We start from the raw sequence: 57,671 nt of genomic DNA on the forward strand, positions 1-57,671 counted from the left end.
GCATGACGCTGACGACGCGCACGGAGGAGATCTACCGCGCGCTCTTCGAGGCGACCGCGTTTGGCACCCGCACGATCATCGAAACCTTCAACGCGAGCGGCGTGCCAGTGACGGAGTTCATCGTCGCGGGTGGCCTGCTGCGCAACCCGTTCCTCATGCAGACCTACAGCGACATCCTGCGCCTGCCGATTTCGACGATTGCGAGCGAGCAGGGCCCGGCGCTCGGTTCGGCGATCCACGCCGCGGTCGCCGCGGGGGCCTACGCGGACATCCGTGAGGCAGGCACCGCGATGGGCAAGCTCAACCGGGCGGTGTACACGCCGAACGCTGAGGCGGCCGACGCCTACGACGCGCTCTATGCCGAATACCAGCGGCTGCACGACTATTTCGGGCGCGGCGCCAACGACGTTATGAAGCGGCTCAAGGCGCGTCGCCGTGAGGTGCTCGGCGGCGAGGCGACGACGATCCCGGCAGTCGATGCCGCAGAGCGGGAGGTGCGCGTATGAGTGCCTTCAGCGCCGAGATTCAGGCGGCCATCGACGCGGTGCGCGCGGATGTCGCATCCCTCCACGCCGAGCTCACACGCTACGACCTCGTGGTGTGGACGGGCGGCAATGTCAGCGGGCGGGTGCCGGGCGCCGACCTCTTCGTGATCAAGCCGAGCGGCGTCGACTACGACGAGCTCAGCCCCGAGAACATGATTCTCTGCGACCTTGACGGCTCCGTCATCCACGGGACCCCCGGGAGCGACCGCAGCCCCTCGAGCGACACGGCGGCACACGCCTACGTCTACCGGAACATGCCGGAGGTCGGTGGCGTCGTGCACACGCACTCGACGTATGCGACCGCGTGGGCGGCCCGCGGCGAGTCGATCCCGTGCGTCATCACGGCGATGGCCGACGAATTCGGCGGCGAGATCCCCGTCGGCCCCTTCGCGATCATCGGTGACGACTCGATCGGCCGCGGCATCGTCGCGACGCTCAAGGGCCACCGCTCACGGGCCGTGCTCATGCAAAACCACGGCCCCTTCACGATCGGCAAGCACGCCCGCGACGCCGTCAAGGCGGCCGTCATGGTCGAGGATGTCGCGCGCACGGTGCACATCGCCCGGCAGGCGGGGGAGCTCATCCCCATCCCGCAGGAGTCGATCGACGCTCTCTTCACCCGCTATCAGAACGTCTACGGCCAGCAGCCTGAAGGAGCCATCTAGTGCCAAAGCTCGTCACGTCGCTCGACCACTACGAAGTGTGGTTCGTCACCGGCAGCCAGAACCTCTACGGCGAGGAGACGCTGCAGCAGGTGGCCGAGCAGTCGCGCGCGATCGCTGAGACGCTCGGCGAGGCATCCGATGTGCCCGTCAAGATCGTGTGGAAGCCGGTGTTGAAGGAGAGCGAGTCGATCCGTCGCCTCGCGCTCGAGGTCAACGCGGCCGACAACGTGATCGGCGTCATCGCCTGGATGCACACCTTCAGCCCGGCCAAGATGTGGATCGCCGGGCTCGACGCGCTGCGCAAGCCGCTGCTGCACCTGCACACGCAGGCCAACGTCGAGCTGCCCTGGGCTGACATTGACTTCGACTTCATGAACCTCAATCAGGCCGCCCACGGCGACCGCGAGTTCGGCTACATCCAGACCCGACTCGGCGTCGCGCGCAAGACGGTCGTCGGCCACGTCAGCAACACGGATGTCACGGCGCAGGTCGGCACCTGGCAGCGAGCAGCGGCGGGCTGGGCTGCGACCCACACGCTGAAGCTCGCCCGCTTCGGCGACAACATGCGCTACGTCGCCGTCACGGAGGGCGACAAGACCGAGGCCGAGCTGCGCTTCGGCGTGCAGGTCAACACCTGGGGCGTCAACGAGCTCGCCGACGCGGTGCACGCCGTGAGCGACGAGAGCATCGATGCGCTTGTGGCGGAGTACGACGAGCTCTACGACGTGGCATCCGAACTGCGTCGCGGCGGTGACCGCCACGAGTCGCTGCGCTACGGTGCGGCGGTCGAGCTCGGCCTGCGCTCGTTCCTCGAGAATGGTGGCTTCGGCGCCTTCACGACCAGCTTTGAAGACCTCGGTGCGCTGCGGCAACTGCCAGGCCTCGCGGTGCAGCGGCTCATGGCCGATGGCTACGGTTTTGGCGCCGAGGGCGACTGGAAGACCGCGATCCTCGTGCGTACCGCCAACGTGATGGGCGCAGGCCTGCCGGGCGGCGCGAGTCTCATGGAGGACTACACCTACCACCTCACGCCGGGCGACGAGAAGATCCTCGGCGCCCACATGCTCGAGGTGAGCCCGTCGCTCACGACCTCGAAGCCCACCCTCGAGGTGCATCCCCTCGGCATCGGTGGCAAAGAAGATCCCGTGCGGCTCGTCTTCACCGCCGACCCTGGCCCCGCCCTCGTCGTCGCGATGAGCGACATGCGCGACCGGTTCCGCCTCGTGGCGAACGTCGTCGAAAACGTGCCGCTCGATGAGCCGATGCCCAAGCTTCCCGTCGGCCACGCGCTGTGGAAGCCGGCGCCGGACTTCGCGACCTCTGCTGCAGCGTGGCTCTCCGCCGGCGCAGCCCACCACACCGTCATGACGACGGCGGTCGGCATCGAGGTCTTCCGCGATTTCGCGGACATCGCTGGCGTCGAGCTGCTCACGATCGACGACGACACGACGCTCCGCGACTTCCAGCGCGAAGTGCGCTGGAACGCCGCCTACTACCGGCTCGCCCAAGGGCTATAACCGCACCCAAGGATCCCTGTGACGAAGAAGTCCCAAACCACAACGAAAGGAACCACAGTGAAGATAAGGAAGCAACTCGCCGGCATCGCTGCCGCGAGTGCACTGATCCTGGCCCTCGCGGGCTGTTCAGGTGACCGTACAACCGGTGGCGGCGACGGCGACACCGAAGGCGCCCTCGTCGGCGTCTCGATGCCGACGCAGCAGTCGGAGCGATGGATCGCCGACGGCGAGAACGTGCAGTCCTCGCTCGAGGAGCTCGGCTACCAGGTCGACCTCCAGTTCGCCAATGACGACATCCCCACGCAACTGTCGCAGATTGAGAACATGATCACGAGCGGCGCCCAGGCGCTCATCATCGCCTCGATCGACGGCACGACCCTCACAGAGGTGCTGCAGCAGGCTGCCGACAACGACATCCCGGTCATTGCGTATGACCGCCTCATCAATGGTTCGGAGAATGTCGACTACTACACGACCTTCGACAACTACGAGGTCGGCGTGCAGCAGGCAACATCGCTGCTCCAGGGCCTCGGCATCGTCGATGCGGCTGGTGAAGACCTCGGTGCTACTGGTCCGTTTAACATCGAGCTCTTCGCGGGCAGCCCGGATGACAACAACGCCAACTTCTTCTGGGATGGCGCGATTGACACCCTCCAGCCCTACATGGACAGCGGCGTACTCGTCGTCCCCTCGGGTCAGACCGACTTCGAGCAGGCGGCGATCCTTCGCTGGCTGCCCGAGACGGCGCAGGAGCGCATGGAGAACCTGCTCACCGTCATCGGCAGCACGCAGCTCGACGGTGTGCTCTCCCCGTATGACGGCCTGTCGATCGGCATCATCTCCGCCCTCACGTCGGGTGGCTACTCGGCGAGCGACCTGCCCATCATCACGGGCCAGGATGCCGAGGTCGGTTCGGTGAAGTCGATCATCGCGGGCGAGCAGTACGCGACCATCTTCAAGGACACCCGCCTCCTGGGCGAGCAGGCCGTCGAGATGGTTGACGCTGTGCTCAATGGGGAGGAGCCAGAGGTTAACGACACCGAGACGTACGACAACGGCGTCAAGGTTGTTCCCTCATACCTCCTCGAGTCGACCATTGTTACGGCCGACAACTACGAAGAGGTTCTGATCGACAGCGGCTACTACACCGCTGAAGACCTGCAGTAACCAGCGGGGCCCCATCACTGGTGGGACGGCCGGGTGCGGGCGTACACTGCACCGCATCCGGCCGTTCCGCCGTCCCATCGACCACACAATGAAGCGAGGCAGGGAATGGTCGCCAACATTCTCGAGATGCAAAGCATCACCAAGACGTTCCCGGGCGTCAAAGCGCTGCAGGACGTGAGCCTGGCCGTCGAACGCGGCGCAGTGCACGCGATCTGTGGCGAAAACGGCGCCGGAAAGTCCACCCTTATGAAGGTGCTTTCGGGCGTCTACCCACACGGAACCTACGAGGGCGACATCGTCTTCGAGGGCGAGACCGTGAGCTTTCGCGACATCCGCGACAGCGAAAAAAGCGGCATCGTCATCATCCACCAGGAACTCGCGTTGAGCCCGTTCCTCTCGATCGCCGAGAACATCTTCCTCGGCAATGAGATCTCGCGTCGAGGGTTCATCGACTGGGATAAGACCAATTTTGAGGCGGCCAAACTTCTCGCGCGTGTCGGCCTCAGCGACGACCCGACGACGGTCATTAACGACATCGGAGTCGGCAAGCAGCAGCTCGTCGAGATTGCAAAGGCGCTCTCCAAAGAGGTAAAGATTCTGATCCTCGACGAGCCAACAGCGGCCCTCAACGATGAGGACTCCGCACACCTGCTCGACCTCATCAAGCACCTCAAGGGTCAGGGCATCACGTCGATCATCATCAGTCACAAGCTCAACGAGATCAAGGCGATCGCCGACAAGGTCACGATCATCCGTGATGGCCGCACGATCGAGACACTCGACATGCGGGCTGACGAGGTTTCGGAAAACCGCATTATTCGGGGCATGGTGGGGCGCGACCTTGAGCATCGCTACCCTGACCGCACGCCACACATCGGCGAGGAGGTGTTCCGCATCGAAGACTGGACGGTGCACCACCCGACCGAGACCGAGCGGGTTGTCATTCACGGCGCAAGCATTAACGCCCGAGCTGGGGAGGTTGTCGGTATCGCGGGGCTCATGGGCGCCGGGCGCACGGAGCTCGCGATGAGTGTGTTCGGTCGCTCGTACGGCTCGCACATCACGGGCCGCGTGTATATGCACGGCTCCGAGGTGAAGACCAAGAGTGTGTCCGACGCCATCAAGGCGGGCATCGCCTACGCGACCGAGGACCGGAAGCGCTATGGCCTGAACCTGCTCGACGACATCAAGCGGAACATCTCCGCCGCCGCCCTCGGCAAACTCGCGAAGCGCGGCTGGGTCGACGGCAATCGCGAGCACGTCGTCGCGGGCGAGTACCGCAAGAGCATGAACATCAAGGCGCCCTCGGTCGAATCGATCACGGGCAAGCTCTCGGGCGGCAATCAGCAGAAGGTCGTGCTATCGAAGTGGATGTTCTCCGACCCCGACGTGCTCATCCTGGACGAGCCAACACGAGGCATCGACGTCGGCGCTAAGTATGAGATCTACACCATCATCAACAAGCTTGCCTCAGAGGGGAAGGCGATCATCGTCATCTCCTCCGAATTGCCTGAACTTCTGGGAATCTCGGATCGCATCTATGCGCTCTCCGAGGGACACATCACGGGAGAGATGGACGTCGCCGAGGCGACCCCCGAGGCGCTCATGCAATACATGACGAAAGAGAAGGAACAGTAATGGGTGTCCTGAGTCAGTCCATCGAATTCTTGGCGGGCCGAATCCGCCAGATCGGCATCTTCCTCGCCCTCATCGTGATCGTGGTGCTGTTCCAGATCCTCACGGACGGGCGCCTGCTCACGGCGGGCAATGTGTCGAACATCATCGTGCAGAACAGCTACATCCTGATCCTCGCGATCGGGATGGTGATGATCATCATTGCGGGGCATATCGACCTCTCGGTCGGCTCGGTCGCCGCATTCGTCGGTGCTATGTCGGGCGTGATGATCCAGTCGTGGGGCATGGAATGGTGGCTTGCGATCCTCGGCTCGCTCCTCATTGGCGCCATCGTCGGCGCGTGGCAGGGGTTCTGGGTGGCCTACGTCGGCATCCCGGCGTTTATCGTGACCCTCGCTGGAATGCTCATCTTCCGCGGCCTCACGCAGATTGTGCTTGGCAACCGCCAGATCACGCCGTTTCCCACGGAGTACCGCCAGCTCGGTGGTGGCTACCTCTTTCCAGGGCTGTTCCCGGCGAGCTCGTCGCCGGCCGAGTGGATCACGGTCGGGCTCGGCGCCCTCGCGCTGCTGATGCTCATCGGTTCGCAGCTCAAGTCGCGTATCGCGCGATCGAAGACGGGTCTTGAGACCGAACCCTTCGCCTGGTTTATTGTGAAGCTCGCCTTCACGGCGACACTCGTTGTCGGGATGACGTACCTCCTCGGCATCGCGCCAGGCTCGCGCGGCACTCCGATCGTGCTCATCGTGCTCGGCATCCTCGTCGTCGTCTACACCTCGGTGATGAACCGCAGCGTCTTCGGCCGTCATATCTACGCCCGCGGTGGCAATCTTCACGCGGCCCAGCTTTCGGGCATCAAAACGCAGAAGGTCGACTTCTACCTCTTCGTCAACATGGGCGTGCTCGCGGCACTCGCCGGGATCGTCTTCACTGGCCGACTCAACTCGGCTGGGCCGGGTGCCGGCAACCTGTTCGAGCTCGACGCGATCGCCGCCTCCTTCATCGGCGGAGCGGCGGTTACCGGCGGCGTTGGCACCGTCGTCGGGGCGATCATTGGTGGCCTGATCATGGGTGTGCTCAACAACGGCATGTCCCTGCTCGGCGTCACGACCGACTACCAGCAGTTCATCAAGGGCATGGTGTTGCTGCTCGCGGTCGCCTTCGACGTCTTCAACAAGCGTCGCTCAGGCGGGCGTCGCGCCAACAAGGCATCGGTGCTCACTGAGTCGATCCGGGTCGAAGAGGCCAAGGCTGAGGCCACGAAGGCCGACAGCACAGCCGGTCCGGCAGGCACGCCCGAAAAGTAGGCGTTACCCCGCGCGATGACGCCGGTCGCCCGCACTGCGGGCGGCCGGCGTTCGTGTGTGCGGACTCCTCCGTGTGTGCGGACTACTTCGGCGCTGCCGTCGAGCCGCGCGTCACGAGGGTCGGCACGGCGTGCGCGACGGCATCCGGCTCACCCTCACTGTCGTCGAGCAGCTCGAGCAACGCGGCCATAATGTCGCTGCCGAGGCCCGCGAAATCTTGGTGCACGGTCGTGAGTGGCGGCGTGAAGAACGCCGCCTCTGGGATGTCGTCGAAGCCCACAATGCTCACATCCTCTGGAACCCGGATGCCACGCTCCCGCAGCGCGAACATCAGGCCGAGCGCCATCTGGTCGTTGCCGCTGAAGACTGCGGTGAAGCCGCCAGTGTCGGCGAGTTCGAGTCCGAGCCGGTGGCCGCTGCCCGGCGACCAGTCGCCGACGAGGGGTGCCCGCGCGAGCAGCCCGGCCCCGTCGAGTGCTGCACGCCATCCGCGGGTGCGTTCGGCGGCATCCATCGAGTGTTCCGGCCCGGCGAGGTGCACGATGTCGGTGTGGCCGAGCGCGATGAGGTGATCGGTGGCGAGGCGAGCCCCATGAAACTGGTCGATTGAGACGCTGTGGAAGCCGGGCCTGGCACTGCTGTCGACGGCGACGAGCGGCACCCCGAGGTCGAACCCCTGAATCGCGTCGAGGGCGCCGCGGTGGGCGGCGATGAGGACCATGGCCTCGATGCTCTGGGAGAGGAGCGTTTCGACGGCGGTGCGCATGGAGACCGGATCGGCTTCGAGCATGCTGGTGATGCTGATGTTGTAGCGGGCGTCGCGCGACGACTCGGTGAGAGCTTGCAGCGTCGACGATGGCCCGTAATCTGGGCTCCCAGTTGTGATGACCCCAATGGTGCGCGATCGCCGCGTGACGAGTGCGCGAGCATTCGTGCTCGGGCGGTAGCGGAGCTGGCGGATGGCGTCTTCGACCCGTTTGCGGGTCGCCGGTCGCACATTGGGAAGGTCGTTGACAACGCGGGACACCGTCTGGTGCGAAACCCCGGCGAGCCGCGCGACATCGAAGATGTTTGCGACGCGGGCCTTGTCGTCCCTCATATGCGGTGTGGGTCCCTCGGGTCAGTCACGATGTCACATCGTGTTCTTGCATTATGCCGGTGCGCACGGGTGCGCTCAGCGCGGACGCGTCGAGAGCAGGCGCTGCAGGATGATGAACAGCAGCAGCAGACCCCCGATGACAATCTTCGTCCACCAGGAGCTGAGCGTGCCCTCAAAGCTGATCATGGTCTGGATGATGCCGAGGACGAGCACCCCGAGCAGCGACCCCAGCACGAACCCGTAGCCGCCCGTGAGGAGGGTGCCGCCGATGACGACGGCGGCGATGGCGTCGAGCTCCATGCCGACGGCGGTGAGGCTGTACCCGGAGAGTGTGTAGAGGCTGAAGAGGATGCCGGTGACCCCCGAGCAGAATCCGCTGATGACGTAGACGAGCACTTTTGTGCGCACGACGGGGAGGCCCATGAGGTGCGCGGACTGCCCGCCGTCGCCGATGGCATAGACGGTGCGGCCGGTGCGGGTGAAGTGCAGCACGATAAACGCGACGATCACGACAGCGAGCGCAATGATGACGGTCGGGGTGATGCTGAGCCGATCGGCGAGCGGGATGCGTGCTTGCGCGAGCGAGACGAAAAACGGCTCGGTGATCGAGATGGAGTCGAGGCTGATGACGTAGCAGAGCCCACGCGCGAGAAACATGGCGGCGAGGGTGGCGATGAACGGTTGGATGTCGAAGTAGTGGATAACAAGTCCAACGAGCAGCCCGAGCGTCGAGGTGACGATGAGCACAACGATGATGACGGCGATGGGGTTCCATCCGTCGCGGAGCAGGCTCGCCGCGATCATGGTGGAGAGGGCGACGACGGCACCGACAGAGAGATCGATGCCTCCCGTGAGGATGACGAAGGTCATGCCGACGGCGAGCACGATCAAGAAGGCGTTGTCGATGAAGAGGTTCATGACGACCTGGCCAGAGGCAAAGCCGCGGTACCGTGCAGAACCGACGCCGAACATGGCGATGAGCAGCACGAAGGTCACAATGACCGAGGTGTAGCGCGACGACGGGATGAACCGTGCGAGGCGACCGCGCGGAGCAAACGTCTTCACGGGGGGCAGTGTTGTTGTCATGATGCGACCGCCGTTGCTGTTGTCGGGGTGGTTCTCGAGCGTCGGCGGAGCCGCTCCTGCATAGTGGGCGACTGCAGCAGGCAGACGGCGATCACGACGAGGGCCTTAAACACGAGTGTGATCTCGGGGGCAATCCCGACCGTGTACACCGTGGTCGTGAGGGTCTGGATGATGAACGCACCAACGAGGGTGCCCGTGAGCGAATACCGTCCGCCCGCGAGGGATGTCCCGCCGATGACGACGGCGAGGATGGCATCCATTTCGATCCAAAGGCCCGCGTTGTTGGCGTCGGCCGCCGTGACATTCGAGCTGATCATGAGCCCGGCGATGCCGGCGCAGAGCCCGCTGAAGATGTACACCGTCCAGGTGATGCTGCGGGCCCGCACCCCGGCGAGGCGACTCGCTACAGGGTTGATGCCCACCGATTCGATGAGCATGCCGAGCGCCGTGCGCCGCGTGAGCAGCCCAGCGACGATAAACATCGCCCCGGCGATGATGATGGAGGCGGGGAGCCCAAACCAATACCCGCCGCCGATGACCTTGTATGGCGCACTCGTGATCGTGATGATCTGCCCCTCGGTGATGAGCATCGCGATGCCCCGCCCCGCGGTCATGAGGATGAGCGTCGCGATGATGGGCTGGATGCCGAGCACTGAGACGAGAAAGCCGTTCCAGGCTCCGAGCACGAGCGAGAAGGCGAGCGCGACGCCGACAGCGGTGAGCACGGTGCCGAGGCCGCCAGGGTCTGGGGAGTCGGCGATGATCGTGCAGGCGAGTGCGCCGGCGATCGCGACGACCGCGCCAACCGAAAGGTCGATGCCCCGCGTCGCAATGACGAGCGTCATGCCGAGCGCGACGAGCAGCGTCGGAGCACCGTTGCGGAGGATGTCGACGAGACTGCCGAAGAGGTGGCCGTCGTGCACCCTGATAGAAAGAAACGAGGGTGACACGGCGACATTGAGTGCAAACAGCGCCACAAGGGTGACGATGGGCCAGAACAGCCGGCTGTGCAGAACCCGTGTCGCGACACCGGAGCGCCCGTTCATGCGCCGGCCCCGACCGTGGTGGCAACAGCATCCGCATCGTCGTCGGAGCCGCTCGCGATCAGCGTCATTATCTCGCCGACCGTGACGTCTTCATTGACGAAGTCGGCGACTTTGCGCCGGTCGCGCATCACGGCGATGCGGTGGCTGAGGCGCAATACCTCTTCGAGCTCGGCCGAGATGAAGACGACCGACATGCCCTCCTCGGCGAGATTCGCTACGAGACGCTGAATTTCGGCCTTCGCGCCGACATCGATGCCTCGCGTGGGTTCGTCGAGGATGAGGAGCCGTGGGGCGACGGCAAGCCAGCGCGCGAGCAGCACCTTCTGCTGGTTGCCGCCGCTGAGGTTGCGCACGAGTGCATCTGGGTTCGCCGGGCGGATGCCGAGTGCCGAGATGTAGCTCGCGGCAAGTTCGTCTTGTCGCTTGCGGGGGATGGGGCGGAACCACCCTCGGTCGCTTTGGAGCGCGAGCACAATGTTGTCGCGCACACTGAGGTCATCGATGATGCCCTCGTGCTTGCGGTCTTCAGACGAGTAGGCGATGCGGTGCGAGAGGCCGGCGCGCGGGGTTCTCAGCCGGCGCAGCCTACCGGCGATGCGCATGGTGCCGGACTCGGCACGGTCGGCGCCGGCGAGCAGCCGCGCGAGTTCGGTGCGACCAGAGCCGAGAAGGCCGGCGAGGCCGACCACCTCGCCGCGCTGCACACTCAGCGTCGTCGGTTCGATCGACCCCTTGCGGCCGAGGTCGGCGATCTCAATGTACGGCTCGGCGGTCGGGGCATCCGGATCGATCACCGATTTCGTGCGCGTCTCGAGCTTTTCGAGCAGCTCGATGTCTTTGCCGATCATCTTGTGGACGAGCTCGATGCGCAGGATCTCGTCGGTGCGGTATTCGCCGACGAGCGCGCCATTGCGCAGCACCGTGAGCCGGTCGGCGATCTCGTAGACCTGGTCAAGAAAGTGGCTCACGAACAAGATCGCGACCCCGGACTCTTTAAGGCGACGGATGATGCGAAAGAGTTCGGCCACCTCATCGGCGTCGAGACTCGACGTCGGCTCGTCGAGGATGAGGACTTTGGCGTTGATGTCGATAGCTCGCGCGATGGCGACGAGCTGCTGCACCGCAAGGGAGTGGGAGCTGAGGGCGGATGCCGGGTCGATGTCGAGGCTGAGCCCCGCGAGCACGTCGGCCGCTCGCCGGTGCGTCGCCCTCCAATCGATGAGACCGAAGCGGCGGAGCTCGCGGCCCAGCATGATGTTTTCGCCAACCGACAGGTTCGAGAGGAGATTCACCTCTTGATAGACCGTGCTGATGCCGGCATCCTGTGCCTGGGCCGGCCCCGAAACGGTGAGAGGGCTGCCGTCGAGCGCGATGGTGCCGGAGTCGATCGAGTAGACGCCAGTGAGCGCCTTGATGAGGGTCGACTTGCCGGCCCCGTTCTCGCCCATAAGCGAGTGGACTTCGCCGGGGAACATGCGAAAGTTCACCGCGTCGAGCGCTTTCACCCCCGGAAAGGCGATGGAGATGTTCTTCATCTCGACCATCGGGGTGGCGTGCGGCTCGCTCATGGATCTCCTCATTGAGAACGTGCGGTGGGGGATGCGCCCGGCCTACGACGGCCGGGCGCATCCGGGTGTGGTGCCTGGTGCCTAGTACTGACGGTCTGGCAGGGCTTCGATCGCCTGCTCCTGCGTGAACGTCGTTTCTTCGGTGACGATGCGGGCCTCGACCTCTTCGCCGGCCACGACCTTCTCGACGATCTCGACGAGCTGTGCCCCGAGGAGGGGCGAGCACTCGACGATGAAGTTGATCTTGCCATCGGCGAGCGCCTGCATGCCGTCTTTTACCGCATCGACCGTGACGATCTTGATGTCGACGCCCGGCACCAGCCCGGCGGCTTCGATCGCCTCGATCGCGCCGAGACCCATGTCATCGTTGTGGGCGTAAACAAGATCGATGTCGGGGTTCGACTTGAGGAACGCCTCCATGACCTGCTTGCCGCCAGCGCGGGTGAAGTCGCCGGTCTGCGTTGCGATGATCTCGAACTTCGGGTCGGTGACGACGGCGCGGAACCCTTCGGCCCGGTCATTCGCTGGGGCGGCACCCGTCGTGCCCTGCAGCTCGACGATATTCACCTGATCTGCATCGGCGAACTCTGTGTTGACCCACTCGCCGGCCCGCTCGCCCTCGAGCACGAAGTCGGAGCCGAGGAATGACACGTAGAGCGACTCATCCTCTGAATCGACCGCGCGGTCGGTGAGCACGACGGGGATGCCGGCGTCTTTCGCCTCCTTCAGCACGGTGTCCCAGCCAGACTCAACGACGGGTGAGAATGCGATCACGTCGACCTGCTGCTGGATGAAGCTGCGAATCGCCTTGATCTGGTTCTCCTGTTTCTGCTGGGCGTCAGAGAACTTGAGTTCGATGCCGGCCTCTTCGAAGGCGGCCTTGATGTCGATCGTGTTGGCGGTGCGCCATCCGCTCTCTGCGCCGACCTGGGAGAAGCCGACGACGATGTCGCCATCGCCGCCATCGCTACCACCAGTGGTGCCGTCGCCAGCGCAACCGGTGAGTGCGAGGAGTATGGCGGCGGTCGCGGCCACACCCGTGAATTTCTTGATCAACCTAAACTCCTTTGTTCAGTGATCCCGCGTTGCCGTGATGGTGCGGGCGACATCCGGGCTCCAGTGCGTTCTGGATGACCAGAATGTTAGCGCTCACAACTTGCACGAGGCAACGGTCAAATATTACGGTACGGTAACGACGCCGTTCCACGCGCTGGTATGCAGCGTCAGGCCGTCCACGCGGTCAGAATTGCGTCACTGTCGAAATGTGAGGGTTCTCAATGCCCGATGCGGTTGTACTGTGACCACAGCGTCTGTGAGTCCACGCGCGAACGACACTGAAAGCATCGAATGCCCAACGCACACCTCACCATCGACCCGCACTTCACCGTAGGCGCCATCAACCGGCGGCTCTTCGGCGGATTCGTCGAGCACCTCGGCCGTCACATCTACGACGGCATCTATGAGCCGGGCCATCCCGAGGCCGACGACGAGGGCTTTCGCAACGACGTCATCGCGCTCATGCGGGAACTCGGCGTGAGCACCATCCGCTATCCGGGAGGCAACTTCGTTTCAGGGTTCAAATGGGAGGACAGCGTCGGCCCCAAAGCGGAGCGCCCCCGGCGCCTCGATCTCGCCTGGCACTCAACCGAAACCAACGAGGTCGGGCTGCACGAGTTCGCATCGTGGCTGCGCAAGGTCGACAGCGAGCTCATGCTCGCAGTGAATCTGGGCACGAGGGGCACCGCCGAAGCGCTCGACCTGCTCGAGTACGCCAACCACAAGGGCGGCACGGCGCTCTCGCAGCGGCGAATCGACAACGGAGCGCCCGACGCGTTCGGCGTGCGGATGTGGTGCCTCGGCAACGAGATGGACGGACCGTGGCAGCTGGGCCACCGCAGTGCCGATGACTACGGCACGCTCGCCTCGCAGACCGCGAAGGCGATGCGGCAGCTCGACCCGAATCTCGAACTCGTCGTCTGCGGATCGTCGAGCGCCCAGATGCCGACCTTCGGTGAGTGGGAGCGCATCGTGCTCGGCCACACCTACGACGATGTCGACTACATCTCGTGCCACGCATACTACGAGGAGCGCGGTGGCGACCTGGCCAGCTTTCTTGCGAGCTCCGTGAACATGGACCACTTCATCGAGTCCGTCATCGCAACGGCCGACCACGTCAAGGCGGTCAAGAAAAGTTCGAAGACCATCAACATCTCATTCGACGAGTGGAACATCTGGTACATCGATCGCTATCACGCTGACGACAAGGTCACGGATGTCGACGACTGGCCCATCGCGCCACGACTGCTCGAGGATGCCTATTCGGTGGTCGATGCTGTCGTGTTTGGCAGCCTCCTGATCTCGCTGCTCAAGCACGCCGACCGCGTGACATCCGCCTCGCTTGCCCAGCTCGTCAACGTGATCGCCCCGATCATGACAGAGCCGGGAGGCCCCGCATGGCGGCAGACGACCTTCTTTCCGTTCGCCCTCACCTCCAAGCTCGCGCAGGGGGTCGTTCTCGCCCCGAAGCTCGAGTCCGACACGTACACGACAAAGGAGTACGGCGCGGTGCCGCTGGTCGATACCGTGGCGACCCACGATGAGGCGACAGGGCGCTCGGCCGTGTTCCTCGTGAATCGCTCGCAAGACGAGGTTGCAACGGTCACGATCGACGGTGCCGCGCTCGGCGCCCTCACGATCGAATCGGCTCAGACGCTGACAGACGACGACATTCGTGCGCGCAACACCCTCGCCGACCCAGACCGTGTCGGGCTTGTCGATAACGACACAGCGGTGCTCAACGGCGCGACCATCACCATCACGCTCCCACCCGTCTCCTGGACGGCAATCGCACTCGGCTAACCGGCAATCGCGCGCCGTGCCGCGCCGCGCCGCGCCGCGCCGCGCGCGCCGGCTCGCGCCGGCTCGATGGATGACCCGTTTTCGGCGGGATGAGTTTGCCACGGCAGTGTCATCCCGCCGAAAACACCTCATTCGCTCGGGATGGTGGGTTTGGTGGGCTTCGGGGGCGTCGTGGTTGCGCGGGCGCGGCGAGCGGGCGAAAACTGGGGCTAGGTTTACCGGTAAACCATAGGTAAGTGCAGGCGCGCGAGTCGACGGGGCCAGCACCCCACGAATGACCCACTTTCGGCGGAATGAACGCGCCGCGGCGGCCTCATCCCGCCGAAAGCGCGTCATTCGCTCAGGCTGATGCCGCGGCATCCCGTGCCCGCGCATACCGCGACCGGATCTCGGGGCGATAGTCGCTTGGGAGCTCGCGTGAAATCGCGAGGGGCCACGTCGGTCGCACCCCCGTGAGCGCCCAGGCGGCCTGCCTGGCCATGCCGTCCGCGACATACTCGCCCGGCGTCGGCACCGTGATGGGCTGACCGAAGACCTGTGCGGCGATCGCCTGCACGCCTGGGTTGCCCGCCGCACCGCCGATCAGCAGCACCCGCTCGGCCGGCACGCCCAGGGCCAGCACCGCATCGAGACCTTCGGCGAGGCCACACAGCATGCCCTCGATGGCGGCGCGCGCGAGACCCGCCCGCGTCGTCGTCGCCAACGTCAGCCCGCTCAGCGTTGCCGTCGCCGACGGCAGGTTGGGCGTGCGCTCGCCCTCGAACCACGGCACGAGCACGGGGGCCGGCTCGTTGGTGCTGAGGGCCAGGCGGCCGAGCTCCGCGTGGTCGACGTCGAGCAGTGAGGCAATCGCATCGAGAACCCTGGCCGCATTGAGCGTCGCCACGAGGGGGAGAAAGTTGCCGGTGGCATCGGCAAAGCCGGCGACGGTGCCAGTGGGGTCGACGACCGGTGTGGGGGAGACGGCAAAGACCGTGCCGCTCGTGCCGATCGAGACGATGATGTCGCCGGGTGTGGCGTCGAGCCCGAGCGCTGCCGCGGCGTTGTCGCCCGCCCCCGCGCCCACCACGAGCCCTGGCGGCGTGTGCACACCCCCGCCACCCTCCACCTCGCTCGCCTGCGGAAATTCAGGAGAACCTCCCGCCATCGGCCGAGATTCGTGCGGTTCGAGCACGGTCGGCAGCGTGATTCCTGAATTTCCGAGGGCGAGGGCGAGCAGTTCGCGGTCGTATTCGCCCGTCGCGGGGTTGAAATAGCCCGTGCCGCTCGCGTCGGAGCGGTCGGTGACGAGCTCGTCGAGCTGAGGATTGTCTGGCCCGAAGCCGCGCAAACGCCACGTGAGCCAATCGTGCGGCAGCGCGACCGCGGCGACCCTGGCGACGTTCGAGGGCTCGGCGTCACGCAGCCACCGCAGTTTAGTCGAGGTGAACGACGCGACGGGCACGCTGCCGGTGCGCGCCGCGATCTCGGCGTCACCGAGTTCGGCGCGCAGGGCGAGGGCAGCGTCGGCACTCCGGGTGTCGTTCCAGAGCAGGGCGGGCCGGATGACGCGACCGTCGGCATCCAGCGCGACAAGCCCGTGCTGCTGCCCTCCGATCGAGATGGCCGCGACATCGTCGAGTCCGCCGGCGGCCGTGATCGCCTGGCGCAGTGCGAGCCACCACGCCTCAGGGTCGACCTCGGTGCCCTCCGGATGCGGCGCGCGACCGTAGCGCGCGAGGGCGCCGGTCGCGGCATCCCTGATGACGACCTTGCAGCTTTGGGTCGACGAGTCGACTCCGGCGACGAAGGGCATTGTGGTCTCCATGTCTCTCCGCTGTGCGAGTCCGTATTGGGGAGCGTCCGGTGGTCTGCCGCGGCACGCCGTCGGCGCAGACGCGCCTCTGGGCTGCGGCTGCCGCCCTGGGGGGGGGGGGGGGCCCGGGCGAANTTGTGGTCTCCATGTCTCTCCGCTGTGCGAGTCCGTATTGGGGAGCGTCCGGTGGTCTGCCGCGGCACGCCGTCGGCGCAGACGCGCCTCTGGGCTGCGGCTGCCGCCCTGCGCGAGGCTAGCGCCTCGCGCCCAGAAGGTGCTCGGTCGCGAGCTGTTGCAACCGCACGAATCCGAAGCCTTTGGCGTTGAAGTAGGCGTCGGTGTCGAAGTCTTCGTAGGCGGCGCGATCGGCGATGAGGTCGTCATAGCTCTCGCCCTCGCTGAGGGTGGTCTGCGCGAGTTCGCTGACGCGGGCGGCGGCGAGGGCCTCCTGCACCTCCGGGTCGGCGCGGAACGCGGCTGCCCGCTCTTTGAGCAGCAGGTAGGTCTGCATGTTCGCGGCGGCCGAATCCCAGACCCCCGTCTCGTCTTCGGTGCGCGAGGGCTTGTAGTCGAAGTGGCGTGGGCCGTCGTAGGCCTGACCGCCGCCGGGGCCGCCGTTTTCGAGCAGGTCGACGAGCGCGAACGCGTTGTGCAGGTCGCCGTGCCCGAACACGAGGTCCTGATCGTATTTGATGCCGCGCTGCCCGTTGAGGTCGATGTGGAAGAGCTTGCCGCAGTCGAGCGCCTGTGCGATGCCGGCGGCGAAGTTGAGCCCGGCCATCTGCTCGTGCCCGACCTCGGGGTTGATGCCGACGAGCTCAGGTCGGTCGAGCGTGTTGATGAACGCGATGGCGTGACCGAGGGTGGGCAGCAGGATGTCGCCGCGGGGCTCGTTGGGCTTCGGCTCGATTGCGAAGCGGATGTCGTAGCCCTTGTCGGTCACGTAGTCGCCGAGCAGGTTGACGGCTTCGCGGTAGCGCTCGAGGGCGCCGCGGATGTCTTTGGCGGAGTCGTATTCGGCACCTTCACGGCCGCCCCACATGACGAAGGTTTTGGCACCGAGCTCGGCGGCGAGGTCGATGTTGCGGATGACTTTGCGCAGCGCGAAGCGGCGAACGGCGCGGTCGTTGGAGGTGAATCCGCCGTCTTTGAAGACGGGGGCGGAGAAGAGGTTGGTGGTGACCATGGGCACGATGAGGCCCGTGTCGGCGAGCGCCTGGGTGAGGCGGTCGATCTGGGTCTGGCGCTCGGCATCCGTTGAGCCGAAGGCGAAGAGGTCGTCGTCGTGGAAGGTGAGGCCGTATGCCCCGAGTTCGGCGAGTTTTTCGACGGCGTGGACGACGTCGAGGGGGGCGCGGGTTGGCCCTCCGAACGGGTCGGCCCCGTTGTATCCGACGGTCCAGAGGCCGAAGGAGAATTTGTCTGCTGGGGTGGGCGTGAGTGCCATGATGCTCCTGCTTCGACGGGGTCGAGGTTTCGACGCTGAACTAAATGTTGCTTATAACAACATATAGCACCCTGGGTGCTCGCGAAAGGGGTCGCGCAGCGCCTCGCCGGCGGAGACCCGCGCTAAAACTTTCGGGGTTTCAATCGAAAGTCGTCTAGCCTCGTCCCATGTCAGCACCATCCTCCGCTCCGTCAACGACCCCGCGGGTCACCCTGTCCGATCTTGCGCACGAAGCCGGCGTCTCCCTCGCAACAGCCTCAAAAGTGCTCAACGGACGACCGGATGTCGCTGCCGCAACCAGAGAGCGCGTCGAGGCGCTCCTCGAGCGCAACGGCTATCAGCGACGGGTCGCGACGGCGGCACGGTCGCGGCTCATCGAGCTCGTCTTTCACGAGCTGGAGAGTGCCTGGTCGATGGAACTCATCCGCGGCGTCGAAGACGTCGCCTCGAGCCACGGCATGAGTGTCGTGCTCACCGAGAGTGGCACGCGCCACGCCCCCGGCCCCGAGTGGCTTGAGGGCGTGCTGAGCCGTCGCCCGGTCGGCGTTGTGCTCGTGTTCTCTGATCTGCCTGAGCAGTTCCGCTCGGCACTCGCGGCCCGCAGCATCCCGTTCGTCATCGTCGACCCTGCCGGCGACCCATCGCCCGACGTGCCGGCCGTCGGTTCGGCCAACTGGGCGGGCGGGCTCGCTGCCGTGCGCCACCTCATCGAGCTTGGGCATAAGCGCATCGCGGCCATCACCGGGCCAGAAGACATGATGTGTTCGCTGGCTCGCATCGACGGCTACCGTTCGGCGATGAATGCCGCCGGGCTGCCCATTCGGGAGGAGTGGATCCGGTTCGGCGACTTTCACCTCACGGGCGGCGCGCACCATGCCGCCGAACTGCTCGCACTCGATGACCCACCCACCGCGATTTTTGCTGGCAGCGATTTGCAGGCGCTCGGGGTGCTTGAGACGGCGCGTTCGCTCGGGCTCCGCATCCCCGACGATCTTTCGGTCGTCGGCTATGACGACATTCCGCTCGCCAACTGGGTGAGCCCACGGCTGACAACCGTGAACCAGCCCCTCAAAGAGATGGGGCGTGAGGCGGCTCGGCTCGCCATCAGGCTCAGTGAGGGGCCGCTCGCGAGCACACCGCGCATGGATCTCTCGACGAGTCTTGTCGTGCGCGAGAGCACCGCGCCGCCCCGGCCCGAGACCCGCCGCCGAGGTCGTGCTGGCTGACGGAGCTGCCCGCTGACGCAGCTGCGACGGCAGGCCCTACCCGCGCGAAACCGTGACGCGCGGATGCAGCGCCCTCGTGTGGTCGACGACAACGGTCGGCCCGGTGAGCTCCACCCTGGAGACGTGCGGGATGTCGCCGCTGGAGTGCCCGAAGCCGAGGTCGATGCTGCCCGGCTCGACAATGCGTTCACCGTTTCGCCCCGTGAAGGATGCGAGTGCCGCCGGCACCTCGAAGTGCACTTCGGCGCGCTCTCCGGCCGCGAGCTCAAGCCTGGCGAAGCCGATGAGCCGCTGCACGGGCCGCACGACGCTCGCGACGGGGTCGTGCAGGTAGAGTTGCACGATTTCTGCGCCCCCGCGGGTGCCGGTGTTCGTGACGGTGATCGAGGCCGTGACGGTGCCGTCGGTGGCGACCGTGCCGCTCGTGGCAGCGCCGGGGTGCCATTCGAAGGTCGTGTAGCCGAGGCCGTGGCCGAACGGAAACGCCGGCGTCGGGTCGATGGTTGAGACGCCGCTGCTGCGGGCGAGCGGTGAGGCGAGATAGGTGCTCGGCTGGGCCCCCGGATGCGCGGGGACGCTCACGGGGAGCCTCCCGCTGGGGTTCACCCGTCCGCTCATGACGCCGGCGATCGCACCGGTGCCCTCCTCGCCGGCGAAAAAGGTCTGCACGATCGCCGCCGCATCATCGACCGCGCGACCGAGCGCATACGGACGGCCGGCGAGCAGCGTGACAATGGCGGGGGTTCCGCTGCCGAGCACGGCGTCGAGCAGCAGGTGCTGCGCGCCCGGCAGCTCGAGGGAGTGCGCGTCGCAGCCCTCGCCACTCGTGCCGCGGCCGAAGAGCCCGGCGCGGTCGCCGAGCGCGAGCACCGCGACATCCGCTGCCCGTGCGGCCGCGACGGCGGCGTCGATCCCGTCGGTGTCGCCGCCGTCGATGCTCGTGCCGAGCACATACTCGATGTGGGCGTCAGGGAACTCGGCGCGAAGCGACTCGAGGAGCGTCGGCAGCTCGATGCCGACCGGCACCCCAGGATGCAGCGCCCCCACGTGACTCGGAAACGAATAGCACCCCAGCACGGCAGAGGGGTCATCAGCGTTCGGGCCGATCACCGCGATCCGCGTGGGGGCCGCCAGCGGGAGCGTGCCGTCATTGCGCAGCAACACGATGGCGCGTTCGGCAAGATCGCGGGCGAGCTCGCGGTTCGCGGCAGAATCCAGTTCGATGCTCGCGCGCAGACCCGTGAGGTCATCGAGGTCTGCCGTGGCGAGTGCGGGTGGCACGGGCGACCAGTCGGCGTCGAGGAGCCCCAGCTCGACCTTCTGCAGAAGCACGCGGCGGAGGGCACGATCGACGATGGCCTCGTCGGCACGGCCCGCGCGGATTGCCTCGGCGAGGGGAGCCCCGAACGCCTTCACGGTCGGCAGCTCGACGTCGATGCCGGCGTCGAGGGCTGCGACCGCGGCATCCGCCCAGGTCTCGGCGGTGCCGTGGAGCAGTTTGAGAAAGCCGACGGCGAAGTAGTCGGCGACGACGGTGCCCTCAAAGCCCCAGGTGTCGCGAAGGAGCTCGGTGAGCAGGCTGCGATCGGCGGCAGACGGGATGCCGTCGAGGTCGGTGTAGGCGTTCATGACGCTCCGTACTCCGCTCTCCCTGATCGCCATTTCGAAGGGCGGCAGCAGCACATCGGCGACCTCGCGTGCCCCGACCGAGACGGGGGCAAGATTGCGCCCGGCGCGCGACGCGGAGTAGCCGACGAAGTGCTTGAGCGTGGCGACAATGCCGGCCGATTCGAGCCCCTGCACATACGCGGTCGCGATCGAGCCGACGAGGTAGGGGTCTTCGCCGATGGTTTCTTCGACCCGGCCCCACCTGGCATCGCGCACGACGTCGAGCACGGGGGCGAGGCCCTGGTGCACCCCGACCGAGCGCAGGTCATCGCCGATGCGCCTGGCCATGCGTCGCACGAGCTCGGGGTCGAAGCTGGCGCCCCACGAGAGCGGCACGGGGTAGGCGGTTGCACCCCACGCGGCGAACCCGGCGAGGCACTCCTCGTGGGCGACAGCCGGGATGCCGAAGCGGCTGCTCGCGACGATGCGCTCCTGGGTGCGCAGGAGTGAGAGCGCCCCGAGTGCCGGGTCGACGGGGGCGGTGCCGAATGGTCTCGTGAGCTGCCCGAGGCCGAGGGGGAGCAGCTCGTCGAGGTTGACGGTGTCGGTCATGTCGTGTTGGTGCGGGGCGACCTCGCCTCCCTCGTCTGATGCGCCCACCCACACGCCATAGAGCTGGGCGATCTTCTCTTCGAGGGTCATCTCGGCCATGAGGGCGGCGACCCTCGCAGTGGGCTCGACGCTCGCATCGCGCCACAGGGGCAGGGTGCTGACTTCGTTGGTCACTGGTGGACTATCCCTTCACGGCGCCGCTGAGGCCGCCGACGATCCGCTTCTCCGCGAGGAGGAAGAAGGCGAGTGCCGGCACCATCGAGAGCGAGGTGTATGCGAGCACCGCGCCGGTGTCGGACGAATATTGGGTGGAGTACTGCTGCACGCCGAGCGGCAGAGTCCACAGATCCTGTGGCATCCCGCCGGCGGCAAGGATGAGCAGCGGCAGCAGGTAGGCGTTCCAGCTGTTGATGAAGGCGAGCACGCCGACGGTCACGAGCCCTGGGCCGGAGAGGGGCAGCATGATGCGCCAGAAGAAGCCGATGCGGCTCGTTCCGTCGATTGCCGCAGCCTCTTCGAGTTCTGCCGGAATCGCCCGGAGAAACGGCACCAGGATGATGATGGTTGTCGGCAGCGCGAACGCGATCTGGGGAATGATGAGGCCGAGAAAGCTGCCGTGCAGCCCGAGGTCACGCAGCAGCACGCTGAGGGGGAGTGCCGCGACCGTGACGGGAAACATGAGCCCGGCCGCGAAGAGGGCGTAGAGCCCGCCGCGGCCCTTGAAGTTGTAGCGCGCGATCGCGAAGGCCGCCATAACTCCGAGCACCACAACCCCCGCCGTGGTGCCGAGGCCGACGATCGATGACGAGAAGACCGATCCCCAGAAGCGGGTCGATGTGAGCACCCGGATGTAGCTGTCGAGGGTCCACGGATCTGGCCAGCCCGCGGGGTTGGCGTTGATGTCCGGTGTCGTGCGGAAGCCGCCGATCCACACGTAGACGACGGGCGCGATCGCGGCGAGGATCACGATGAACGCGACGAGGTACACCCACACCTGCGACCAGGTGAGGGGCTTGCGACGCCGCGTCGCTGCTGCGCCGGTGCCGCGGGGCATGGTGGCGGTGACGGCCATCAGCGCACCCCTCCCGTGATAGAGCCGGCGAGGTCGCGACGCATCGCGAAGCGCTGGTAGACGAGGGCAATCGCGAGCGAGACGACAAAGAGAATGACGGCGATGGCGCTGCCGTAGCCGGTTTGCCCTTGCCCGTACTGGACCATGTAGACCGCCATGGTGTTGGTGGCCCCGACGGGCCCGCCCTTGGTGGTGACCCACACCATGTCAAAGAGCTGGAGCGAGCCGATCATCGAGAGAAAGACCCAGATGCGGATGGTCGGGCCGAGCAGCGGCAGGGTGATGCGCCACTGGGTCTGCCACCAGCTCGCGCCGTCGATCGCGGCCGCTTCGTGGAGTTCTGCCGGCACCCCCTGCAGCCCGGCGAGCATGAGGAGGATGGCGAAGCCGAGGTACTTCCAGGTCAGGATGCTAAACATCACCCAGAGCGCAATGTCGGGGTCTGCGAGCCAGGGTTGGGCGAGTGCCCCGAGGCCGATGGCGTCGAGCAGCGCATTGACGCCACCGTTTGGCGCCAACAGGAGTTGCCACGAGAGGCCGGCGATGACTTCGGCGAGCACGTAGGGCACAAAGATGAGGGCTCGGATGACGGTGCGCCCGCGGAGCCGTCGGTTGAGGAGCAGCGCGACAGCGATGGCGAGCGGCCCCTGCACGAGAATCGAGGCGATGACGATCGTCGCGTTGTTGGTGATCGCTTTGATGAAGAGCGGGTCGGCGAAGGCGCGCTCGTAGTTGTCGAATCCGATGAAGCGCTCGAGGGGGCCGAGTCCGTTCCAGTTGTAGAGGCTGTAGATGGCGGCCAGCACGACGGGCAAGATCACGAACATCAAGAACACGATGAGCGCCGGCCCGACGAAGAGCGCGATTTCGAGTCGCCGCCTGGTGTCGCCGGATCGAGACGTGGAGCGTTTCGGGGCTCCTGGCCCGGTTGCGAGCTGTGGCGGAGCGTGAGTTGTGGTCATTCGCCTGTCCGTTGAAGGGTCTGGCGGTGCCCGCGTCCGTTGCCGCGGGCACCGCCAGACGGGAGGGTCACTGCGATGCGGCGGTGTCTTCGAGTGCCGAGACGATGTCCTCTGGCGTGCCTGTGCCGCCGAAGACGTTGACCACGGCTTGGTTCAGCGGTGTTCCGAAGGCCGGGCCGAGCGCGCTGTCGAGCCAGAGCTGCACATAGGTCGCTTCGGCGAGGCCGTCAGCGATCGCGGCGAGGTTCGGATCGGTGAGTGCATCGGCAGCACCAGGATGCGTGGGGATGCCGGCGCCGGTCTCCGCGAATCGCCGCTGCACATCCTCACTCATGATGTACTGCAGCAGCTCGACGGCCTCGTCGGGTGCATCGGTGTGCACGCCGAAGCCGTCGCCTCCGCCCATGGCAATGCCGGGGTCACCGTCGGTGCCCTCAACGGTCGGGAACGGGAACCAGCCGAGCCATTCCGGGACCTCACCGTCGGCGGTGAGGGCTCCGATCGTGCCGGAGTTCCAGGGGCCCATGAATTCCATTGCCGCCTGGCCGTTGGCGATGAGCCCGTTCGAGCTGTTCGCGCCGGTCTGCGCTGGCGTGGCGAGGAACCCCTCGTTGAACGGCTCGGTGGCAAGGAACTCTTCGAGCAGTTCGCCCGCTTCGATCCAGCACGGGTCGGAGAAGTCGAGCGCCGGGATTGCGGTCTCGAGCGTCTCGGTCGAGCAGGCGCTGATGGCGAACTGATACCACCAGTGCCCGGCCGGCCAGAGATCGCCGGCGCCGACGGCGATGGGGTCGACTCCGGTGTCTTTCAGTGCGGCGACCGCGTCGTTGAGTTCGTCAAGGGTCTCTGGGGTGCCCTCGATGCCAGCAGCCTCGAAGTGCTCTTTGTTGTACCAAATCCCGGTGATGCCGAAGGTGTACGGCAGCGCATACTGCACGCCGTCGACTTCCCACGGCGTCACCGCATTGCCGAGCTCGTCGATCGTGTCTGCGGCGACATCGCTGAGGTCTTTCAGGTGTCCGGCTTCGGCCTGGGAGCGAACCTCGCCGCCTGGCCAGACCATGAAGACGTCGGGAGCGTCGCCCGACTGGAGGGCGTTGGGGATGAGGGTGCGCTGGAGGTCTTCGTTCTGGTAGCCGGTGACCTCGACGGTCACACCGGGGTTGGCTTCTTCGAACTCTGCGGCGACGTCGACCCACAGGCTCTGCAGCGGGTCTGAGGTGGCGTTGTGCCACCAGGTGATGGTGGTGTTGCCGTCGCTGTCCCCGTCGCCAGAACTGCAGGCGACGAGGCCGAGTGCGAGGGCGGAGACCGCGGCGGCAGCGGTGACCCGCGCTGTGCGGGATTTGTTCATCATTGAACACCTCTCGAAAGTTTCGACGTGTTTGTCGAAAGTGATTGGGATGTCTGGATACTACGCAGTCGAGGATTTGAGGTCAATAGCAACAAATTCACGATCTGGATGCGATGAGGCAGATCGTGAGCGACGCATCCGATAGCGTGCTGTCACCATGACACCCCGCCCACGCGCCGCCAGTCTCGACGATGTTCGACGTCACAACCTCGGCCGCATCATCGAGATCGTCCACCGCGTCGGGCCGGTGTCGCGGTCGGATCTCACCCGACTCACCGCCCTCAACCGCTCGACCATCTCGGCCCTGGTCGCTGAACTCGTGGCGGTCGGCCTTGTGTCTGAGTCGGTGCCGGTCGGAGATAGGCGAGTCGGAAGGCCGTCTCCCATCGTGTCGGCCGGGCCGTCAGCGCTCGCCTTCGCGGTGCATCCGGAGCTCGACTCCGTCACCGTCGGGCTCGTGCAGCTCAGCGGCCACGTCATCGAGCGTGTGCGCATCTCGCTCGACGAGGTGCCATCGGTCGACACCGCCGTGGCGCTCGCCGCCGGGGTCATCGCCCGCCTCGCGGCCGACCACGGGGCCACGCAGTCTGCCGGGGTTGGGGTGGCGGTTCCAGGACTCGTTCGCGCGGCCGACGGAGTGGTGCGCCTCGCGCCACACCTCGGCTGGATCGACGCCCCGTTCGCCTCCAAGCTCGCCGAAGCGACGGGACTCCCCGTGGCGGTGGCCAACGATGCAACGCTCGGTGCGCGGGCCGAGCGCACCTTCGGCGCAGGCCGCGGTGTCGATGATCTCGTGTATCTCAACGGCGGCGCGAGCGGCATCGGTGGCGGCATTGTGCTCGGGGGCCGCACGCTCTCGGGGGCGAGCGGCTACGCCGGCGAATTTGGTCACACCTTCAGCACGGATGCCGGCGATGCTCTCGAAGACGTCGTCAACCGGGCGGCGCTCACGGCAGCGCTCGGCGTTGCGGCACCGAGCGATGCCGAGCTGGAGCGTGCGCTCGCCGAATCAGACGATCCGGAGGTGCAGCGACTCGTCGAACACCAGGTCCGCACGCTCGGTCGCGGCCTTGCGGGCACCATCAACATCTTGAATCCGTCAGAAGTGGTGTTGGGCGGGTTCTTGGGCGTCATTTTCGACCGCCGCCGCGAGGTGCTCTTGGCGGCGGTGCGTGAGCGAGCGCTCGACCCCTCGCTTGCGGATGTTCGCATCACGCGTGCCGCGCTCGGCCCCGATCTCCTCATGATCGGGGCGGCCGAACTCGCGTTCGACCGCGTCATCGCGGCACCGCTCAGCGCGCTGCAGGCGATCGACTGACTCCCGGTGGGCTCACGGTCTCGGCTTAACGCCCCGGCGTGGGGGCGCTCCCACACCGGCCGATCGGAAGAGTAGAGTCCAAGGCATGATCTCCGGCACCCCCGACTACCGCGACCACGGCCTCGAATTTCCCAAAGACTTCGTCTTCGGATCTGCGACAGCGTCGTACCAAATCGAAGGGGCCCACGACGAAGACGGACGTGAGCCGTCCATCTGGGACACCTTCAGTCGCGAACCCGGTCGCGTGCTCCACGGCCATACCGGTGATGTTGCCGACGACCACTACCACCGCCTCGACCAAGACCTCGACCTCATGAAGCGGCTCGGCCTCGAGTCATACCGCTTCTCCGTCGCGTGGCCCCGCATCGTGCCACCCGGGAGTGGAGCGGTGAACGCGAAGGGGGTGGCGTTCTACTCGCGGCTCGTCGATGGGCTCCTGGCCCGCGGCATCCGGCCCATCGCCACCCTCTATCACTGGGACCTGCCGCAGCCGCTCGAAGACCTCGGCGGCTGGACCTCGCGCGACACCGCCCACCGCTTTGCCGACTACGCCGAATCGATCGGCTCCGCACTCGGCGACCGTGTCTCGGCATGGACGACCCTCAACGAGCCGTGGTGCTCCGCCTACCTCGGCTACGGCTCGGGCGCACACGCGCCCGGTGTCACGAGCGGCCGGGCTGCTCTCACCGCCGTGCACCACCTCAACCTCGCCCACGGTCTCGGCGTGCAGGCGCTGCGATCGGTCGTCACCAACGATGCGCAATACTCGGCGACCCTCAACTTCCACGTGCTGCGACCAGGCGACGACCGTGCCGACGATGCCATGCGACGCATCGATGCGCTCGCCAATCGCGCGTTCACCGGCCCGATGCTCCGCGGCGAATACCCGGCCGACCTGCTCGACGACACCGCGAAGGTCACCGACTGGCAGTTCGTGCGTCCAGGTGACCTCGAACAGATCACGCAGCCGCTCGACTTTCTCGGCGTCAACTACTACTCCACCGCGACAGTGCGCACCTGGGACGGCCGCCGACCCCGCCAGACCGCCGACGGCCACAAGAGTGCCGGCGGAACACCCTGGCCCGGCAGTGAGATTGTCGAATTCGTCGAGCAAGCGGGACCCTACACCGAGATGGGGTGGAACATCGCGCCAGACGGCCTCGAAGAGCTCTTGGTGTCGCTGCACGAACAGTTTCCCGCCCTGCCGCTCATGGTGACCGAAAATGGGGCCGCGTTCGCCGACGAGGTCGTCGACGGCGCAGTGCACGACGACCGCCGCATCGACTATCTGCAGCGGCATTTCACGGCCGCCCACCGCGCCATGCAGCGCGGTGTCGACCTCCGCGGCTATCAAGTCTGGTCACTCATGGACAACTTCGAATGGGCCTACGGCTACACGAAGCGGTTCGGCATCGTGCACGTCGACTACGACACCCTCGAGCGCACCATCAAAGATTCTGGCCACTGGTATTCCAGGCTCATCGAGTCGCGAAGCATCCCGGCCGGTCCGCTCTCACCCCGGTAGACGCGGGCCAGGTGCGCGCCGCGGCCCGGCAACCCGGTTGACGGCAACCTCTGGAACCGCTGGATGCGCGGGCGTGCGGCGCAGCATACGGTCGACGGATGGAAACTCGCACCGCCCGCAAGGTCACCCGCCGCTGGCCACTCATCAGTGCGGTGATCGCCATCGGGTTGGCGGCCGCGCTCGGCGGGCTCATCGCCCTCCGAGCCGGCAACTCGCCACTCGAATCCGACGCCGAGTGGCTCGAGGACATCCTCGACGAGCGCGCCGCGTGGCTCGACACCCCGGCGCTCCTGCTCGATTGGCTCGGCGGGGGAATCGTCGGCGTCGTGGCTGTTCCGCTCCTGATCATCGCCGTCCTCTGCGTGCTCCGCCGCTTCTGGGCCGCGCTGTACTTCACGATCGCCTCCGTCGTGAGTGCCGGGCTCGTGCAACTGCTCAAGGGCACCTTCGAGCGCCCGCGCCCGCTCGAAATGATGGTGATGTCCGATGCGGGATCCTTTCCCTCCGGCCACGTCGCCAACGCGGCAACCATCGCGGTGACCATCGGCATCATCGTTTCGCGCGTATGGGTGTGGGCGGCGGGCGTCGCCTACACGATTCTCATGCTGCTCAGTCGCACCTACCTCGGCGTGCACTGGCTCACCGACACCATCGGCGGCGCACTCCTCGGCGCTGGTGTCGCGGTGCTCGTGTGGGCCCCGTTTGCGATCACCATCGAACGCGAACGACATCGTCTGCGCGGCGATCACCCCCGAATGGGCGTCAATGGTTAGTCTTCTCCCATGTCGGCCGAAGTCCCCATCCAGCGTGCGACGCGCAAAGACGAACTCGTCCAGGTCGCCCTCACGGTGCTCGAACGTGACGGCTTCGCGCATCTCAGCATCGGCGAGGTCGCCAGGCTTGCGGGAATCAAGCCACCGTCGCTCTACAAACAGTTCGCGAGCAAAGCCGACATCGAGGTGCAGCTCATCGCGTTCGGCCACGAGGTGCTCGCCGACGAGTTCGAGCGACCATACGCCGAGGGGCTCGACCAGGCGCAGCTCGACTATCGCGAACGAGTCGAGGTCACCTTGGCGAGCGTGCGCCGATTCGCTCACGAGCATCCGCAGCTCTACCTGCTCATGAACAGCAGGCCGTTCCCCACGCAGGAGCTCGGCGCCGAGCTGCAACAGCGCGCCGGCGCACGGCTCCTTGAACTCATCCCCGACCGCGCCTACGCCTCGACCGTCTGGGCTTGGGCACACGGCATCCTCAGCCTCGAGCTCGTCGGCCGATTGCCACACCTCGGCGACCCGGAGGCACCGTGGCGCGAACTCCTCGAAGTGGTCGTCGCTCGCGGCGCGACCCGCTAGGGCTTGCGGATGCCGCGGATGGCAACGACCGCGCCGACGATGGCGAACACGCCGATCGCGAGCAGAGCGGTGAGCCAGTCCGTTCCCGTCGAGGTGCCGAGCGCAAGGCTTCGTGCGGCGTCGACCGCGTAGGTCATCGGGTTGACCGTCGCGACTGCCTGCAGCCAGGTGGGCAGGCTCTCGACCGTCACGAACGCGCTCGACGCGAACATGAGCGGGAACATGATGATCATGCCGAGCGACTGCATCCCCTCGGCATCGCGGATGACGGTGCCGAGGCCGAGAAAGAGCCAGCCGAGCCCCCAGCCGAGCGCGAGCGCAAGCAGTGAGGCGAGCACCATACCGGCGATTCCGCCGTCAGGACTGTAGTCAAAAACGAGGGCAGCAACAACCGTCATGAGCGCCAACTGCACGGCGCCGCGAGCGAGGTCGGAGAAGCTTCGCGCGACCAGCACTGTGCCCATCTGGATCGGCATCGCGCGGAACCGCGCGATCACCCCGTTGTTGAGATCCTGAGTGAGGCCGACGCCGGTCTGCAGTGCCGACATCATTCCCGTGTTCACAAGGATGGCCGGGATGAGGTAGTCGATATACGAGACGCCCTCGGGCAGCGCGCTGGTGTCGATCATGCTGCCGAACACCTGACTGAACAGGATGAGCATGATCAGTGGCTGCACGACGCCAAACACAATGGTTTGCGGATTGCCAATGAGGGTTCGCAGAGAGCGAGCGGTGAGGACCCGAATCTGGGTCCAGGTGCTGCTGCCGTTCCAACCGCGACGGTGTGGCGCGGCGCCGCCCGAAGACGGTGTGGGAGTGGTCGCGGCTGTGCTGCTGGTGTTTGTGGTCATGGTTGCCTCTCAGGCCGCGGCGGGCGCCGCGGGGGCGGAGCTGGTGAGCGCGAGGTAGACGTCGTCGAGGGTGGGTTCGGTCAGGTCGTAGCCGGTCGCCTCGACCCCAGCGTCGCTGACGGCGGCGACGACACGGGCGAGGTCGCGGGAGGCAAGGATCGGCACGATGACCGAGCCCTTCGCGGCGCGGTCGGATGGCTCGAATCCCGCAGCTCGAAGGAAATCTGCTGCGCGCTGGGTTTCGCCGTCGGTGCTGAAGGTCACCGTGACCGACAGGGTCCCGACCTCGGCCTTCAACTGTTCGCTTGTGCCCGACGCGACAACGGCCCCATCGGCGAGCACCATGATCGAGTCGGCGAGCCGGTCAGCTTCGTCGAGGTACTGGGTTGTGAGCAGGATTGTCGTGCCGTCGTCGGCGAGTCCCTGCACGATCTCTTGCACGCTTGAGCGCGCTTTCGGGTCGAGCCCCGTCGTCGGCTCGTCGAGGAAGATGACCTCGGGGTGGCCGACAATGCTGGCCGCCAGGTCGAGCCGGCGTCGCATTCCACCGGAATAGGTGCGGGCCGGTCTGCCTGCGGCTTCTGTGAGCTGAAAGACGTCGAGCAGTTCATCGGCGCGCGCGCGGGCCTCGGCGGAGGTTGCCCCGAGGAGGCGGGCGATGAGCACCAGGTTCTCGCGGCCGCTCAGATAGTCATCGACCGAAGCGAACTGGCCGGTGAGGCCGATGAGTGCCCGGACCCGGGCCGGATGCTCGGTGACGTCGAACCCGGCCACCCGCGCGCGGCCCGAAGTGGGCGGCAGCAGCGTGGTGAGGATGTTGACCAGGGTGGTCTTGCCTGCGCCGTTGTGACCGAGCAAGCCGAGCACGGTCCCACGCTCAACAGTGACACTCACTTCTCGCAGGGCTTGCACGCTGCCGAAGCTGCGGCCGACATGCTCGACCTCGATCATGGCCGAGCCAGTGTGCGTGCTCATGAGATGCTCCAATCGCTCGCCGACATGCGTCGACTGTACGAGTGAACTCTATGAGTCGGCTATGACTCAGCTGGGCCCGGAGGAGCGGAGAATGGGGGATTCGAACCCCCGAGGGCGTTAACCCAACACGCTTTCCAAGCGTGCGCCATAGGCCACTAGGCGAATTCTCCTGACGAACGATCCCGGTCTCCCGGCATCGGCCTCACAGAATCTTACGCGATATCCGGGGCATCGATATTCGGGGCAGCGCCGGGCGCTCGCGGCTGTGGGAGGGCTTCAGTGTCGTCACGTACACTCGCTCGCACCTCGCCATGTGCTGATGCCCTGACGCGCTGAGGCACGCACGCACGCTCGCTACAAAGGAGTACTCATGACACTGCTCGACACCGCCACCTGGCACGGCAAGATCAACATCAACGGCTGGACTGAGGGCGGCGGTGAGGCCATCGCCGTCATCGAACCCGCGACAGGAACCACCATCGGCAGTGTTGGCGGGGCGAGTGTCGCCGACGTCAACCGGGCTGCCACCGCGGCGGCCGACGCCCAGAAAGAGTGGGCGCTCCGCACACCCGAACTGCGCGCAGCGGTGCTCCGCAAGGCCGGCCAGCTCTTCGAAGACCACGCCGAGGAGATCCACGATTGGATCGTGCGCGAGGCAGGCTCCATCCCGGGCAAGGCCGCCCTCGAAACGCACATCGCGGCAAACGAATGCTTCGAGGCATCCGCCCTGCCGTCGCATCCGCACGGTGAAGTGCTCACCTCGAACGAGCCACGCTGGTCGCTCGCACGCCGACGCCCAGCCGGGGTCGTCAGCGTCATCGCGCCGTTCAACTTTCCCCTCATCCTCTCGATCCGCTCTGTCGCCCCGGCGCTCGCGCTCGGCAACAGTGTGCTGCTCAAGCCAGACCCCCGCACCGCCGTCTCCGGCGGCGTCGTGCTCATGCGCGTCTTCGAAGAGGCAGGCCTGCCCGCCGGCGTGCTGCAACTGCTCCCAGGTGGGGCGGATGTCGGCGCCGCCGTCTGCGAAGCCCCCGAGGTGCGCGTCATCTCGTTCACCGGTTCAACCGCCGCCGGCCGCAAGGTGGGCGAATCCGCCGCGCGCAACCTGAAGCGCGCCCACCTCGAGCTCGGCGGCAACAACGCGCTCATCGTGCTCCCGAGTGCCGACCTCGACGCTGCCGTCGCCGCCGGCGCGTTCGGCTCCTACATGCACCAGGGCCAGATCTGCATGACCACTGGGCGCCACATTGTCCACGAGAGCATCCACGACGAGTACGTCGCGCGGCTCGCGGCGAAGGCCGACTCGCTTGCGGTCGGTGACCCTGCCGCCGGCCCCGTGCACCTCGGCCCCATCATCGACGAGAAGCAGCTCGCCCACATCGACTCCGTCGTGAGTGACGCCGTCGCCGCCGGCGCAACCCTCTCGGCCGGTGGCACCGCCGAGAACCTCTTCTACCGCCCGACCGTGCTGAGCGGCATCGACCGCGACAACCGCGGGTGGACCGAAGAAATCTTCGGCCCCGTCGCCCCCGTCATGAGCTACAGCACCCTCGACGAGGCCATCGAGCTCACCAACGCAAGCGAATACGGGCTCGCCGTCGGCATCCTCGGCGACGTGGGGGAGGCCATGACGGTCGCCGACCGCATCCACTCGGGCAAAATCCACATCAACGAGCAGACCGTCTCCGACGAAGCCAATGCACCATTCGGCGGGGTCGGGGCATCCGGCACCGGTTCGCGCATCGGTGGTGCGACCGCCAACATCGAGGCGTTCACCGAAACCCAGTGGCTCACCCTGCGGCCGGAGATTGCGCCCTACCCGTTCTAGTCCGCAGTTCGGTTGCGGTTCGGCGGGCGTCGGCGGTTCGGCTGCGGTTCGGCGGGCGTCCGCGGTTCGGTTGCGGTTCGGCGGGAGAATTGTGTGAGGGCGGGCAAAACTTCGCCCGCCCAGACACAAAACTCCCGCCGAACGCGGCTGCGAGCATCCGCTAGACTCGACGGTGGCTCCTCGCGTGGCGCCATCCAGGCCAACTCCCCCAGGGCAGAAATGCAGCAAGGGTAACCAGGCTCTGGCGGGTGCGCGAGGGGTCCTTTGCATTTTCGGGCAAGCTCGCTGCGCTCGCGCCCGATGCCTCGCTTCGCTCGGCCTTCTGCCGCGAAAGTGGGAGGGTGCGTCATCCTGGGGCGGCGCACCGCGCAGTCAGGCGCCGGGCATAAGGTTGCAGCGTGGCCCGGAGCATCTACATCACGTCCGTTGAAGGACACGCAGGCAAATCCACCATCGCGCTCGGGCTACTCGACACCCTGAGCCACGAGGCCCGCAGCGTCGGGGTGTTCCGGCCTGTCGCCAGGTCAACCCACGAGCGCGACTATGTGCTCGAACTCCTTCTCGCCCACGACGGCGTCGACCTCCCCTATGAGGAGTGCGTGGGCGTCAGCTACGAAGATGTGCACACTGATCCGGATGCCGCGCTCTCCCGCATCGTCGAACGGTACAAGTCGGTCGAGCGCCAGTGCGATGTCGTTGTCGTGCTCGGTTCGGACTACACGGATGTCGGCAGCCCCACCGAGCTCTCGTTCAACGCCCGCATCGCCGCCAACCTGGGGGCGCCGGTGTTGCTCGTGCTCGGAGGCCAGACGATCGACGGCGCCAGTCGCACGCCCGACGAGGTTCGCCAGGTGTTCGGGCTCGCCCATCAGGAGCTCGAAACGGCTCACGCTCACGCGGTCGGCGTGATCGCCAACCGGGCCGACCCCGAGCAGCAGACGGAGATCGTCGCCGAGCTGCAGGATGCCGCGGGGCCCGACGTCCTCGTCTGGGCCATCCCAGAAGACCCCTTCCTTATCGCGCCGAGCATGGCGCAGCTCCTCACCGCGGTTGATGGCGAACTCATCAAGGGTGATCCCGCGTTGCTCGCCCGCGAGGCCCTCGGCGTCGTCATGGCGGGCATGTCGATGGAGAACTGCCTCACCCGCATCACGGAGGGTGCGGTTGTGGTGGTGGCGGGCGACCGCAATGATGTGTTGCTCGCGCTGCTGATGGCGCATGCATCCGACACCTTCCCGTCGCTTGCCGGCATCATCCTCAACGGCGGGTTCGAGTTGCTGCCGCAGATCGAGCACCTCATCGACGGGCTCGGCTCGAGCCTGCCGATCGTGCGCACCGGCCTCGGCACCTATGACACGGCGCGGCGGGTGACGCAGACGCGCGGGCGGATGGCGGCCGACTCCCCGCGCAAGTTCGACACGGCGATCGCCCTCTTCGAGCAGCATGTCGATGGCGAGGCGCTCCTCGAGCGGCTTGAGGTGTCGCGCACCGACACGATCACCCCGCTCATGTTTGAGTATGACCTGCTCGACCGGGCGCGCTCCGAGCAGCGACACATTGTGTTGCCGGAGGGGAGCGATGACCGCATCCTCAAGGCCGCGAGCACCCTGCTGCGGCGTGGTGTCGCGAAGCTGACGATTCTCGGCGACGAGGGCGAGGTGCGGTCGCGGGCAACGTCGCTCGGCCTCGATCTTTCGGCAGCGAGCATCCTGAGCCCGTTCGATGAGGAGCTGCGCGAACGCTTCGCGGTCGAATATGCGAGCCTCCGTGCACACAAGGGCGTCACGGTTGAGGATGCCCGCGACATCATCACCGACGTGAGCTATTTCGGCACCATGATGGTGCATCTTGGGCTCGCCGACGGCATGGTGTCTGGTGCCGCGCACACGACGGCGCACACCATCCGCCCCGGGTTCGAGATCATCAAGACGAAGCCCGAGACCTCGGTCGTGTCGAGCGTGTTTCTCATGTGCCTCGAGGATCGCGTGCTCGTCTACGGTGACTGTGCCGTCATCCCCGACCCCGACGCCGAGCAGCTCGCCGACATTGCCATCTCCTCGGCGGCAACGGCGAAGCAGTTCGCGATCGAACAGCGCATCGCCATGCTGTCGTATTCGACGGGGGAGTCGGGCAGCGGTGCCGACGTTGAGAAGGTGCGCCGGGCGACAGCCCTCGTGAAGGAGCGTCGCCCAGACCTCCCGGTGGCTGGCCCGATTCAATACGATGCGGCGGTCGACGCCTCGGTCGGCAACTCGAAAATGCCCGGCTCAGATGTGGCTGGGCGCGCGACGGTGTTCATTTTTCCCGACCTCAACACGGGCAACAACACCTACAAGGCGGTGCAGCGGAGCGCCGGCGCGGTCGCAATCGGGCCGGTGCTGCAGGGCCTCAATAAGCCGATCAACGACCTTTCGCGGGGGGCGCTCGTGCAAGACATCGTCAATACGGTCGCGATCACGGCGATCCAGGCGGCGGATGCCTCGTGAGCCTCGTATTCGTCGTCAACTCCGGGTCATCATCCATCAAGTACCAGCTGGTGGATGTCACCACCGAACAATCGCTCGTGAGTGGTCTCATCGAGCGCATCGGTGAGGCTGGCGAGGTCCCCGACCACACGGCCGGAATGCAACTCGTGCTCGATGCCCTCGGGCCCGATCGCGACATCGTGGCCGTCGGGCACCGCGTCGTCCACGGTGGCCCGCGCTTCTCGGCGGCAACCCTCATCACGGACGAGGTCGAGCGCGCAATCGATGAGCTCTCGGCGCTCGCCCCGCTGCACAACCCTGCGAATGTGCTCGGCATCCGTGCCGCGCGGCTCGCGCTGCCCCAGGTGCCGCACGTCGCCGTCTTCGATACGGCGTTCCACCAGACCCTGCCGCCAGAGGCCTACACCTACGCGATCGACGCCGCCCTCGCGGCCGAGCATCAGGTGCGGCGCTACGGGTTTCACGGCACGTCGCACCAGTATGTCTCTGAGCAGACGGCGAAGTTTCTCGACCGGCCGCTGGGCGAACTCAAAACCATCGTGCTGCACCTTGGCAACGGGGCATCCGTCACCGCGGTCGACGGTGGTCGATCGGTTGACACTTCGATGGGGCTCACCCCGCTTGAGGGGCTCGTGATGGGCACGCGTTCTGGCGACATCGACGCTGGGGTCGTCTTCCATCTCGCGCGGCAGGCGGGGCTCGGCATCGACGAACTCGACACGCTGCTCAACCGCCGCAGCGGGCTGCTCGGCCTCACCGGCACCGGCGATATGCGCGACGTGCAGGAGGCGGCGTCGACCGGCGACGAGTCGGCGCTTGCCGCGCTCGCCGTGTGGCGGCATCGCATCCGGCACTACATCGGGGCGTACATCGCCGCCCTCGGCGGTCTCGACGCGCTCGTCTTCACGGCCGGCATCGGCGAGAACAACGCGCTGCTGCGCCGCCGTGCGCTTGCCGGTCTCGAGTTTTTTGGCATCGAGATTGACGACGACCGCAACGAACTCGCCTCCCGAAGCGCGCGCTACATTTCGCCGGAGGGCGCCCGCGTCGCGGTGCTCGTCGTCCCCACCAACGAGGAGCTCGAGATCGCGCGCCAGTCGGCCGCCCTCGTCGCTGAGTAGTTCGCGGGCCCTGCCTCCCTTCAACAGGAGAAATTCGTCGACGCGCCGCGAGTTGCCTCCGGTTGGTCGGTGTGTCGTCAGTTCATCCTGTTGAGCCAACGCCGTCGCGAGTCCACGAGCAGCTGGCGCAACGCCATCAGCACTATGGGCCACTCGTCATCAGCCAGATTCTCGGGCCCGAGGCGCAGTGTCGGGATGCTGTAGACCTGCGCCAGCAGCGTGCGGCTTCGATCCCGGCGGCGCGCCTCGGGCCTCGAGTGGAACGCCTCGCTGTCCATCTCCACGACCACTGCGCCCTCGACGAAGAGGTCGACGTGTCCGATCCCCGGGAAATACCACTGGGGCTCGACACGAAGCCCCTCCGAGCGAAGCCGTAGCCGCACGATGCTCTCGTTTCCGGAGCCCGCGCGGCCATCAAGCGACGTGTCCATTCGTGCCAGGCGGTGGGGTAGCGAGTCGTGGATCTCATTCCACTCCGACTTCGAGATCACATCGAGCGCCAGCGAGGAATCGACCGCGGCGACAGCATGCTCGAACGACTGGCAGAGGATTGCCTGAGCGAGTGCATCCTTCGCAGAGACGATCCAGTCCAGCTCGGGCTCCGGCCAACGCTGGGTTCGCCAATGGGTGACAGGCGGCCCCGACGCTGCCGCCCTGATCGGCTCCATCTCGTGTGCCCTCGTGTGGCGGAGCGATGGATGGGGCTCGGGCCTGGATGCTGCAGGTCTCGCGGATGCTGCACGTCTGGTGGGCGCGAGATCGAGCCGTGAAGCGCTCGGGGGCACGTGCAGGTGCAGGGCGTCTCCCTCGCCGGACCAGACTCCCAGTCGGCGCAGGGCGCTGACGCAACCGATCCGTGCGCCGGCCGAGATGGCGCGCATCTGGTCTGCGTCGGCCCGCGCGGTGGCGAACCAGCCCCGGATGGGCCGTGTAAGATGGCCCGAGGCGAGCGCTTGAGTAATGTGCGCTCGGGTGACACCGTACCGGCGCAGGGTTGCGAGGCGGGCGATATACCCGAGATCGCGCATCACAGATGAGAGGGTGCTATCCATGCCCGAATGGTCTCTTTCCTGAGCGAGACGGAGCGCCGAGTTGGCCGCCTGGGTCAGCAGTGTTGCCGGACAAGGAGGGTGGAGGAGGGGTGTTCGAGCGTTCGTGGTCGGCAACCCACGTAGCCCAACAGGAGGAATCTCACGCCACGCCGTGCGCGCCGCACGATCTCTCGGAGTGTTGCTGAATGCATCCTGCTGGATTACCTGACGGCGAGTGTGTTGATGTCGAGCGCACCGAACAGCGCGACCGACTCCGCCTGTCGGTCGCCGCGACTACCATTGACCCCGTGGTTACCGCCCTCTATCGCCGCTACCGGCCCGAGACCTTTGCCGAACTCATCGGCCAGTCGCAGGTGACCGATCCGCTGACGACGGCACTCCGCACCGACCGGGTTAACCACGCTTACCTCTTCAGTGGTCCGCGCGGCTGTGGCAAGACGACATCCGCCCGCATCCTCGCCCGCTGCCTCAACTGTCACGAGGGGCCCACCGACACCCCGTGCGGAGTCTGCCCCAGCTGCGTCGAACTGAGTCGTGACGGTGGCGGTTCGCTCGATGTTGTCGAGATCGACGCCGCGAGCCATAACGGTGTGGATGACGCACGTGATCTTCGCGAGCGTGCCGTGTTTGCCCCCGCGCGTGATCGCTACAAGATTTTCATCCTCGACGAGGCCCACATGGTCACGCCGCAGGGGTTCAACGCGCTCCTCAAGATCGTGGAGGAGCCGCCGGAGCACATCAAGTTCATCTTCGCGACGACCGAGCCAGACAAGGTCATCGGCACGATCCGTTCGCGGACGCACCACTACCCGTTCCGGCTCGTGCCGCCAGCGCAGATGCTCGACTATGTCGGACACCTTTGCGAGAGCGAGGGTGTCAAGGTCGAGGCCGGCGTGCTGCCGCTCGTCGTGCGTGCCGGTGGGGGTTCCGTGCGAGACACGCTCTCCCTCCTCGATCAGCTCATCGCCGGTTCCGAGGGCGACACTGTCGTCTACGGGCGCGCGGTGGCGCTGCTCGGGTACACGCACGGCGCCCTCCTCGGCGAGGTCATCGATGCACTCGGCGCGAAGCATGCCGAGAGCGCCTTCGAGACGATCGATCGCGTCATCCAGACGGGGCAAGATCCGCGCCGGTTCGTTGAGGATCTGCTTGAGCGGCTCCGCGATCTCATCGTCGTGAGTGCGTTCCCTGCGGGCAATCATCAGGCGGCCGCCGCGGTCCTCCGTGGGGTGCAGCCTGACGAACTCGACACGATGGCGCAGCAGGCGGCCCGATTCGGCCAGGCCGAGCTCAGCCGCACCGCCGATCTTGTCGCCAACGCTCTCACCGAGATGACAGGTGCAACGTCGCCGCGGCTGCATCTCGAGCTCATGGTCGCGCGAGTGCTGGTGCCCGCCTCTGACGAAACCGAGCGAGGTGCTCTCGCACGCGTAGAGCGGCTCGAGCGCCGCGTCGGTGTCTCGGGCCCGCAACCGGCAAGTGCCGCCTCCGCAGCCCTCGCCACCTCGACGCCCGCCAGCCCTGCCTCCGGCGCCTCGGTGCCCGCCAGCTCAGTGCCTGCCAGCTCGGCCGCCGCCGCGCCCTCGGTGCCGCCCGCCCGTGCCGCAGCGACGCCGGTCGCGAGTCCGCCACCCCCGGTCGCGAAGACTGACGCGGCCCCAGCAGCGTCAGCACCCCCAACAGCATCAGCACCTGCTTCCGCGACCCCGCCACCAGCACCTGACGACCACCAGCCCGACCCCGCTGTGACGCAGGCGACCCCGGTCGGCCCGGTCACCGTGCAGCAGGTTCGGGATGCTTGGCCACAGGTGCTCGAACACGTGCAGCAGACGAAGCGCACGGCGTGGATGGTGCTGTTCACTGCCCAGGTGCGGGAGTTGCGCGATGGCGAGGTGCTCGTGCTCGAGTTCCCAAGCCAAAAGGATGTCGAGATGCTCAAGGCGCCGTCGGCACCCGGCGAGGGTGTCGGCGACTACTTGAAGCGGGGTGTCGCAGAGGTGCTGGGGTTCACCCCGAAGCTCGTCGCGCGCGTCGCAGTGGTGGGCGCACCGTCGAGCGATCCCGCGCCGCAGGCACCCCCAACTCCAGCGGCGGAGGCTTCAGCGGCGGATGCTCCAGCACCAACCGCAGCGGCACCAACCGCAGCGGCACCAACCCCAGTAGCACCAACTGCCGAGGCAGCCGCCTCGCCGACGCCGACCCCGGCCAGTTCCGATGCCACCGCGGATGCAGCTCCAGGCGGCTGGGCCACCGTCACCATCCCCGGCGCGTCGGTCTCGGGAGCTACAGCGCCAGGCGCCCCATCTGCCACCGCCCCAGTTGCCACCGGCCCATCTGCTACGAAGCCAGCTGCCACGAAGCCAGCTGTCCCCGCGGCCGCAGCACCGACCGCAGCAGCGCCCGCGAGTGATGAGCCGCCATTCGACGACGAACCTCCCTACGACCCCGACTACGATTCAGCCCCACCGCCGGCCGACCGGCCATCCTCCAAAGCGCCAGCGAAGGCAGCGAAGCAGCCCCCGAAGCAGGGCTCCAGAGCAGCGTCGCCACGCACTGAAGGCACACCGAAGGCCGGCGCCCCAAACGCAGGCACCCCAAACGCAGACACTCCGGCGCCGCGCACCCAGTCGGGTGGCGGTCAAAAATACGGCGAGGCGGTGGTGCGGCAGGTGCTCGGGGCGACGTTCATCGAAGAGCAGCCGCACGATCCGCGCGTGACTCCTGGAGCAAGCTGACATGTACGAGGGAATCGTTCAGGAGCTCATTGATGAGTTCGGCCGTCTTCCGGGGATCGGTCCCAAGTCGGCGCAGCGCATCGCGTTCCACATTCTCCAGACGGAGTCGTATGACACGACCCGGCTCGCCGAGCTCCTCACGATCGTGCGCGAGCGGGTGCGGTTCTGCGGTATTTGCGGCAATGTGACCGAGCACGAGACCTGCAGCATCTGTCGTGATCCGCGCCGCTCGCCCGCGACGATCTGTGTCGTCGAGGAGGCGAAAGATGTTGTGGCGATCGAGCGCACGCGTGAGTTCCGTGGTCTCTACCATGTGCTCGGTGGCGCGATCAGCCCGATCGATGGCATCGGCCCAGACGACCTGCGCATCCGCCAGCTCATGCAGCGCCTCGCCGACGGCACCGTCACCGAGGTGATTATCGCGACCGACCCGAACCTCGAGGGGGAGGCGACTGCGACCTACCTCTCGCGGCTGCTCCAGCAGCCAGGGCTCTCCGTCTCACGCCTTGCCTCGGGCTTGCCTGTCGGCGGCGACCTCGAGTACGCCGACGAGGTTACGCTTGGGCGGGCGTTTGAGGGGCGAAGGCTCGTCGAGAACTAGCCACTACAATTGGATGCTTGCGCGTCACCCGACCGCGCACACCACAGACTTCGGGAGTATTTTCGCGTGTCCCTGATTGTGCAGAAGTATGGCGGCTCGTCCGTGGCGGACGCCGCGGGCATCAAACGCGTTGCAGAGCGAATCGTCGAGACACGGCGTGCTGGCAACGATGTGGTGGTCGTCGTCTCTGCCATGGGTGACACGACGGACGAGCTTCTCGACCTTGCGGATGCCGTGTCGGGTGAACCCGCTGGTCGCGAACTCGACATGCTACTCACGGCGGGGGAGCGCATCTCGATGGCCCTGCTCGCGATGGCGATCCGCGACTTCGGTGAAGAGGCGCGCTCCTATACCGGCTCCCAGGCGGGCATGATGACCGACGAGAAGCATGGCGCTGCCCGCATCGTCGAGGTGTCACCGCAACGCGTGCGCGATGCGCTCGATCACGGGTACATCGCGATTGTCGCGGGCTTCCAGGGCTTCAACCGCGATTCCGGCGACATCACGACGCTCGGGCGCGGCGGGTCGGACACGACTGCGGTCGCCCTGGCCGCGGCCCTCAATGCCGAAGTGTGCGAGATTTATACCGACGTCGATGGGGTGTTCACGACTGATCCGCGTATGGTGCAGAGCGCCCGCAAGATCGACCGCATCACCGCCGAAGAGATGCTTGAGCTTGCGGCAGCCGGCGCGAAGGTTCTCTATATTCGCGCAGTGGAATATGCCCGACGCCATGGCGTCACACTGCATGTCCGATCCTCGTTCAGCCGCAACGAGGGCACCCTTGTGGTGAATCCGAAAGAGGGAGAGACCGTGGAAGAACCGATTATCACGGGTATCGCCGCTGATCTCAGCGAAGACAAGATCACCGTCGTCGGCGTGCCCGACGTACCGGGCACGGCCGCACGCATTTTCACGATCGTCGCCAATACCGGCGCGAACATCGACATGATCGTGCAGAACACCTCGACGGTCGACACTGGTGTTGCTGACATTTCGTTCACGCTGCCGAAGTCGCAGGTGCGGGCTGCGCTCGATGCGCTTGAGGCCGGTCGCGAGGAGGTCGGTTTCACCCGCCTGCAGCACGACGACGGCATCGGCAAGATCGCCCTCGTCGGCGCCGGTATGCGCACCAACACGGGTGTTTCGGCGAAGCTGTTCACGGCGCTCTCTGAGGCGGGCATCAACATCGAGATGATTTCGACGAGTGAGATCCGCATCAGCGTCGTCACGAGGGCCGACATTGTGCCGGCCGCCGTGCGCATCATCCACACCGCCTTCGACCTCGATGCCGAGGACGAAGCCGTCGTCTACGGAGGGACCGGTCGATGACCACATCAGGAATCAACATCGGCGTCGTCGGCGCCACCGGCCAGGTCGGCACGGTTGTGCGGCAGCTGCTCGAGGAGCGTGACTTTCCTGTCGCGAGCATCCGGTTCTTCGCTTCGGCGCGCTCGGCGGGGACGACGCTCCCGTTCAAAGGCGAGCAGATCGTGGTCGAAGATGCTGCGACGGCAGACCCCAGCGGTCTCGACGTTGCCATTTTCTCTGCCGGCGCAACCCTGTCGAAGGCGCAGGCGCCGCGGTTCGCTGCGGCGGGCGTCTCGGTCGTCGACAACTCTTCCGGTTGGCGCATGGACCCCGACGTGCCCCTCGTGGTGAGCGAGGTCAACCCTCACGCGCTCGACGACGCGTCGAAGGGCATCATCGCGAACCCCAACTGCACGACCATGGCGGCCATGCCGGTGCTCAAGGTGCTGCACGACGAGGCCGGCCTCGAGCGACTCATCGTGAGCACCTACCAGGCGGTGTCGGGTGCCGGGCTCAAGGGCGGTGTCGAGCTGCTCGAGCAGGCGCGCGCCGCGGTCGAGCAAGACGCCCTCCAGCTGGTCCACGATGGCTCAGCCGTCACGATGCCGGCACCGTCGGCCTTCCCCAAGAACATCGCGTTCGATGTCATCCCGCTCGCTGGCAGCATCGTCGATGACGGCCTCAATGAGACGGATGAGGAGAAGAAGCTCCGCAACGAGAGCCGCAAGATCCTTGAGATCCCGGAGCTCCTTGTGAGTGGCACGTGCGTGCGGGTCCCCGTGTTCACTGGGCATTCCTTGTCGATCAATGCCGAGTTCTCCCGTGCAATCTCGCCTGAGCGGGCCGCCGAGCTGCTGTCGGATGCTGCGGGCGTCGTGCTCACCGACATCCCGACGCCGCTCGAGGCCGCAGGCCAAGACCCGAGTTTTGTCGGCCGCATCCGTCAGGATGAGGGCGTGCCCGGTGGACGGGGCCTCGCGCTGTTCATCAGCAACGACAACCTCCGCAAGGGTGCCGCGCTGAATGCCGTGCAGATCGCCGAGCTCCTCGCCGCGCGCCTCTCGGTGTCGGCGACGTCGGCGTAGTGTTCGGCAAGATCGTCAGATCTTTCGGCCAGCGTAACGCCGAGCATTGTGTGCGCCCCGTTGTGGCGGGTGCGCTGATGTCGGCGGCGTAAACTTAAGCGTGTGAGTGCTTCCGCGAATTCTTCATCCCAGCCCCTCGATGTTGCCCTGATCGGCGGCGGCATCATGAGCGCGACGCTCGGCGCAATTCTCAAGCAGGTCCAGCCCGACTGGAGCATCGAGATCTTTGAGGCGCTCTCCGAGACGGCGCTGGAGAGCTCAAATCCGTGGAACAACGCCGGTACTGGCCACGCGGCGCTCTGCGAGCTGAACTACGGCAAGGAGCAGGCCGACGGCAGTTTCGAGATCGAGACGGCCGTCAAGGTGAACGAGCAGTTCCAGGTCTCGCGCCAGTTCTGGTCATTCATGGTGCGGGAGGGGCTGCTGCCTGAGCCCTCGTCGTTCATCAACCCTGTGCCGCACATCAGCTTCGTGTGGGGCGACGCCAACGTCGATTACCTCCGCCGTCGCTTCGAGTCGCTTGCGGGGCATCCGCTGTTCAGCGAGATGGAGTTCAGCGATGACCCCGCCGTCATCCGCTCGTGGGCACCGCTCCTGATGCCCGGCCGCGCCAAGTCGCAGCCGATCGCCGCAACTCGGGTCGTTGGCGGCACGGATGTCGATTTCGGCGCACTCGCCAAGTCGCTGCTCTCGTATCTCACCGACAATGACGCCAAGCTCACGCTCGAGCGCAAGGTCACGGGCCTCAAGCGCCAGCGCGATGGCCTCTGGCGCATCACATCACGCCACGTCGTCGGTGGCACCCCCGCGGTGCGTCATGCCCGCTTCGTTTTCGTTGGCGCCGGTGGTGGCGCGCTCTCGCTGTTGCAGAAGTCCGGCATCCCTGAGGCGAAGGGCTACGGCGGATTCCCCATCAGCGGCCAGTTCCTCCGCACCGACAACCCGGCGGTTGTCGCGCGGCACCGAGCGAAGGTCTACGGCAAGGCGTCGGTGGGTGCGCCGCCCATGTCGGTGCCGCATCTTGATGCTCGCGTCGTCGACGGGCAGGGCAGTCTCATGTTCGGCCCGTATGCGGGCTTCTCTCCCAAGTTCCTCAAGACCGGCTCATGGTTCGACCTGCCGTTCTCGCTGCGGCCGAGCAATATCATCCCGATGCTCGCCGTCGCCAAAGACAATTTCGACCTCGTGAAGTACCTCGTGACGGAGCTCGTCGCCACGCGTGAGAAGAAGTTCTCGGCGCTTCGCGACTTCATGCCTGAGGCAAAGCCGGAGGACTGGCGCCTCATCACGGCCGGCCAGCGCGTGCAGGTCATCAAGAAGGATGCCAAAAAGGGTGGCGTGCTCCAGTTCGGCACCGAGGTGGTGGCGGCGCAGGACGGCTCGATCGCCGGGCTTCTCGGCGCGTCACCTGGTGCTTCTACCGCCGTGCCAATCATGATCTCGTTGCTCGAGCGCTGCTTTCCCGACCGGATCGATGGCTGGAAGCCGCGACTGAAGGTCATGATCCCGAGTCTTGGCACGCGTCTTTCTGATGATCCCGAGCTCGCGAAGCAGACGATGGCATCGACCTCAGCGGACTTGTCGCTGGCCTGACAATCAGCGCCTCGTGAGGTAACCGGGGCACAGGCCGCCCCGCGCGTCTCGTCGGAGACTCGTTCTACCCCGAAAAACGGGGTACAGGGCACTGCGTCGACCTGCCATACTCGGACTTATTCATTCTTCGGAGGGGTGGTTCCGTGTCAGTCGGCCTGCCCGCGAATCTTGCAGTTCGTGCCCTCAGTCGTGCGCTCGCTCGCGCGGCGCACGGCATGGCGTTTGCCGCGCTCATCTGCGGTGTGGTCATTGTCGTCGGATTCGCCGCCGCGTACCCCGATCGCATGATCTTGCCAGCCCTGCTCGCGCTCGCGGTCATGTTTCCGATGCTGCGGCTCGTCAGCGATTCGCAACGGGCACTGACCGGGCTGGCCTATCTTGCGGTAGGTGCCGCCGCGACGTTCGTGTACACCTATACCTTTGCCGCTCAGCTGCCAGAGGTCATCCTCGCGGCCGTACTGTGGTTGGCGCCGCCGAAGATTGCCCTCGTCTTGGTGGCGGGGGTCGGCACGGGCCTCGCCCGGGCCCTGACCTGGACGTTCAGCGGCTACCTCGTCGCTGAGGTCTCATCGATCCTTGCCCTTCGCCTGGCAGGTCTGCCACTTGTGCTCGACTTCCTCACCCTCGCCATCCTCGCCGAGGTGGTCGCAGTGTGTCTCCTTGCCTTCATTTCGTCACGGAATGCCAGTCGCACGCATCCGAAGTTGCAGCGTGCGGCCCGTGACGAACTGCTTGATGACATCCGTTCGCGCATGGAACTGCGGGCTGCTGCACTAATGCATGACACCATCCTCAGCCATCTCGCTGCGATCGCGAGCTCATCGAGCGACACACTGAAGCCGAGACAGAAGGAGGGCATTGAGCGCGATCTCAAGATCCTCGTCGGACAGGAGTGGCTGATCGGCGGCGAGCATGAGAGCCACGGCGACGGTGCTGATGAGCGCGCATCTCCGCTTCGTCAGGCGATCAGTGAAGTCCGTGCGGACGGCCTCGAAGTCATCGGTACGGGTGATTTCGCGTCGATCCAGCGTCTCGGCTTCGAGCAGGCCACTGCGCTCGGCCTTGCTGCGAAGCAATGCCTCGTCAACGTGATCAAGCACTCCGGAGTCATGAAGGCCGAAGTTGCCGTGTACGCCTCAGACGATGAGGTGTCGGTGATGATCATCGATGCGGGGAAGGGCTTCTCCGATTCGGCTGTGGGTTCTGACCGCCTCGGACTGCGTGCGTCGGTGCAGGATCGCATCCAGGCGGAGGGCGGAACAGTGCAGGTGTGGTCGACCCCCGGAGCGGGAACGTCGATCCTCATCCAGATCCCCGTCAGCGCCTCCCCAGATTCTGCGAGCCGTCCGGCTCCAGCCCTGGGCTCGCAGTCTGTCGTGTCGGGGCCGCTGCCCACGATCGACGACGCATCGGACACCCCCGGTGGCTCGGAGCCACGGCAGTGAGGCCTCCAGAGCGCACGCGACAGGAGCTCGACCCGCTCGGGGCATTCTCGACTCGCATCATCACCATCGGTGCGGCTCTCGCGGCATTCAGCTACGCGGCCGGGATGGTGGTCACAAACCTGGACCTCATTGCGCTGCCGGGAGTCGCTCTTCTCGCACTTGTTGCCTTCGGCATTGGATCCGTGATCGTCACCTCGGCAACCGACCCGTACCGCGGGCCCTTCCACCGGGTCCGTCACACGTGGGTGGTGGTGCTTTCTGTAATCGGAGCCGCGTTGCTCACGGCGTCGAGTTGGGAGTCCGCCGACTATTTCTCGCTCGGCTGGGTCGGGCCGGTAGCGCTTGGGCTGTTCTCGATTGGGATGTCGTCGTATCGGCCGGTGCGCGAGTTGGTCGGCTATACGACCCTGGCCGCAGTGCTGATGGGGTTCGTCACCATGCTCCAGGCGCTGGACAACCCGCTCGAGGGCGTCCCTGCGCCAGCGCTCGTCGGTATCATTTTGCTGCCCCTGCTCGCCCTCAATTTCAGCGCCGCCGCGTTTACGAACAGCATGATCGCGTCGGTTGAGCGTTGGCGCAACAAGGCGAGCGAGGCCGTCGACAGGATTTCTGAGGCGCAAGAGCCTGGCATCGCTCGTTCGGTGCAGCAGGATCGTGTGATAATCCTCAATCGCGAGGTGGTGCCGTTTTTCGCGAGCGCACTCGAGGCAGAGGAGATCACTCCGGAGGTGCGCGATCGCGCTCGCGCAATCGCCGAGGCGATCCGTGCGGTGATGGTGGCCGAAGTCGATCGCACGTGGCTCGAAAACCTTGTAGACCACCTTCGGGCACGGGTTCGGCGCGACGGCGAGGTTCCTGACACGACGCCGGTCGTGTTCGACGACGACAATGTTGCGAACCTGATGAACTACGACCAGCGCACGGCACTTCGGGCCCTGCTCGTCGCAATCTTCGACCAGATGGACAATCGGCCGCAGGGTTTCGAGATTGTGCTCGCCCGTGCTGGTGATCGCTACCAGGGCTTTGTCGCGGTGCACGTCGAGATGGTCGACGGCGTCGTGAAGTCACGCTTCGGTCCGTACCTCGCCGTCATGCGGGTGGTGTTCCGTCGGCTTCGCGCTGAGTACCTGCAGTCTGTGCTGACAGTAAGATTCGTCTATGACCAGCGATAGCCAAGGGGGGTCGGAGTCAGGGGACGACACTGTCGCACTGAACTCCGAGGGGGCGACGCGACGCATTCGACTTGCGCTGCTCGACGACCATGAAGTTCTGCTCGACAGTTTGTCGAGCTGGATTACGACGAATGCGACCGACTTCGATCTCGTGTTGAGCGCCCACACGTGGCTCGAGCTCGTGCACAGCGAGAACTTTCCCACCGACCTCGTCTTCATCGACTTCCAGCTCAAAGAGTCGGTGTCGATCGAGGCCCGTGTCCGCACCTGCCGTGCCGCGGGTGCCAAAGTTATTGTGCTCACGAGCCTCGACACCCGAGATGCCCGTGATCGTGCGCTCAGCGCCGGCGCAGCCGCGTTCTTGTCGAAGTCGCTGCCGATGAACGAGGTAATGGATGTCGCGCGCCGCGTGATGGGACTCGACCGCGGGGTCACCCCGCAGCAGAGCTGGCGTCCATTGCCCACCGGCGCAATGAATCAGGCGCGGCCCAAGCTCAGCCAGGGCGAGATCGATGCACTCAAGCTTTATGTTTCGGGTCACAGCACGACCGAGGTCGCGCGGCAGATGAACGTGCAGTATGAGACGGCGAAGACGTATTTGCGCCGCGTGCGCGAGAAGTATGCGAAGGTCAACCGGCCGGCGAGCAAGAAGGCGGAGCTCATCCGTCGTGCGGCAGAGGACGGGTTCTTGCAGTAATGGCGAAACTGTATTTCCGCTACGGAGCCATGAACAGTGGCAAGAGCACGGCGCTGCTCCAGGCCGCCTACAACTATGAGGAGCGCCACCAGCACGTGCTCCTCGCGAAGCCTCGCGTTGACACCAAGGGTGACGACCAGATCATCTCGCGTTTGGGGGTGACGCGCGGGGTGGATTTTGTCATCGAGCCTCGCGATGACGTCTACGTCCTCTTCGCGGAGGAGCGCGCGAAGGTGCGTCAGCGCACGGGTGACGATGTGAGCTGCCTCCTTGTCGATGAAGCACAGTTCCTCAGTGAGCGACAGGTTGACGACCTGCTCCGAATCTCGATTCTTGAGGGTGTGCCGGTGCTCGCCTATGGCATCCGCACCGACTTTCAAACGGTCGCGTTCCCCGGCAGCCGGCGCCTGCTCGAGGTTGCTCATTCGCTTGAGGAGCTCAAAACCATTTGCCGCTGCGGACGCAAAGCCGTGTTCAACGCGCGCAAGGTGGGCAACACGTTCACGTTCGCCGGTGATCAGGTCGCAATCGACCAATCGACGGATGCCATGGCCTCACGCCCCCGCAGTGCGCTCGGCGCCGGCGGTGCCTTCAGTGTGAGCTACGAGTCCCTCTGCGGCGCCTGCTATCTCGAGGAGAGCGGTGGCGCGCTCAGCAGTGGGCGCGAAACCACCATCGAGTCCGTCTACGATTCGGCGCCAGACCCCGACTTCATGTAGCCGCCACGGCTGCCATGCAGAAGGCCCCCTCCGATGGAGGGGGCCTTCTGTGCTGTCGGGGTAACAGGATTTGAACCTGCGACCTCTTCGTCCCGAACGAAGCGCGCTACCAAGCTGCGCCATACCCCGAGCAATCCACAGCAGCGTGCAGCTGCCGCAGGACCTCGTCAAGAATAGCCGATATCCGCGCCCACCAATGTCACGAGCACGGCTTCGGGCGGGCACGCGAACCGCACGGGAGCGTAGATCGAGGTGCCGATTCCGGCGGAGACGTTGAGGAATGCGGTGCCGAGAGCGTGGTGCCACAGGCTGACCCCGCTCGCCTTGTCGTGCGGCAGATCACAATTGGTGACGAGGGCACCGATGCCTGGCACGCAGACCTGGCCGCCGTGGGTGTGGCCGGCAAAAACCACTTCGGCACCGTGCGTCACGAAGGAGTCGAGCACGCGCTGGTAGGGGGCATGCGTGATACCGATCATCACCGCCTCGCGGTCGGCAGGACCATCATCTGGTTCGATCTGCTCGCGAAGCTCATCGATTGCCCCTGGCAGCACTTCGAGGTGATCCCAACCACGGTGGGCGTCGCCTGTGCCAATGAACTCGAGTGGCGACTGCTTGATCGTGAGCCAGTGCGCCGCATTGTTGAGACCCACCCAGCCGAGTGTGTCAAAAAACGACTCCAGTGCGCCAATGTCAAGCTGCTCCGCCGCTGCGGAGTGGCCTGATGGCGCCGTGAAATAGGTGAACGGGTTTTTGCCTGAAGGGCCGTAGTAGTCGTTGGAGCCGTGCACATACAGCCCTGGCGTGCCAGCGAATGGTGCAAGCGCGTATTGCACACCTTCGAGGCCATCGCGGTGGCCGAGGTTGTCGCCAGTATTGATGACGAGGTCCGGCTCGAGTTCTGCGAGGCTGCGCACCCATTCCTGCTTGCGCCGCTGCCACGGTGCCATGTGCAGGTCGCTGATGTGCAGAATCCGGATCGGGTCTGCTCCGGCGTCGAGCACGGGCAGCACCTCGCGGCGCACCTGGTAGCGATTGCGCTCCACGAGCGTGCCCCAGGCGAGGAGCGCCGCCCCGGCTGCGGCCGTCGCCGCGAGTGCGACGCCGACCGCACGGCCGTTGGAGGTGTCGTGGGTCACGAGCAGTCGTATCGCGCCACAGTCAGGGTGACGGTCGTCCCTGGGAAAAGATCAGCACTCGCGGCGGGGTTCTGTGCCGTGACCTTGCCATCATCCGCTGGTGGGGAGTCCTCCGGCAGCGTCTGGCACGACTCAACGACATCGTATGCATTGCCAATCTCGATTCTGGCTTCATCCGGGCGCATGCCGACCACGTCCGGCATCTCGATCCCGTTCCCGAGGCTCGTGTACACCATGACGGTGCTGCCGCGGGGGATCGTCGCGCCCGCACCGGGATCCATCGACGCAATCTGGCCGGCGGGCAACCTGGACGACACCTCGCCGCCGTAGGCATAGGTGAAGCCGAGGCTCTCGATGAGCACCTTCGCCTGCTCCTGCGACTGCCCGATCACATTCGGCACCACGGCACCCTGACCGCTGAGGAGCGATGCCGGCGGGTCGGCGAACGGGGCCCCACCGTACTGACCGTTGAGTGCAGACATGACAGGCTGGAAGATGCGGTGGCGCGCTGACGCGCCGTTGCCGCCGGGGAGGCTGACGCGATTGAGGTTCACCTCGCCGACGATGTTGCCGACCCAGACGGCGACCGCGTTGGTCGAGGTCGTGCCGATCATCCACGTGTCTTTCGACCCGTCGGTGGTTCCTGTCTTGCCGGCGACCTCGATGCCGTCGCGGGTGTTCGAGGCCGTGCCAGAACCACTCGTGATCACTCGCTTGAGGGCGTAGGCCATGGCCGACGAGACTTCGGGGCTGAGCGACTGCGTGCATTCACGGGCCTGGCCGCCAAGCTCGGTGCCCGAGGCATCCACGACGTTGTCGACCGCGACCGGCTTGCAGTACAGGCCGTTCGCACCGACCGTGGCGATCGCGGCCGCCATCGTGAGGGGCGCGATCTCGTTCGTGCCGAGGATCGTCGCCGGTGTGTACTCGAGGTCGTTGCCGTCAGCGCGGTGCGAACCCATCGACTCGGCGGTGTCGCGGATGGTGCAGAGGTCGAGCTTCTGCGCCATCGCGATATACGAAATGTTGTACGAGTTGATGGTCGACGCAAGCACGGTCGTGCTCGATGAACCGGTAGCGCCGCCATAGTTCGGAGGATTCCATGTGCCGCCGAATTTCTCCTCACAGGAGTTCGGGAATGACGCGAGATCGAATGTGCGCTTTGCACCGTTGACGACCTCGTTGAGACCGTGGCCCGCATTAAGCCACGCTGCGAGCGTGAAGATCTTGTAGGTCGATCCGGTCTGGAAGCCGCTCGAACCGCCATACGCCTTGTCGGTGTTGTAGTTGACCGCAGTGGCGGCCGCTCCGCCGCCCTCCTGCGTGTTATTGAAGTATTTGTTCTGCGCCATCGCCCTGATGCGCCCAGTGCCCGGCTCAACCACGGATACCGCTGCGCCGAGTTGCAACTGCGTATCCTCTGCGGGCGCCTGGGCTCGCACCACCGACTCCGCGTGATTCTGCTGGTTGATCTGGAGGCTCGTGTAGATGTGGTAGCCGCCGCGGTCCCAGTTGGTCTGGCGCTCCTCGGCGGTCGCACCGAGCATCTCGAGTTCTGGCACAAGCTTTGTGATGTAGTCGCAGAAGTATTGACCCGACGTGGCCGCCATGCAGCCGTTCTGCGGTTCGCTGTAGACCACCTCGATCGGGGTGGCGATCGCTTCGTCGTACTGCTCCTGGGTGATTGACCCGAGATCGAGCATGTTCCACAGAATGAAGTCGCGACGCTCTTTGTTCGCCTCGAAGTTGTCTTCCCAACGGAGGCTGTGCGACGCCGGAGTCTGCACGATCGCGATCAAGCTTGCGGCCTGGGCGAGCGTGACATCCGCCGCCGAGACCGAGAAGAACTGCTGCGCGGCCGACTCGATGCCATAGGTCGAGCCGCCGAAGCCAGCGATGTTGAGATAGGCGAGCATGATCTCGTCTTTGGTGTATTTCTTTTCGAGGCCGATCGCGAGCTTCGCCTCTTCCAGCTTGCGCTCGATCGTCTGCTCTTGCGCTTCTGCGAGCTTCGCCTCCTGCAACGCCTCCGACGGCTCTTCGAGCGCGGCCTGAATACGGATGTTCTTCACGAGCTGCATCGTCAGCGTCGACGCTCCACTGCCGATTTCGCCACCCTGGACGTTGCCGACCGCGGCACGAATCACCGAGGCGACATCGACTCCGCCGTGCTCATAGAATCGGCGGTCTTCACCAGCGAGCGTGGCGTCCTTGATGTACTGCGAGACCCCATCCCATTCGACCTCTTCGCGGTTCTGCTTGAACACCTGTGCGATCGGAACGGCCGTGACCATGTCGTCAGCGAGGCCGTAGATGGTGTTCTTGGTTGCCAGCTGGTTGAGTTCGAGATACTCAGGCAGGCTGTTGAAGATGTCGATGGATGCCTTGGCGGTCATCCCCGTCACCGCAAGTGCGGGGGTGACAAGGGCTGTCACCAATACGCCGGCGAGCACACTGAGGCCGACAAGCCCAGCAAAGGCGCCGAGGACACCGGAGGGCTTCGAATTCTGGGCAGACATACCCATAGAGTAGATGATCGACTCTCTCGCCAAGCTGAATGGACGCCCGAGATGCAAGCCTGGGAATACCTCACCACCCCGCTGATGATCCACAACACCGCCGCCATCCTCAATAACTGGGGTTCGGAAGGGTGGGAGCTTGTGCAGGTCATCACTGGGCCAGAAGGCGGCCTCGTCGCCTATCTCAAGCGCCCGGTTGCGGGCTGAACGGAACACCGTGAGCATCGAACAGCGCCTGCATGAACTCGGGCTGAAACTCCCTGAGGTGGCGGCCCCTGTCGCCGCCTATGTGCCAGCGGTCGTGACTGGCAATCTTGTTTTCACCTCCGGTCAGCTGCCCTTCGTCGAAGGTTCGCTGCCGGCAACGGGGAAGGTGGGGGACGGGAGCGGCTTCATCGACGCGGCCTCTGCCAAGGAGTATGCGCGGCAGTGTGCCCTCAACGGGCTCGCCGCCGCGGCATCCGTCATCGGGTCACTCGACCGTGTCACCCGCGTCGTCAAAGTTGTTGGCTTCGTCGCCTCCGACCCCGACTTCACGGGGCAGCCGGGTGTGATCAACGGCGCGTCAGAGCTGCTCGGTGAGATCTTTGGTGAGATCGGTCAGCATGCCCGCAGCGCCGTCGGTGTTGCCGTGCTGCCCCTGGACTCTCCCGTCGAGGTCGAACTCATCCTCGAGTTCGCGTAAGCACCGAGCGCTACCCCTTCGACACCCCACCGCTCAGGCGATCACTGATCGACTGCATCACCGACGTGTCGGCGAGGGTCGTCGTGTCGCCCACCGCGCGCCCTTCGGCGACGTCGCGGAGGAGCCGGCGCATGATTTTGCCTGATCGGGTTTTCGGCAGTTCGCCCACGACGAAGATCTGTCGCGGGCGTGCGATGGCGCCAATCTGCTCGGCAACGTGGGCGCGGAGAATGCCGGATGCCTCTTCTGGTGTTTGGTTCTCGACCTGGTCTGCGCGCAAAATCACGAAGGCGACGACGGCCTGACCGGTCGTTTCGTCGCTTGCGCCGACAACGGCCGCTTCGGCAACCATCGGATGCGAGACGAGCGCCGACTCGATTTCTGCCGTCGAGAGGCGGTGACCCGACACATTCATGACGTCATCGACACGACCAAGCAGCCAGATGTCGCCGTCTTCGTCGAGCCGCGCGCCGTCGCCAGCGAAGTACATGCGGCGATTCTTCGTGCCGGGCACGTCGAACTTCTCCCAGTAGGTCTCGATGAAGCGCTCCGGGTCTCCCCAGATGCCCCTGAGCATCGATGGCCATGGCTTCGACACGACGAGGAGTCCGCCGCTGCCGTTGCCGACCGGCTCCCCAGCGTCGCTCAGCACGTCCATGCTGATCCCAGGGAGGGCGACCTGGGCAGAGCCCGGCTTCGCCACCGTAATGCCGGGGAGCGCCGACACCATGATGGCGCCCGTCTCGGTTTGCCACCATGTGTCGACGATGGGGGCGGTGCCCGCACCGATGACGTCGCGATACCAAATCCACGCCTCCGGGTTGATGGGTTCACCGACGGAGCCGAGCAGCCGGATGCTCGAGAGGTCGAAGCCGTCTGGCACGTGCCGCCCGATCTTCATGAATGAGCGGATGGCGGTTGGCGCCGTGTAGAAGATGCTCACCTTGTACTTCTCGATGAGCTCCCACCAGCGGCCGGGGTGGGGGCTGTCCGGTGTGCCCTCATAGAGCACCTGGGTGGCGCCGTTGGCGAGCGGGCCGTAGACGACGTAGCTGTGGCCGGTAATCCAGCCGACGTCTGCCGTGCACCAATAGACATCCGTCTCTGGTTTGAGGTCGAAGACCATCTTGTGGGTGAACGCCGTCTGGGTGAGGTATCCGCCACTCGTGTGGAGAATCCCCTTCGGCTTGCCGGTCGTGCCGGAGGTGTAGAGGATGAAGAGCGGATGCTCCGCCTCGAATGCCTCGGCGGTGTGCTCTGGCGACGCGGCCTCCATCTGATCGTGCCACCACACATCGCGACCCTCGTGCCAGTCGATCGCGTTGTCGCCGCGCTTGACAACAAGAACGTGCTTCACGGAGTGTTCGCCGCTCTTGGCGAGGGCGTCATCGACGGTGGGCTTGAGGGCCGAGACTTTGCCTTTTCGCCATCCGCCGTCGGCGGTGATGATGAGCTTCGCGTCGGCATCATCGACACGAGCGCGGATGCTGTCGGCGCTGAATCCGCCGAACACCACGGAGTGCACGGCACCGATGCGGGCGACGGCGAGCATCGAGACGACGGCCTCGGGGATCATGGGGAGGTAGATGGCCACACGGTCGCCGGCACGCACGCCGAGTTCCGTGAGCACGTTGGCTGCCTTCTTGACCTCATCAGTGAGCTCCGCGTAGGTGACGGTGCGGGTGTCGCCGGGTTCGCCCTCCCAGTGGAATGCGACGCGGTCGCCGAGGCCGGCTTCAACATGACGGTCGAGGCAGTTGTATGCGACATTGAGTCGGCCGTCTGAAAACCACTTGGCGAACGGAGCGTTGTCCCAGTCGAGGGTGCGGGTAAAGTCCTTCTCCCAGTGCAGCAGGGTGCGTGACTGCTCTGCCCAGAACCCTTCGGGGTCTGCGCGTCCCGCATCGTAGAGGTCGGTGGTCGCGACAGAACTGGCCGCGAATTCTGAGCTTGGGGCAAAACGTCTGGTCTCGTGCTGGAGGTTGTCGATGTGCTCGCTCATGATCCTTGTGTGCGCTCCTTTGCGTAACGGGATGACCCCAGTACGGGTGTCAACCGCAGGTTCTCTACGAGACTATAGGCCCGTGAAATTTCTTGTTGTGCTCGTCTGCCAAAGGAGTACACTGGCAGAACCGGATGTCAATTCGGCTTGCGACGCATCTGTGATTCCCCCCAATCACGCGTCGCTGTGGCGGCGCCAGTTCCCCCCAACAGGCGCCGCCCCTCTTCTTTTAACCGTCGGACTTTTACCGTTGGTGCTCCGTGCCGGACAGGGCCTTCCTGGCAGTGATCTGGGTGTTCCTGGTAGTGCCCTGAGTGTTCCTGGCAGTGCTCTGGGTGTCTCCTCCACAGGCGCGGGTTCGCCGCAGCTCGCACCCACTCAGAAGTCACTTGCGGATGCTATGGCACGCGTCACTATCGTCGCTGGCATGATGCTGCAGCCCACGACCGAGCCCGTTGCCCCGGAGCGTGAGAGCGTCTGGGCCCCCGCCACCGAACGACAAAGGGAAACACCGGGCGAGCGATTCGTGCCGCGACGCAGCGGCGAGAGCGGTGCCTGGAGTGCGCGACATGGTGCCGGCATTGGCACGGTGGCGTCGGCTCCAAGCGCATACCGCGACACCACTGTGTTCGGACCGCTCGCCGCGTATGTTGCCGACCCGACCGTGACAGATGTGTTCGTCGCTGCGCGGGGCGCCGTTTGGGTCGACCGCGGCGACGGCGCGGTCGCCGCGGCGCCGCTGTTGCTGGGTGACGGGGCACTGCGCGAGCTCGTGGTGTCCCTCGTTGCGCATGGCGGTCGGCACATCGATGAGTCCAGCCCGTGCGTCGATGTTCGCCTCAGCGACGGCATCAGAGTGCACGCAGTGCTTCCCCCAATCTCGCCCCACGGCACGTTGCTGTCGATCCGCATTCCGCGTCGTCAGCGGCTGGGGCTCACTGAGCTTGCGAATGCGGGATTCTTCGACGCCGTTCCCGTCGAGCGGGTGCGCGCGCTTGTCGACTCCCGCGAGAACCTGCTCATCAGTGGCGCCGGTGGCAGCGGCAAGACGACACTGCTGGGAGCGCTGCTCGGCGCGGCCGCACCGGGTGATCGCATCATCGCGATCGAAGACGTCGGTGAGCTGAGGGTGTCGCATCCGCATTTCGTGTCGCTCGAAGCGAGGCAGGCGAACATCGAGGGTGCCGGCGCAATCGGGCTCGAGCGACTCGTGCGGGAGGCACTGCGCATGCGCCCGGATCGGCTCGTGCTGGGGGAGTGTCGTGGCGCCGAGATCCGCGAACTTCTCAGCGCGCTCAACACCGGGCACGACGGCGGCGCGGGCACGATTCATGCAAACTCGCTTGCCGACGTTCCCGCGCGGTTGGAGGCCCTCGGCGCTCTCGCTGGGTTGACCCCGGACGCCGTCGCGCGCCAAGCGGTGAGCGCCATCGGCGCCGTGCTGCATGTCTCGCGCCGGCACGGCAGACGCCAGCTCGAGCAAATCGGCAGGTTCACGCTCGACGAGCGTGACCGACTGGCGATGGTCGTGGAGCGCGCGGTGGCGGAGTGAGCACGGGAGGTCAGTCGAGCGAGACAGAGGTCGCCGCGGTCGCCACGATCGTGCACCGGCTCAGCGTGATGCTTGAAGCGGGCACTGCGCCAGCGTCGGCCTGGCACCATGTCGCGGCATCACCGGATGCACCCCGCGCCGTGATTGCTGTCGCAGCGCGCATCGGCGACGGCGTGCCGATCGCGCAGTCGCTCTTGGACGCGGCGGCGGCGTGTGCGCCGACGGAGGCGTCCGCGTGGCGCGGAGTCGCCGCAGTGTGGCTGGTCGCTACCGAGGCCGGGGCGCCCATCTCGCTCGCACTCACCTCGGTCGCCGAAAGCCTTCGAGATGTCGACCAGGTGTATCGAGAGACCGCCGCAGCGCTCGCCGCGCCGGAGGCGACCGCTCGGCTCGTGATGGTGCTCCCAGTGGTCGGTGTGCTCTTCGGTGCCGCCCTCGGGTTCGACACCTTCGGTGTGCTCGCCACCAACCCGATCGGTTGGGCGTGCCTTGGGATCGGTGCGGCGCTGCTCTTGGCCGCACGTCGATGGAACCGTGGACTCATCGCGGCGGCGCGCCGCACCGTCGTGTCGCCTGGGCTCCAGCTCGACCTGCTCGCGGTCTCGGTGTCAGGCGGGGGTGCCTTCGACCGCTGCAGTCGTGCGGTCGAGAGGGCGCTCGCCGACTGCGGCCTCGCGGAGGCGCTCGGCGACTCCGCCGACGCCACCCTCGATCTCTCGCGCCGTGCTGGGGTCCCGGCGGCCGCGCTGCTTCGCGCCGAAGCCCAGCAGCAGCGACGACAGGCGCGCAGCAACGGCGCGAAACAGGCTGCGACGCTCGGGGTCAAGCTCATGTTGCCCCTTGGCCTGTGCGTGCTGCCCTCCTTCATGGTGCTCGGCGTGATCCCGCTCATGGTCGCCGTCATCGCCGGCACCGTCACCTCGTAGGTCGCGCACACCGTGCCGATTCGTCACTCGTACCGAAGCGACTCAACCGGGTCGGCATTCGCCGCTCGTGCAGCGGGCAGGGTTCCAGCGAGGAAGGCGATCGCCATCACAAGCAGGATGATGCTGGCAATCGAGACCGGGTCGAAGGCGATCAGTGAGAGCCCAGGCAGATCAGAGAGCAGCGTCTGTGAGAGCACGGAACTCAGCGCGGTGCCGGCAGCGATCGCTGCGAGCGCCCCGATCGCGGAGCCCAGGAACCCGATGAAGGTCGCCTCGAGGCTGAAAAGGCCAAACACCTTGCCGCTCCCGGTGCCCATCGCCTTCATGAGGCCGATCTCGCGAGTGCGTTCCTGCACGGACATGTAGAGGGTGTTGACGATTCCGAACGCGGCTGCCAGCAGGGCGATGACGG

45 protein-coding genes, 2 tRNA genes, 1 other RNA gene and 1 pseudogene (2 of these 49 cut by a window edge) are annotated in these 57,671 nt (G+C 66.0%); 29 read left to right on the plus strand and 20 right to left on the minus strand.

Annotation, left to right across the window (positions count from 1 at the left end; genetic code table 11):
* From araB to mmsB, 6 genes are all read left to right on the plus strand, one after another.
* Positions 1–506, plus strand: the 3' portion of a protein-coding gene (araB, locus tag ACY48M_RS00285; protein ID WP_462818248.1) for a ribulokinase. 1,222 nt of this gene lie to the left of the window's left edge; only the last 506 of its 1,728 coding nucleotides appear in the window; its start codon lies beyond the left edge, outside the window; its stop codon occupies positions 504–506.
* Positions 503–1,210, plus strand: a complete 708-nt coding sequence (locus ACY48M_RS00290) for an L-ribulose-5-phosphate 4-epimerase (RefSeq protein ID WP_462818249.1) — start codon at positions 503–505, stop codon at positions 1,208–1,210. Before araB ends, ACY48M_RS00290 begins: the two co-directional genes overlap by 4 nt.
* Positions 1,210–2,727: an L-arabinose isomerase gene (araA, locus tag ACY48M_RS00295; protein ID WP_462818250.1), complete on the plus strand. Its 1,518-nt coding sequence runs from the start codon at positions 1,210–1,212 to the stop codon at positions 2,725–2,727. Before ACY48M_RS00290 ends, araA begins: the two co-directional genes overlap by 1 nt.
* 57 nt (positions 2,728–2,784) lie before the next feature.
* Positions 2,785–3,894 carry a multiple monosaccharide ABC transporter substrate-binding protein gene (gene chvE / locus ACY48M_RS00300; RefSeq protein WP_462818251.1) on the plus strand — a complete coding sequence of 370 codons (1,110 nt, stop codon included), beginning with the start codon at positions 2,785–2,787 and terminating at the stop codon, positions 3,892–3,894.
* A gap of 105 nt (positions 3,895–3,999) precedes the next feature.
* Positions 4,000–5,532: a multiple monosaccharide ABC transporter ATP-binding protein gene (gene mmsA, locus ACY48M_RS00305; RefSeq protein ID WP_462818252.1), complete on the plus strand. Its 1,533-nt coding sequence runs from the start codon at positions 4,000–4,002 to the stop codon at positions 5,530–5,532.
* Entirely contained in the window at positions 5,532–6,836 is a 1,305-nt protein-coding gene (gene mmsB, locus ACY48M_RS00310) for a multiple monosaccharide ABC transporter permease (RefSeq protein ID WP_462818253.1), read from the plus strand. Before mmsA ends, mmsB begins: the two co-directional genes overlap by 1 nt.
* Positions 6,837–6,918: 82 nt before the next feature.
* Here the strand turns inward: mmsB and ACY48M_RS00315 are convergent, their stop codons facing one another.
* The 5 genes from ACY48M_RS00315 to ACY48M_RS00335 form a co-directional block, all read right to left on the minus strand.
* A complete protein-coding gene (locus tag ACY48M_RS00315) occupies positions 6,919–7,935 on the minus strand; it encodes a LacI family DNA-binding transcriptional regulator (protein ID WP_462818254.1) in 1,017 nt (338 codons plus the stop codon).
* Positions 7,936–8,010: 75 nt separating this feature from the next.
* Positions 8,011–9,021 (minus strand): galactofuranose ABC transporter, permease protein YjfF, encoded by a 1,011-nt coding sequence (gene yjfF, locus ACY48M_RS00320; RefSeq protein ID WP_462818255.1) that lies wholly within the window; start codon positions 9,019–9,021, stop codon positions 8,011–8,013.
* Positions 9,018–10,067 (minus strand): ABC transporter permease, encoded by a 1,050-nt coding sequence (locus ACY48M_RS00325; protein WP_462818256.1) that lies wholly within the window; start codon positions 10,065–10,067, stop codon positions 9,018–9,020. The genes yjfF and ACY48M_RS00325 overlap by 4 nt, the downstream gene beginning before the upstream one ends.
* Positions 10,064–11,635 (minus strand): sugar ABC transporter ATP-binding protein, encoded by a 1,572-nt coding sequence (locus ACY48M_RS00330; protein WP_462818257.1) that lies wholly within the window; start codon positions 11,633–11,635, stop codon positions 10,064–10,066. The genes ACY48M_RS00325 and ACY48M_RS00330 overlap by 4 nt, the downstream gene beginning before the upstream one ends.
* A gap of 81 nt (positions 11,636–11,716) precedes the next feature.
* Positions 11,717–12,688: an ABC transporter substrate-binding protein gene (locus ACY48M_RS00335; RefSeq protein ID WP_462819222.1), complete on the minus strand. Its 972-nt coding sequence runs from the start codon at positions 12,686–12,688 to the stop codon at positions 11,717–11,719.
* A gap of 294 nt (positions 12,689–12,982) precedes the next feature.
* On the opposite strand from ACY48M_RS00335, the gene arfA reads away from it, so the two are divergent.
* Complete coding sequence (gene arfA, locus ACY48M_RS00340; RefSeq protein ID WP_462818258.1) at positions 12,983–14,494, plus strand: arabinosylfuranosidase ArfA; 1,512 nt, start codon at positions 12,983–12,985, stop codon at positions 14,492–14,494.
* Between the two features lie 340 nt (positions 14,495–14,834).
* On the opposite strand, the gene ACY48M_RS00345 is transcribed toward arfA, so the two are convergent.
* Both ACY48M_RS00345 and xylA read right to left on the minus strand, forming a co-directional pair.
* On the minus strand, positions 14,835–16,289 hold the full coding sequence (locus ACY48M_RS00345) for a xylulokinase (RefSeq protein ID WP_462819223.1): 1,455 nt from the start codon (positions 16,287–16,289) through the stop codon (positions 14,835–14,837).
* 253 nt (positions 16,290–16,542) lie between these two features.
* On the minus strand, positions 16,543–17,736 hold the full coding sequence (gene xylA, locus ACY48M_RS00350) for a xylose isomerase (protein WP_462818259.1): 1,194 nt from the start codon (positions 17,734–17,736) through the stop codon (positions 16,543–16,545).
* A 167-nt stretch (positions 17,737–17,903) separates the two neighbouring features.
* Here xylA and ACY48M_RS00355 point away from each other — a divergent pair, with 167 nt between their 5' ends.
* Positions 17,904–18,962: a LacI family DNA-binding transcriptional regulator gene (locus ACY48M_RS00355; protein WP_462818260.1), complete on the plus strand. Its 1,059-nt coding sequence runs from the start codon at positions 17,904–17,906 to the stop codon at positions 18,960–18,962.
* A 36-nt stretch (positions 18,963–18,998) separates the two neighbouring features.
* Here the strand turns inward: ACY48M_RS00355 and ACY48M_RS00360 are convergent, their stop codons facing one another.
* The 4 genes from ACY48M_RS00360 to ACY48M_RS00375 all read right to left on the minus strand — a co-directional run bounded on the left by ACY48M_RS00360 (position 18,999) and on the right by ACY48M_RS00375 (position 24,573).
* A complete protein-coding gene (locus ACY48M_RS00360; protein ID WP_462818261.1) occupies positions 18,999–21,356 on the minus strand; it encodes a beta-xylosidase/alpha-l-arabinosidase in 2,358 nt (785 codons plus the stop codon).
* 7 nt (positions 21,357–21,363) lie between these two features.
* Entirely contained in the window at positions 21,364–22,254 is an 891-nt protein-coding gene (locus ACY48M_RS00365; RefSeq protein ID WP_462818262.1) for a carbohydrate ABC transporter permease, read from the minus strand.
* Positions 22,254–23,216, minus strand: coding sequence for a carbohydrate ABC transporter permease (locus ACY48M_RS00370; protein WP_462818263.1), 963 nt, complete (start codon positions 23,214–23,216; stop codon positions 22,254–22,256). The genes ACY48M_RS00365 and ACY48M_RS00370 overlap by 1 nt, the downstream gene beginning before the upstream one ends.
* Before the next feature lie 67 nt (positions 23,217–23,283).
* On the minus strand, positions 23,284–24,573 hold the full coding sequence (locus tag ACY48M_RS00375; RefSeq protein ID WP_462818264.1) for an extracellular solute-binding protein: 1,290 nt from the start codon (positions 24,571–24,573) through the stop codon (positions 23,284–23,286).
* A gap of 154 nt (positions 24,574–24,727) precedes the next feature.
* Here ACY48M_RS00375 and ACY48M_RS00380 point away from each other — a divergent pair, with 154 nt between their 5' ends.
* From ACY48M_RS00380 to ACY48M_RS00395, 4 genes are all read left to right on the plus strand, one after another.
* Entirely contained in the window at positions 24,728–25,888 is a 1,161-nt protein-coding gene (locus tag ACY48M_RS00380; protein WP_462818265.1) for an ROK family transcriptional regulator, read from the plus strand.
* A gap of 85 nt (positions 25,889–25,973) precedes the next feature.
* Entirely contained in the window at positions 25,974–27,413 is a 1,440-nt protein-coding gene (locus ACY48M_RS00385) for a GH1 family beta-glucosidase (protein WP_462818266.1), read from the plus strand.
* A gap of 98 nt (positions 27,414–27,511) precedes the next feature.
* Positions 27,512–28,186: a phosphatase PAP2 family protein gene (locus tag ACY48M_RS00390; RefSeq protein WP_462818267.1), complete on the plus strand. Its 675-nt coding sequence runs from the start codon at positions 27,512–27,514 to the stop codon at positions 28,184–28,186.
* 9 nt (positions 28,187–28,195) lie between these two features.
* Positions 28,196–28,765 (plus strand): TetR/AcrR family transcriptional regulator, encoded by a 570-nt coding sequence (locus ACY48M_RS00395; RefSeq protein ID WP_462818268.1) that lies wholly within the window; start codon positions 28,196–28,198, stop codon positions 28,763–28,765.
* On the opposite strand, the gene ACY48M_RS00400 is transcribed toward ACY48M_RS00395, so the two are convergent.
* The 3 genes from ACY48M_RS00400 to ACY48M_RS00410 all read right to left on the minus strand — a co-directional run bounded on the left by ACY48M_RS00400 (position 28,762) and on the right by ACY48M_RS00410 (position 30,761).
* A complete protein-coding gene (locus ACY48M_RS00400) occupies positions 28,762–29,616 on the minus strand; it encodes an ABC transporter permease (protein WP_462818269.1) in 855 nt (284 codons plus the stop codon). The two genes, ACY48M_RS00395 and ACY48M_RS00400, sit on opposite strands and share 4 nt — an antisense overlap.
* A gap of 9 nt (positions 29,617–29,625) precedes the next feature.
* Positions 29,626–30,591 carry an ATP-binding cassette domain-containing protein gene (locus ACY48M_RS00405; protein ID WP_462818270.1) on the minus strand — a complete coding sequence of 322 codons (966 nt, stop codon included), beginning with the start codon at positions 30,589–30,591 and terminating at the stop codon, positions 29,626–29,628.
* A gap of 85 nt (positions 30,592–30,676) precedes the next feature.
* Positions 30,677–30,761: transfer RNA gene (locus ACY48M_RS00410), tRNA-Ser, on the minus strand.
* A 200-nt stretch (positions 30,762–30,961) separates the two neighbouring features.
* On the opposite strand from ACY48M_RS00410, the gene ACY48M_RS00415 reads away from it, so the two are divergent.
* The 4 genes from ACY48M_RS00415 to ACY48M_RS00430 all read left to right on the plus strand — a co-directional run bounded on the left by ACY48M_RS00415 (position 30,962) and on the right by ACY48M_RS00430 (position 36,026).
* On the plus strand, positions 30,962–32,419 hold the full coding sequence (locus ACY48M_RS00415) for a benzaldehyde dehydrogenase (protein WP_462818271.1): 1,458 nt from the start codon (positions 30,962–30,964) through the stop codon (positions 32,417–32,419).
* A gap of 171 nt (positions 32,420–32,590) precedes the next feature.
* Positions 32,591–32,687: signal recognition particle sRNA small type (ffs, locus tag ACY48M_RS00420), an RNA gene on the plus strand.
* A 130-nt stretch (positions 32,688–32,817) separates the two neighbouring features.
* Entirely contained in the window at positions 32,818–34,905 is a 2,088-nt protein-coding gene (gene pta / locus ACY48M_RS00425) for a phosphate acetyltransferase (protein ID WP_462818272.1), read from the plus strand.
* Positions 34,902–36,026 (plus strand): acetate/propionate family kinase, encoded by a 1,125-nt coding sequence (locus tag ACY48M_RS00430; protein ID WP_462818273.1) that lies wholly within the window; start codon positions 34,902–34,904, stop codon positions 36,024–36,026. Before pta ends, ACY48M_RS00430 begins: the two co-directional genes overlap by 4 nt.
* A gap of 77 nt (positions 36,027–36,103) precedes the next feature.
* Here ACY48M_RS00430 and ACY48M_RS00435 read toward each other — a convergent pair whose 3' ends face one another.
* Complete coding sequence (locus tag ACY48M_RS00435; RefSeq protein ID WP_462818274.1) at positions 36,104–37,078, minus strand: hypothetical protein; 975 nt, start codon at positions 37,076–37,078, stop codon at positions 36,104–36,106.
* A gap of 287 nt (positions 37,079–37,365) precedes the next feature.
* Here ACY48M_RS00435 and ACY48M_RS00440 point away from each other — a divergent pair, with 287 nt between their 5' ends.
* The 9 genes from ACY48M_RS00440 to ACY48M_RS00480 all read left to right on the plus strand — a co-directional run bounded on the left by ACY48M_RS00440 (position 37,366) and on the right by ACY48M_RS00480 (position 48,436).
* On the plus strand, positions 37,366–39,813 hold the full coding sequence (locus tag ACY48M_RS00440) for a DNA polymerase III subunit gamma and tau (RefSeq protein ID WP_462819224.1): 2,448 nt from the start codon (positions 37,366–37,368) through the stop codon (positions 39,811–39,813).
* Between the two features lies 1 nt (position 39,814).
* A complete protein-coding gene (recR, locus tag ACY48M_RS00445) occupies positions 39,815–40,414 on the plus strand; it encodes a recombination mediator RecR (RefSeq protein WP_462818275.1) in 600 nt (199 codons plus the stop codon).
* 66 nt (positions 40,415–40,480) lie between these two features.
* A complete protein-coding gene (locus ACY48M_RS00450; RefSeq protein ID WP_462818276.1) occupies positions 40,481–41,746 on the plus strand; it encodes an aspartate kinase in 1,266 nt (421 codons plus the stop codon).
* Complete coding sequence (locus ACY48M_RS00455) at positions 41,743–42,810, plus strand: aspartate-semialdehyde dehydrogenase (RefSeq protein ID WP_462818277.1); 1,068 nt, start codon at positions 41,743–41,745, stop codon at positions 42,808–42,810. The genes ACY48M_RS00450 and ACY48M_RS00455 overlap by 4 nt, the downstream gene beginning before the upstream one ends.
* A 102-nt stretch (positions 42,811–42,912) precedes the next feature.
* On the plus strand, positions 42,913–44,403 hold the full coding sequence (locus ACY48M_RS00460; RefSeq protein ID WP_462818278.1) for a malate:quinone oxidoreductase: 1,491 nt from the start codon (positions 42,913–42,915) through the stop codon (positions 44,401–44,403).
* 143 nt (positions 44,404–44,546) lie between these two features.
* Positions 44,547–45,848: a sensor histidine kinase gene (locus ACY48M_RS00465; protein WP_462818279.1), complete on the plus strand. Its 1,302-nt coding sequence runs from the start codon at positions 44,547–44,549 to the stop codon at positions 45,846–45,848.
* Complete coding sequence (locus tag ACY48M_RS00470) at positions 45,845–47,020, plus strand: hypothetical protein (protein WP_462818280.1); 1,176 nt, start codon at positions 45,845–45,847, stop codon at positions 47,018–47,020. Before ACY48M_RS00465 ends, ACY48M_RS00470 begins: the two co-directional genes overlap by 4 nt.
* A complete protein-coding gene (locus ACY48M_RS00475; protein ID WP_462818281.1) occupies positions 47,007–47,717 on the plus strand; it encodes a response regulator transcription factor in 711 nt (236 codons plus the stop codon). The genes ACY48M_RS00470 and ACY48M_RS00475 overlap by 14 nt, the downstream gene beginning before the upstream one ends.
* On the plus strand, positions 47,717–48,436 hold the full coding sequence (locus tag ACY48M_RS00480; RefSeq protein WP_462818282.1) for a thymidine kinase: 720 nt from the start codon (positions 47,717–47,719) through the stop codon (positions 48,434–48,436). Before ACY48M_RS00475 ends, ACY48M_RS00480 begins: the two co-directional genes overlap by 1 nt.
* A 55-nt stretch (positions 48,437–48,491) precedes the next feature.
* Here ACY48M_RS00480 and ACY48M_RS00485 read toward each other — a convergent pair.
* The 3 genes from ACY48M_RS00485 to ACY48M_RS00495 form a co-directional block, all read right to left on the minus strand.
* Positions 48,492–48,565: transfer RNA gene (locus tag ACY48M_RS00485), tRNA-Pro, on the minus strand.
* Positions 48,566–48,603: 38 nt separating this feature from the next.
* Positions 48,604–49,575 carry a metallophosphoesterase gene (locus ACY48M_RS00490; protein ID WP_462818283.1) on the minus strand — a complete coding sequence of 324 codons (972 nt, stop codon included), beginning with the start codon at positions 49,573–49,575 and terminating at the stop codon, positions 48,604–48,606.
* A complete protein-coding gene (locus tag ACY48M_RS00495; RefSeq protein ID WP_462818284.1) occupies positions 49,572–52,094 on the minus strand; it encodes a transglycosylase domain-containing protein in 2,523 nt (840 codons plus the stop codon). The genes ACY48M_RS00490 and ACY48M_RS00495 overlap by 4 nt, the downstream gene beginning before the upstream one ends.
* A 51-nt stretch (positions 52,095–52,145) precedes the next feature.
* Here ACY48M_RS00495 and ACY48M_RS00500 point away from each other — a divergent pair.
* Positions 52,146–52,298, plus strand: a pseudogene (locus ACY48M_RS00500) (DUF4177 domain-containing protein); the annotation flags it as partial.
* 13 nt (positions 52,299–52,311) lie between these two features.
* Entirely contained in the window at positions 52,312–52,779 is a 468-nt protein-coding gene (locus tag ACY48M_RS00505; protein ID WP_462818285.1) for a RidA family protein, read from the plus strand.
* Between the two features lie 10 nt (positions 52,780–52,789).
* Here ACY48M_RS00505 and acs read toward each other — a convergent pair whose 3' ends face one another.
* Positions 52,790–54,781 (minus strand): acetate--CoA ligase, encoded by a 1,992-nt coding sequence (acs, locus tag ACY48M_RS00510; RefSeq protein ID WP_462818286.1) that lies wholly within the window; start codon positions 54,779–54,781, stop codon positions 52,790–52,792.
* A gap of 427 nt (positions 54,782–55,208) precedes the next feature.
* On the opposite strand from acs, the gene ACY48M_RS00515 reads away from it, so the two are divergent.
* Together ACY48M_RS00515 and ACY48M_RS00520 are read left to right on the plus strand one after the other, a co-directional pair.
* Positions 55,209–56,333: a TadA family conjugal transfer-associated ATPase gene (locus ACY48M_RS00515; protein WP_462818287.1), complete on the plus strand. Its 1,125-nt coding sequence runs from the start codon at positions 55,209–55,211 to the stop codon at positions 56,331–56,333.
* Positions 56,330–57,259, plus strand: a complete 930-nt coding sequence (locus ACY48M_RS00520; RefSeq protein ID WP_462818288.1) for a type II secretion system F family protein — start codon at positions 56,330–56,332, stop codon at positions 57,257–57,259. The genes ACY48M_RS00515 and ACY48M_RS00520 overlap by 4 nt, the downstream gene beginning before the upstream one ends.
* A gap of 23 nt (positions 57,260–57,282) precedes the next feature.
* On the opposite strand, the gene ACY48M_RS00525 is transcribed toward ACY48M_RS00520, so the two are convergent.
* On the minus strand, positions 57,283–57,671 hold the 3' portion of the coding sequence (locus ACY48M_RS00525) for an ABC transporter permease (RefSeq protein ID WP_462818289.1). It continues 913 nt past the right edge of the window; the window shows 389 of its 1,302 coding nt (coding positions 914–1,302); the start codon falls outside the window, past its right edge — the gene reads right to left on this strand; the stop codon is at positions 57,283–57,285.

The organism is Homoserinimonas flava, assembly GCF_054969005.1.

Excerpts from the sequence above, each read along its gene's own strand:
- ACY48M_RS00290 (WP_462818249.1), top strand. The coding sequence starts at position 503 with ATGAGTGCCTTCAGCGCCGAGATTCAGGCGGCCATCGACGCGGTGCGC.
- mmsA (WP_462818252.1), top strand. The coding sequence starts at position 4,000 with ATGGTCGCCAACATTCTCGAGATGCAAAGCATCACCAAGACGTTCCCG.
- mmsB (WP_462818253.1), top strand. The coding sequence starts at position 5,532 with ATGGGTGTCCTGAGTCAGTCCATCGAATTCTTGGCGGGCCGAATCCGC.
- ACY48M_RS00315 (WP_462818254.1), bottom strand. The coding sequence starts at position 7,935 with ATGAGGGACGACAAGGCCCGCGTCGCAAACATCTTCGATGTCGCGCGG.
- yjfF (WP_462818255.1), bottom strand. The coding sequence starts at position 9,021 with ATGACAACAACACTGCCCCCCGTGAAGACGTTTGCTCCGCGCGGTCGC.
- ACY48M_RS00325 (WP_462818256.1), bottom strand. The coding sequence starts at position 10,067 with ATGAACGGGCGCTCCGGTGTCGCGACACGGGTTCTGCACAGCCGGCTG.
- ACY48M_RS00330 (WP_462818257.1), bottom strand. The coding sequence starts at position 11,635 with ATGAGCGAGCCGCACGCCACCCCGATGGTCGAGATGAAGAACATCTCC.
- arfA (WP_462818258.1), top strand. The coding sequence starts at position 12,983 with ATGCCCAACGCACACCTCACCATCGACCCGCACTTCACCGTAGGCGCC.
- ACY48M_RS00345 (WP_462819223.1), bottom strand. The coding sequence starts at position 16,289 with ATGCCCTTCGTCGCCGGAGTCGACTCGTCGACCCAAAGCTGCAAGGTC.
- xylA (WP_462818259.1), bottom strand. The coding sequence starts at position 17,736 with ATGGCACTCACGCCCACCCCAGCAGACAAATTCTCCTTCGGCCTCTGG.
- ACY48M_RS00355 (WP_462818260.1), top strand. The coding sequence starts at position 17,904 with ATGTCAGCACCATCCTCCGCTCCGTCAACGACCCCGCGGGTCACCCTG.
- ACY48M_RS00365 (WP_462818262.1), bottom strand. The coding sequence starts at position 22,254 with ATGGCCGTCACCGCCACCATGCCCCGCGGCACCGGCGCAGCAGCGACG.
- ACY48M_RS00370 (WP_462818263.1), bottom strand. The coding sequence starts at position 23,216 with ATGACCACAACTCACGCTCCGCCACAGCTCGCAACCGGGCCAGGAGCC.
- ACY48M_RS00375 (WP_462818264.1), bottom strand. The coding sequence starts at position 24,573 with ATGATGAACAAATCCCGCACAGCGCGGGTCACCGCTGCCGCCGCGGTC.
- ACY48M_RS00380 (WP_462818265.1), top strand. The coding sequence starts at position 24,728 with ATGACACCCCGCCCACGCGCCGCCAGTCTCGACGATGTTCGACGTCAC.
- ACY48M_RS00385 (WP_462818266.1), top strand. The coding sequence starts at position 25,974 with ATGATCTCCGGCACCCCCGACTACCGCGACCACGGCCTCGAATTTCCC.
- ACY48M_RS00390 (WP_462818267.1), top strand. The coding sequence starts at position 27,512 with ATGGAAACTCGCACCGCCCGCAAGGTCACCCGCCGCTGGCCACTCATC.
- ACY48M_RS00395 (WP_462818268.1), top strand. The coding sequence starts at position 28,196 with ATGTCGGCCGAAGTCCCCATCCAGCGTGCGACGCGCAAAGACGAACTC.
- ACY48M_RS00400 (WP_462818269.1), bottom strand. The coding sequence starts at position 29,616 with ATGACCACAAACACCAGCAGCACAGCCGCGACCACTCCCACACCGTCT.
- ACY48M_RS00405 (WP_462818270.1), bottom strand. The coding sequence starts at position 30,591 with ATGAGCACGCACACTGGCTCGGCCATGATCGAGGTCGAGCATGTCGGC.
- ACY48M_RS00415 (WP_462818271.1), top strand. The coding sequence starts at position 30,962 with ATGACACTGCTCGACACCGCCACCTGGCACGGCAAGATCAACATCAAC.
- ACY48M_RS00435 (WP_462818274.1), bottom strand. The coding sequence starts at position 37,078 with ATGGATAGCACCCTCTCATCTGTGATGCGCGATCTCGGGTATATCGCC.
- recR (WP_462818275.1), top strand. The coding sequence starts at position 39,815 with ATGTACGAGGGAATCGTTCAGGAGCTCATTGATGAGTTCGGCCGTCTT.
- ACY48M_RS00455 (WP_462818277.1), top strand. The coding sequence starts at position 41,743 with ATGACCACATCAGGAATCAACATCGGCGTCGTCGGCGCCACCGGCCAG.
- ACY48M_RS00475 (WP_462818281.1), top strand. The coding sequence starts at position 47,007 with ATGACCAGCGATAGCCAAGGGGGGTCGGAGTCAGGGGACGACACTGTC.
- ACY48M_RS00480 (WP_462818282.1), top strand. The coding sequence starts at position 47,717 with ATGGCGAAACTGTATTTCCGCTACGGAGCCATGAACAGTGGCAAGAGC.
- ACY48M_RS00495 (WP_462818284.1), bottom strand. The coding sequence starts at position 52,094 with ATGTCTGCCCAGAATTCGAAGCCCTCCGGTGTCCTCGGCGCCTTTGCT.
- acs (WP_462818286.1), bottom strand. The coding sequence starts at position 54,781 with ATGAGCGAGCACATCGACAACCTCCAGCACGAGACCAGACGTTTTGCC.
- ACY48M_RS00515 (WP_462818287.1), top strand. The coding sequence starts at position 55,209 with ATGATGCTGCAGCCCACGACCGAGCCCGTTGCCCCGGAGCGTGAGAGC.